Annotated in this window: 42 protein-coding genes (1 of these 42 running past the window's edge); 20 read left to right on the forward strand and 22 right to left on the reverse strand. The window is 45.8% G+C overall.

Annotation, left to right across the window (positions count from 1 at the left end; genetic code table 11):
• The first annotated feature begins 479 nt into the window (after positions 1-479).
• Positions 480-1,445, forward strand: a complete 966-nt coding sequence (locus H608_RS0112150; protein ID WP_028787907.1) for a CARDB domain-containing protein — start codon at positions 480-482, stop codon at positions 1,443-1,445.
• A 26-nt stretch (positions 1,446-1,471) separates the two neighbouring features.
• Here the strand turns inward: H608_RS0112150 and H608_RS0112155 are convergent, their stop codons facing one another.
• Positions 1,472-1,762 (reverse strand): hypothetical protein, encoded by a 291-nt coding sequence (locus H608_RS0112155; protein WP_155990147.1) that lies wholly within the window; start codon positions 1,760-1,762, stop codon positions 1,472-1,474.
• A 134-nt stretch (positions 1,763-1,896) separates the two neighbouring features.
• Here H608_RS0112155 and H608_RS0112160 point away from each other — a divergent pair, with 134 nt between their 5' ends.
• Genes H608_RS0112160 through H608_RS0112175 form a run of 4 tightly spaced genes read left to right on the forward strand, consistent with a single transcriptional unit; the run spans position 1,897 to position 3,608 of the window.
• A complete protein-coding gene (locus tag H608_RS0112160) occupies positions 1,897-2,196 on the forward strand; it encodes a hypothetical protein (protein WP_028787909.1) in 300 nt (99 codons plus the stop codon).
• 46 nt (positions 2,197-2,242) lie between these two features.
• Positions 2,243-2,695 carry a helix-turn-helix domain-containing protein gene (locus H608_RS22240; protein WP_038008373.1) on the forward strand — a complete coding sequence of 151 codons (453 nt, stop codon included), beginning with the start codon at positions 2,243-2,245 and terminating at the stop codon, positions 2,693-2,695.
• A 45-nt stretch (positions 2,696-2,740) separates the two neighbouring features.
• On the forward strand, positions 2,741-3,172 hold the full coding sequence (locus tag H608_RS0112170) for a VOC family protein (RefSeq protein WP_028787910.1): 432 nt from the start codon (positions 2,741-2,743) through the stop codon (positions 3,170-3,172).
• Positions 3,156-3,608, forward strand: coding sequence for a DinB family protein (locus tag H608_RS0112175; protein WP_028787911.1), 453 nt, complete (start codon positions 3,156-3,158; stop codon positions 3,606-3,608). Before H608_RS0112170 ends, H608_RS0112175 begins: the two co-directional genes overlap by 17 nt.
• A 10-nt stretch (positions 3,609-3,618) precedes the next feature.
• Here H608_RS0112175 and H608_RS0112180 read toward each other — a convergent pair whose 3' ends face one another.
• Positions 3,619-4,188: a GNAT family N-acetyltransferase gene (locus H608_RS0112180; protein WP_211227063.1), complete on the reverse strand. Its 570-nt coding sequence runs from the start codon at positions 4,186-4,188 to the stop codon at positions 3,619-3,621.
• A 330-nt stretch (positions 4,189-4,518) separates the two neighbouring features.
• On the opposite strand from H608_RS0112180, the gene H608_RS24115 reads away from it, so the two are divergent.
• Positions 4,519-6,234: a serine hydrolase gene (locus tag H608_RS24115; RefSeq protein WP_071836955.1), complete on the forward strand. Its 1,716-nt coding sequence runs from the start codon at positions 4,519-4,521 to the stop codon at positions 6,232-6,234.
• Positions 6,235-6,247: 13 nt separating this feature from the next.
• Complete coding sequence (locus tag H608_RS0112195) at positions 6,248-7,231, forward strand: TlpA disulfide reductase family protein (protein ID WP_028787914.1); 984 nt, start codon at positions 6,248-6,250, stop codon at positions 7,229-7,231.
• An 82-nt stretch (positions 7,232-7,313) separates the two neighbouring features.
• On the opposite strand, the gene H608_RS0112200 is transcribed toward H608_RS0112195, so the two are convergent.
• Positions 7,314-8,642: a serine hydrolase domain-containing protein gene (locus tag H608_RS0112200; protein WP_038008375.1), complete on the reverse strand. Its 1,329-nt coding sequence runs from the start codon at positions 8,640-8,642 to the stop codon at positions 7,314-7,316.
• A 115-nt stretch (positions 8,643-8,757) separates the two neighbouring features.
• On the opposite strand from H608_RS0112200, the gene H608_RS0112205 reads away from it, so the two are divergent.
• Entirely contained in the window at positions 8,758-9,399 is a 642-nt protein-coding gene (locus H608_RS0112205; RefSeq protein WP_028787916.1) for a TetR/AcrR family transcriptional regulator, read from the forward strand.
• On the opposite strand, the gene H608_RS0112210 is transcribed toward H608_RS0112205, so the two are convergent.
• The 5 genes from H608_RS0112210 to H608_RS0112230 form a co-directional block, all read right to left on the reverse strand.
• A complete protein-coding gene (locus tag H608_RS0112210) occupies positions 9,383-11,623 on the reverse strand; it encodes a TonB-dependent receptor (RefSeq protein WP_028787917.1) in 2,241 nt (746 codons plus the stop codon). The genes H608_RS0112205 and H608_RS0112210 overlap by 17 nt on opposite strands.
• 326 nt (positions 11,624-11,949) lie before the next feature.
• A complete protein-coding gene (locus tag H608_RS0112215) occupies positions 11,950-13,461 on the reverse strand; it encodes a hypothetical protein (RefSeq protein WP_028787918.1) in 1,512 nt (503 codons plus the stop codon).
• 9 nt (positions 13,462-13,470) lie between these two features.
• Entirely contained in the window at positions 13,471-14,238 is a 768-nt protein-coding gene (locus tag H608_RS23680) for a M12 family metallopeptidase (RefSeq protein ID WP_162142874.1), read from the reverse strand.
• Positions 14,239-14,396: 158 nt separating this feature from the next.
• The gene (locus H608_RS0112225) at positions 14,397-15,284 is read right to left on the reverse strand and encodes a tetratricopeptide repeat protein (RefSeq protein WP_211227065.1); all 888 of its coding nucleotides are present in this window, start codon (positions 15,282-15,284) and stop codon (positions 14,397-14,399) included.
• A gap of 135 nt (positions 15,285-15,419) precedes the next feature.
• On the reverse strand, positions 15,420-17,762 hold the full coding sequence (locus H608_RS0112230) for a TonB-dependent receptor (RefSeq protein ID WP_038008377.1): 2,343 nt from the start codon (positions 17,760-17,762) through the stop codon (positions 15,420-15,422).
• Between the two features lie 324 nt (positions 17,763-18,086).
• Here H608_RS0112230 and H608_RS0112240 point away from each other — a divergent pair, with 324 nt between their 5' ends.
• The 5 genes from H608_RS0112240 to H608_RS0112260 all read left to right on the forward strand — a co-directional run bounded on the left by H608_RS0112240 (position 18,087) and on the right by H608_RS0112260 (position 27,126).
• Entirely contained in the window at positions 18,087-20,474 is a 2,388-nt protein-coding gene (locus tag H608_RS0112240) for an outer membrane beta-barrel family protein (RefSeq protein WP_028787922.1), read from the forward strand.
• Between the two features lie 11 nt (positions 20,475-20,485).
• A complete protein-coding gene (locus H608_RS23685; RefSeq protein WP_051268263.1) occupies positions 20,486-21,529 on the forward strand; it encodes a sensor histidine kinase in 1,044 nt (347 codons plus the stop codon).
• Positions 21,526-22,287 (forward strand): LytR/AlgR family response regulator transcription factor, encoded by a 762-nt coding sequence (locus H608_RS0112250; protein ID WP_028787923.1) that lies wholly within the window; start codon positions 21,526-21,528, stop codon positions 22,285-22,287. Before H608_RS23685 ends, H608_RS0112250 begins: the two co-directional genes overlap by 4 nt.
• Positions 22,288-22,385: 98 nt before the next feature.
• A complete protein-coding gene (locus H608_RS23690; protein WP_051268264.1) occupies positions 22,386-26,213 on the forward strand; it encodes a M36 family metallopeptidase in 3,828 nt (1,275 codons plus the stop codon).
• Positions 26,214-26,340: 127 nt separating this feature from the next.
• A complete protein-coding gene (locus tag H608_RS0112260; RefSeq protein ID WP_038008381.1) occupies positions 26,341-27,126 on the forward strand; it encodes a Cof-type HAD-IIB family hydrolase in 786 nt (261 codons plus the stop codon).
• A gap of 511 nt (positions 27,127-27,637) precedes the next feature.
• Here H608_RS0112260 and H608_RS0112265 read toward each other — a convergent pair.
• The 8 genes from H608_RS0112265 to H608_RS0112300 form a co-directional block, all read right to left on the reverse strand.
• On the reverse strand, positions 27,638-28,291 hold the full coding sequence (locus H608_RS0112265; protein ID WP_155990148.1) for an OmpA family protein: 654 nt from the start codon (positions 28,289-28,291) through the stop codon (positions 27,638-27,640).
• Positions 28,291-29,844 carry a MotA/TolQ/ExbB proton channel family protein gene (locus tag H608_RS0112270; RefSeq protein WP_038008383.1) on the reverse strand — a complete coding sequence of 518 codons (1,554 nt, stop codon included), beginning with the start codon at positions 29,842-29,844 and terminating at the stop codon, positions 28,291-28,293. The genes H608_RS0112265 and H608_RS0112270 overlap by 1 nt, the downstream gene beginning before the upstream one ends.
• Positions 29,837-31,027 (reverse strand): hypothetical protein, encoded by a 1,191-nt coding sequence (locus H608_RS0112275; protein WP_028787927.1) that lies wholly within the window; start codon positions 31,025-31,027, stop codon positions 29,837-29,839. The genes H608_RS0112270 and H608_RS0112275 overlap by 8 nt, the downstream gene beginning before the upstream one ends.
• An 11-nt stretch (positions 31,028-31,038) precedes the next feature.
• On the reverse strand, positions 31,039-34,545 hold the full coding sequence (locus H608_RS0112280) for an acetate and sugar kinases/Hsc70/actin family protein (RefSeq protein ID WP_028787928.1): 3,507 nt from the start codon (positions 34,543-34,545) through the stop codon (positions 31,039-31,041).
• A 12-nt stretch (positions 34,546-34,557) separates the two neighbouring features.
• Positions 34,558-36,039: a hypothetical protein gene (locus H608_RS0112285; protein ID WP_028787929.1), complete on the reverse strand. Its 1,482-nt coding sequence runs from the start codon at positions 36,037-36,039 to the stop codon at positions 34,558-34,560.
• Between the two features lie 9 nt (positions 36,040-36,048).
• Positions 36,049-36,483: a hypothetical protein gene (locus tag H608_RS0112290; RefSeq protein ID WP_028787930.1), complete on the reverse strand. Its 435-nt coding sequence runs from the start codon at positions 36,481-36,483 to the stop codon at positions 36,049-36,051.
• 5 nt (positions 36,484-36,488) lie between these two features.
• Positions 36,489-37,775: a hypothetical protein gene (locus H608_RS0112295; protein WP_028787931.1), complete on the reverse strand. Its 1,287-nt coding sequence runs from the start codon at positions 37,773-37,775 to the stop codon at positions 36,489-36,491.
• Between the two features lie 476 nt (positions 37,776-38,251).
• A complete protein-coding gene (locus H608_RS0112300) occupies positions 38,252-39,979 on the reverse strand; it encodes a tetratricopeptide repeat protein (protein WP_028787932.1) in 1,728 nt (575 codons plus the stop codon).
• 268 nt (positions 39,980-40,247) lie between these two features.
• Between H608_RS0112300 and H608_RS0112305 the strand changes: the two genes are divergently transcribed.
• On the forward strand, positions 40,248-40,877 hold the full coding sequence (locus H608_RS0112305) for a PH domain-containing protein (protein ID WP_028787933.1): 630 nt from the start codon (positions 40,248-40,250) through the stop codon (positions 40,875-40,877).
• 28 nt (positions 40,878-40,905) lie between these two features.
• Here the strand turns inward: H608_RS0112305 and H608_RS0112310 are convergent, their stop codons facing one another.
• Both H608_RS0112310 and H608_RS23695 read right to left on the reverse strand, forming a co-directional pair.
• Positions 40,906-41,520 carry a response regulator gene (locus H608_RS0112310; RefSeq protein ID WP_028787934.1) on the reverse strand — a complete coding sequence of 205 codons (615 nt, stop codon included), beginning with the start codon at positions 41,518-41,520 and terminating at the stop codon, positions 40,906-40,908.
• A 27-nt stretch (positions 41,521-41,547) separates the two neighbouring features.
• Positions 41,548-43,491 (reverse strand): tetratricopeptide repeat protein, encoded by a 1,944-nt coding sequence (locus H608_RS23695; protein ID WP_051268265.1) that lies wholly within the window; start codon positions 43,489-43,491, stop codon positions 41,548-41,550.
• Positions 43,492-43,759: 268 nt separating this feature from the next.
• On the opposite strand from H608_RS23695, the gene H608_RS0112320 reads away from it, so the two are divergent.
• On the forward strand, positions 43,760-44,272 hold the full coding sequence (locus H608_RS0112320) for a hypothetical protein (protein ID WP_155990150.1): 513 nt from the start codon (positions 43,760-43,762) through the stop codon (positions 44,270-44,272).
• A 56-nt stretch (positions 44,273-44,328) separates the two neighbouring features.
• Here H608_RS0112320 and H608_RS0112325 read toward each other — a convergent pair whose 3' ends face one another.
• Positions 44,329-45,549 carry a T9SS type A sorting domain-containing protein gene (locus tag H608_RS0112325; protein ID WP_155990151.1) on the reverse strand — a complete coding sequence of 407 codons (1,221 nt, stop codon included), beginning with the start codon at positions 45,547-45,549 and terminating at the stop codon, positions 44,329-44,331.
• A 299-nt stretch (positions 45,550-45,848) separates the two neighbouring features.
• A complete protein-coding gene (locus H608_RS0112330) occupies positions 45,849-47,546 on the reverse strand; it encodes a tetratricopeptide repeat protein (RefSeq protein ID WP_028787937.1) in 1,698 nt (565 codons plus the stop codon).
• 239 nt (positions 47,547-47,785) lie between these two features.
• Between H608_RS0112330 and H608_RS0112335 the strand changes: the two genes are divergently transcribed.
• The gene (locus H608_RS0112335; RefSeq protein ID WP_028787938.1) at positions 47,786-48,346 is read left to right on the forward strand and encodes a hypothetical protein; all 561 of its coding nucleotides are present in this window, start codon (positions 47,786-47,788) and stop codon (positions 48,344-48,346) included.
• Between the two features lie 72 nt (positions 48,347-48,418).
• A complete protein-coding gene (locus H608_RS0112340; protein ID WP_028787939.1) occupies positions 48,419-49,645 on the forward strand; it encodes an exo-beta-N-acetylmuramidase NamZ family protein in 1,227 nt (408 codons plus the stop codon).
• Positions 49,646-49,702: 57 nt separating this feature from the next.
• Here H608_RS0112340 and H608_RS0112345 read toward each other — a convergent pair whose 3' ends face one another.
• Positions 49,703-52,057: an outer membrane beta-barrel family protein gene (locus H608_RS0112345; RefSeq protein ID WP_162142875.1), complete on the reverse strand. Its 2,355-nt coding sequence runs from the start codon at positions 52,055-52,057 to the stop codon at positions 49,703-49,705.
• A 241-nt stretch (positions 52,058-52,298) separates the two neighbouring features.
• Complete coding sequence (locus tag H608_RS22270; RefSeq protein WP_051268266.1) at positions 52,299-52,982, reverse strand: hypothetical protein; 684 nt, start codon at positions 52,980-52,982, stop codon at positions 52,299-52,301.
• A 281-nt stretch (positions 52,983-53,263) separates the two neighbouring features.
• Between H608_RS22270 and H608_RS0112355 the strand changes: the two genes are divergently transcribed.
• The 3 genes in view from H608_RS0112355 to H608_RS0112365 are tightly spaced (at most 39 nt apart) and all read left to right on the forward strand, a layout consistent with a single transcriptional unit that may run on beyond the window.
• Positions 53,264-54,616 carry a hypothetical protein gene (locus H608_RS0112355; RefSeq protein ID WP_028787941.1) on the forward strand — a complete coding sequence of 451 codons (1,353 nt, stop codon included), beginning with the start codon at positions 53,264-53,266 and terminating at the stop codon, positions 54,614-54,616.
• A gap of 18 nt (positions 54,617-54,634) precedes the next feature.
• Positions 54,635-56,731 carry a hypothetical protein gene (locus H608_RS0112360; RefSeq protein WP_028787942.1) on the forward strand — a complete coding sequence of 699 codons (2,097 nt, stop codon included), beginning with the start codon at positions 54,635-54,637 and terminating at the stop codon, positions 56,729-56,731.
• Between the two features lie 39 nt (positions 56,732-56,770).
• On the forward strand, positions 56,771-57,671 hold the 5' portion of the coding sequence (locus H608_RS0112365; protein ID WP_028787943.1) for a hypothetical protein. Its footprint extends 392 nt past the window's final position; 901 of the gene's 1,293 nt are visible here — the first part of the coding sequence; its start codon is at positions 56,771-56,773; its stop codon lies off the right edge, out of view.

The raw sequence follows: 57,671 nt of genomic DNA on the forward strand, positions 1-57,671 counted from the left end.
TGACCACGTATTGAAGCGGCAGATCGCTGTCCAGGATCTTTTGGTAAAAGCTGTTGAGCTCACGCTGTATGGAACGGGAAAGGCCCTGCACTAACAGAACAATCAAATGAACAAAGGTCAGCTTGCGATCACGGACAAATCCATTCCGGCCGGATTCTGTACGGCAGTCGCTAACAAATTGTTCATTATGTAATTTTTGAGTTAATTCATTGAGATAGGTTACTCTAAAAACAGGTTCGCTATTCAATACCCCCCTGTAATCCTATCCTAAAAATAACAAACTTTTTCTCTACTTAACACCTGTCAAAGAACTTCAGCCTTAAGGAAACGACATTGATTGACGATTCACGACGTCGAGAACCTCAGCCAGCTAATCACCATTGACCATTCACCATTGCCCGGAAATCCCCTTTTCCCGGGACCAGCAAACGGGTTAATTTTTCTAATCTTGACGCGGAAGAAAAACGTAAAAAACATTTATGAGACAATTATTAATCCTGATAGCCTGCCTGGCCATCGCTGCCAGCTGTCTTGCACAGATCAGACCCGTTCAGACCAAACCGGTGACCGCTACTACCAACGTCATCAAAAACGTGGCGATCAACGGTGCAGACCTCAGTGTCACCATCACCGGCATCACTTACAAAGAAGGTAACTACACCATCAGCTATACGCTGCGCAATAATGGCAACGTCACGGTGGACCTGCAAAATGTAACCATGCAGGGAAACATCTATGATGCCAATGGCAAATACGTATCGCCTGGCGGTGGCATGGTGCTGAAATACGACGGCGTACTTAACGCCGGCCAGGAATTTAAAGGAAGCCTGGGTTGTACCGACAAAAACGTATACAAAAACTGGAACTATAAATATGTGCTGAAAGCCGATGAAACAAATGCCATCGCCGAAGTGAATGAAAACAATAACACGGCAGAATATCCGATCGTGGGTTATAAAGATGCGATGGCCAATGTAAGCGTGGCGACTTCCGAACGGCCGCAGAAAATTTCACCCGTTACACCGCCGGTGCAAACGCCGCCTCCACCTGTGGCGCCGCCGCCTGCAAAACCGCTACCCGATCTCGTGATCACCTCGGGTTCCATTACAAAAAAACCTGACAATACGTTTGAGGTGCAATACACCATGAAAAATATCGGCGCAGCAGATCTGGAGATCGGCATCAACGGCATCCGCTCGAACGGACGCATACCCGACGGCACTATTTCAAAATGCAACACTTATCATTTTTCCAACTTCCCCGGCAAAGTGCTCAAACCCGGCGAAACATATATTAATATTTATACCATCGCGCCCAACCTGATAGCGATGCTCAACTCCGGGCAGCAGTACGAATACTGGATCACCATCGATTATATCAAAGACATTAAGGAAAGCAATGAAAACAACAATGATTTTAAAATAAACTTCCGGCCGATCTTCTGACGTGGCCGGTCAGGTTGATCATTTAACTACCGGGTCAGTTGTACCTCATACTCACGGCCGAGAAAGTTGTATACTTTTTCGGCCGTTTCTGTGTAATGTTGTTCCGAAAATTTCTTAAAAGCCGCGCCGCTTCCCAGTTTAAGACGGGTAATGATCCCCGGGCCAATTGCCCCGACAATGATTTTATCTCCTTTAACTACAATGGTGGCTCCATGGCCATTAGTATGCCGCGCAACGATCCGGCCTTTCCTGATACTAAAGGAGTAAGCCGGCAGCCAGGTTTCAAGTTCGTGTTTGATTTCATGGAGTGTTGGCATGGTCATGATTTTCGCGCTGGCCAAAATTAGCATATATTGTCTCCTGATTTTTCTTAGCCCTCGATTACTATTGGAAATGTGGCTTTTTTTTCGTAAAATATATTAATCGGTTATAAAACAAACCGGGAATCAAAATGACGAACACAGACATCCTGAATATGGGCTCAATGACAATGATCGCTGGCCATTCAGAAATTTACAAGGGTCTGCTCTTTACTGCAAAAGTGCCGCGCTCGAGCTTCTTTGATGGGCACTTTTTTTTAATAGATGTAAAAGAAATAAAAGATGATAAGATACTAGCCTATTATTCAATAAGCAGAACAACCGAAGAAGAATTTGCAAGTCAAAGAATGAAAGGAAAATATTACATGATAGTAAAGCACTCCGGGTTCATCCGGGATATCCTTCCCTCAGACGACTTATCCTGTTCATAAAAGCCAAGGTTAGCTCTCCCTCTTTTTTCTGTATCTTCAAACACCTATGAGCAGCAATGAATATCCAAAAGTTTATCTCTACCGGCGAATCGTTAAGGCCAAACTTTTCATCGATGCCCATTACGCGGAAAAAATAGACCTCGACAATATCTCGGATGAAGCTTGGTTTTCCAAATTTCACTTCATCCGGCTTTTTAAAACAGCTTACGGTTCCACTCCCCATCAATACCTGCAATCGGTGCGTATCGGAAAAGCGAAAGAATTACTTCGCGCCGGCAAACCCGTATCGGATGCCTGTTTCCTCGTGGGTTTCGACAGCCTCAGTTCTTTCAGCGGCCTGTTTAAAAAGATAACAGGCGAAACACCTTCCTCATTTGCAGCACGTTACCAGCAAAACAAACAGGCCATTGCCAAAAACCCGCTCGCCTTTGTGCCCGGATGTTACGCTTACCAGCACGGCTGGACTGAAAATCGCAATTTTGAAGAAACGGACCAATAAGTAATCGCCGAGCTTTGTATCACGCTTTTATAAAAACTCAAGTTCATGATTACTAAAATGACCATTACGAATATCCACGTCATCGACCAGGATAGTGCATTTGATTTTTACGTAAACAAACTCGGCTTCCGCGTGGTGGACGATATTCCAATGGGGCCGGACACCCGCTGGCTCACCGTATCGCCACCCGAACAACCGGATCTCCAGATCGTATTGTTTCCCGTAAAAGTGAGCAAAATGTTTCCGCAGGAAACGGCCGACACCCTGATCGCACTCATCAGAAAAGGCGTATTCGGTTGCGGCGTGCTCACCTGCCGCGATGTGTTTGCCACCTACGAAGAATTAAAAGCGAAAGGTGTCGAGTTTATCAAAGCCCCCACCAAAGAATTCTACGGCACAGAAGCATTGTTCAAAGACGACTCCGGAAACTATTTCTCCCTTCAACCTATCAGCAACTTCGATGAAAACGATATTTGATAAAACAACCCGGCATGAACTGCACCAACGAATCGACCAGCTGCAGGAAAGCAATGCAGCTATCTGGGGAAAAATGAACACCGCGCAGATGGTCAGACATTGCTGCATCTGGGATGCCTGGATACAAGGGAAAGGCAACTACAATTACCGGCACGCTTTCATTGGCAAACTATTCGGGCGGATGGCTTTGAAAACACATACCAAAGATGACCGGCCCTTACCCAGGAATATGCCTTCGGGAAAATTTTTCGCGGTAAAAGAAACAGTAGCCGGCTTCGGCACGCTAAAGCAACAATGGAAAGCCCTGCTCGATGATTACGCCCATTTTTCCAATGACAGATTCGTGCATGATTTTTTCGGGAAAATGACACGCGAACAGATCGGAATATTCGTTTACAAACATTACGATCATCATCTCCGGCAATTCGGTGTGTAACCCGCCGGCGCTACAACTGTTTGCTGATCTGAAGATGTTCCATTTCCTTGCCTGCCAGTTTTTTCTCTCCCACAATTGCAAACCCGGATTTCAGATACAATCTTTTTGCACCGGGATTATTTTTATCGACAAGCAGGCCGAGTATTTCGTTTTGTTCCCCAACGAACTCCTGTACTAAAAACGCAATTATTTTAGACCCAAGTCCTTTTCCCTGATGAGCCGGATCTACCCCAATACAATCAATATAATATTCTCCCGGCTCAGTTTCATTTTCAAGATTTAAATTCCTGTTGTATACCTGTTTAATTTTCGCCAGTACCGGTGCTCTCAAAGCAGCCAGATCAGCTCCATTATAAACAATTGCGGCTGCAACGATTTGGTTATCGGTTTCTATTACCCAACAGTTTTCAAAAGAATATTGATTGTTTGTTTCCCGGATTAAACTACTTAACAATTGAATAGCATTATCCCGGACCCTTTCCCCGATGAAATAATAAACAATGTCTTCCATCGCTAAAAAAATAAGTGGTGCTATACTATCAGACTCCGCAGATATTGCTTTTCTTATTACCATATTCATATAATATACTATGAAGCTCTTGTAAACTCGCCGCTATCACTCACAACCTGGTTACCCTATTGGGTAAAAACTTCCAGGAGAGAAAGCAGCGTTTTGCCTAAACCCGTCAGGCTACATTCGATTTTTATAGACAAGAATGCTATATTACAAACAGTTAATGAGAAATACTGCTCCACTTGCCGGATACCAAATATCCGGGAAGCGGCATCTATACAATTTACGGCAGGAAATAGTTCAGCCCCTGCCGCGGTTATACATTTAACCTTTTCTAACACAAAGGATGGTTTTATTATAGTATTTTCATCAACACTTAAACCAACCTGCGCTCCTATGCTCCGCAATTTCACACCTGTTATCGCGATATTATTGTCGCAATATTCTGCCTTCTCACAAACAACGAACATCATAACTGCAGACGGCAAAACGCTTAACTCCGATACAATCGACCGGCGCATCGAGCGAATACGGGATGCGGCCGGCGTAACCGGCATTGCCGTCGGCATCATCAACCACGACCAACCGGTTTATATAAAAAAATATGGCGTCAACAACAATGCCTCGGGACAGTATGGAACGGTGAACACCAGTTTGTACGCCGCCTCTTTTTCCAAATCAGTTTTTGCTTTCCTGGTGATGCAACTGGTGGATCAAAACAAAATAGATCTCGATCGACCTGTTTATACTTATCTCCCTAAACCGTTGCCCGAATATGCAGACTACAAAGACCTCGCCGGCGACGACCAGTGGAAGCTCATCACTTTGAGACACTGCCTCAGTCATACTACCGGCTTCTCCAACTGGCGATTCCTGAATCCTGATAATACCGGGAAACTGAAAATATTTTTTAAACCAGGCTCCAGGTATGCCTATTCCGGCGAAGGAATTGTACTGGCACAACTGGTGGTCGAAGCCGTTACCGGCAAAAAACTGGAAGAGCTCGCACAGGAAATGATCTTCCGTCCTTTCGGTATGCAGCATACCAGTTTCGTATGGCAACCCGGATTTGATGCCGATTACGCCGCTGGTCACGGTTACGATGAGCAGATATTTCCAATTAAAAAAAGAAACAACGCCAATGCTGCCGGATCGATGCAAACCACCATCGCCGACTTCACACAGTTCATAGCCGCCATTTTACAGGGAAAAGGATTGAATAAAAAAGAGAGGGACCAGATGCTTTCACCTCAGATTCCCATTTTTACCAAACGCCAATTCCCCTCACTGAATAACGACACCACCAGCCAGTATAAAACAATTGAATTATCATACGGACTCGGTTGGGGATTATTTAATACGCCCTATGGCCGGGCATTTTTCAAAGAAGGGCACAGCGATGATGGCTGGGTAAACTATTGCATTGCCATACCGGATAAACAAATCGGACTCGTGATGATGAGCAACAGCATGAACGGTGAAAGCATTTTCAAGGAACTTACCGAATACATCATGGGCATTACAATTCCCTGGGAATGGGAAGGCTATATACCATATACACCAACGGTAAAAGTGCCGGAAAATATATTGAAACGCTACGAAGGTGAATACAGCGGTCAGGCAAAAGCACGCGTCTTTTTAGAAGCCGGCGAGTTGAAACTGGAAGCCCCCGGAGAAGGACTGCCCAAATCCACGTTGTACGCCACCAGTGATAAAAACTTTTTCCTCAAAGCAATCCCGCTCAGTATCGCGTTCGTTCCTAAACCCGACGGCACCGTCGAAAAAATGAACGTAAATGATGACGGCCAGGTAATTGAACTAACGAAAATAAATCCGCAGGAAACCAAAGAAGTGTTTCCTTCCGAAGAACAACTCAAGGCTTACTCCGGCACTTACAGAATGGATAAAACAACGATGAAGGTTGAATTAAAGAATGGTCGTCTATCGTTGAATATTCCACGACAGGAAAAAATGGAACTACTATTTTTATCCGACACAAAATTCAAGGTCAAAAGTATCTTTGACATCAAAGGAGAATTTATCAAAGAGCATGGTAAAGTAGTGAAGATGGTGATCGAACAAAATGGTACGTTTGTGTGGGAAAAATTATAACAAACATCAAGCGATGAATAAAATAACCGCCGCCGTAGTAATCTTATTGATCACGGCAACCGCTTTTGGCCAGAAATCAACTAATTATAAAATATCCGGAACGATAACGGGATTCGAAGACAATCTCCCGCTGTACCTGAGTGATCTTTCCGACGGATTTTACAAAGACATCGATTCAACGATCGTTAAAAACGGGAAATTCAGTTTTACAGGCAAACTGTACAACAAGGCCGGAAAATATGCCATTCACACCAAAGATTTCCAGGACAGGGTTGCCTTTTGGGCAGATCAATCTCCTGCCACCATTGTTGCGGAGAAAGGAAAATTCAAAACGGCTGCTATCAAAGGATCGAAAGAGCAGTTGAAAAGCAATGAACTGGATAACGTTAAAGATGAGGATTTCTTTTCCTTCATAAAAAGCAATCCTTCCTACATTGTCAGCGCCGATCTGCTGAATATTTATAAGGCTTCATGGTCCAAAGACACAGTTACCCAATTATACAACCTGCTGACAGTCGACGCAAAGAACTCCATTTATGGCAAAAGAATCTCCAACTTTCTCACACTGAATCAAAGTCCGAAAGTAGGCGACAAATACATCGACTTCACTGAAATGACTATGGAAGGCAAAAGCGTAAAGCTGTCAGATTATGCCGGTAAAATTGTATTGCTTGAATTCTGGGGCTCCTGGTGCATGCCCTGCCGCGAAGGACATCAGGAGTTGATCAAAACTTACCAGGCATTTAAAGACAAAGGATTTGACATATTGGGCGTGGCAGCCGATAATGAGAAAAAAAGATTGCTCGAAGCCATTCAGAAAGATGGACTACCCTGGCAGAATGTAAGCGACCTACAGGGCGATCAAACCAAAGCCGCACTGATCTACGGCGTTTCTTACTACCCGGCCAATTACCTGATCGACCGCAACGGCACCATCATTGCCAAAGACCTGCGCGATGAAAAATTATATGCAAAGCTGAAAGAATTGTTACCGTGAATAATCGATTCCCGTAATAAGATCTGTAAAACAGGAAAGGGCTACCGAAGTAACCCTTTCTGAACAAGTGAGACGAATGGTTTCACTTATCCGCAGTTGGCTCCCTGGTAAGGATGAGGTCTACCCCGGCTTGCGCAAAAAAAAGTTGACTATCTTTAAACTCCATCTTGATATCCAATTCATCAAACCTGAACTTACCGGGAGCATATGGATACAAGGGGTACATAGACTCCCCGACAACGTCCTCACACATCAATCCCCATTCTTTATGCACAAAAACATTCAGCCGTAATACAGCTTCTTTGTTCACATAAATACCGGTATACTTCCCCGATTCAGATTTTGAAATAAAATAAGGCAGGCGGACTTCACCCGTATAGATGATGCGCAGGATGTCGAGATAGAAGTCGTTGTGCGGATACTTTGTTCCGTTGATGGAGACAGCAAGGCTCATTTCCGTTTTCGGATCATAGACAACAAGTGAATGCGTACCACGCGTGTCGCCGCCATGTCCGTAGAGCACTTCCTTGTAAAAATTGATCTCATAAAGATTGCGACCATACGGCTCATTCTTTGCCGGAATCATCTGAGCCAATGTCTCCGCTTTCACAATTTTATGATGAAATAAATTATAAAAAAACTGATTCATATCGGTCGGCGTGGCTGCGATATCACCCACACCGAGAATATTGCTGTATACATAATCTTCTTTTACTTGCCAGGTGTCGGCGGCGTAATCAAAGGCATAAGATAGAAATGTGTTTTTCGGGTTCATGTCCGCCGATTGCAGGTCCTTCAGGCGATTGGGTTTGATGATCTGCTGTTTCAAAAATCCACCGTATGATTGGCCGCTTTTCTTTTCAATGATATTTTTCAGCAGGTAAAAAGCCGAATTGGAATAAGCCGAGCTATCGCCTGGTTCAAAGTCCACACCCTGCCGTTGTATTTCGGCCATAATTGCCTCGTCGCTTACCAGCCCCTCACGCAACCAGTTGCTGTTTTCCGGCTTCAGCGAATAATCGCGTTTGATGCCACTGGTATGCTCCAACAGGTTCTTGATCGTGATCTTCTTCGCATTGGGAAGCTGGGGATAGAAATCAGCGAGTTTATCTGTCAGCGAAAGCTTACCCTGTTCGATCAGTTTCCAGATCAGGGTCGCTGTGAACACTTTCGTAACCGAACCAAACTGGTATTTGGTATGCGTATTCCATTTCAGTCCCGGCACGGCTTTCTGCCCGAAGCTGCGTTTATACACTTCTTTGCCCTTTTGAAAAATGGAGATCTCACCAATACCCTGATTATTCGCTTCTATATGATCGATGAATTGGTCGAGTTTTTTGGGATCGATGTTTTGAGCGGTGACGATAAAAGAAAACAACAGTGCCAGCGCTAATAAAATGTCTCTTATCATAAATAGGTGTTGCTCATCCGTTTCAGGTTTGCGCCGCGAATATACAACAAGTCACCAAACAGTGACTTAATAAATCGTTATTTTTGATTAACCTCGATATAAACCAACTTTGAAAATGGAAAAGAAAACAGCCAAACCCAGGGAACGTAACAAGGATAAAAGCAAGCAGCAATTTCTCGATGCCGTAGGTAAGATCCTGAAAACGAAAGGTTATGCAGGTCTGAAGGTGAATGACATTGCCGCCACGGCAGGGCTGGACAAAAAGCTTATTTATAAATATTTCGGCGGCGTGGACCAGTTGATCGACGAATATATCCGTTCCCTCGATTTCTGGAGCAATGTAACGCCTGAAGATATGCCGCCCATAACGGACGGCGGCGAAGCCATGGCGAAGAAGACACTGGTGGAACAATTTGACTATGTAGGCAGTAACAAGGAATTGCAAAAGATCCTGCTCTGGGGCTTATCGGAAAAAAGAAAATCGCTGAAACGTGTCGCCGATGAACGCGAGGCAGTGGGCGACGTGCTGCTCTCCAATATCACCGATCCGCATTTCGGAGAGCAGGCCAGTCGTTTCAGGGCCGCAATGGCCTTACTGGTTTCCGGTGCATACTATCTCAACCTCTATCCCGTCAACACCAAAACCTTCTGCGGCATCGATGTAACCACGGAGGAGGGCCGAAATGAGATCAAGAAAGCCTTGGAAATGTTGGTGGAATTGGTCTATGAAAAAAATTCACCTAAAACCGGTAAGTAAATCCCAATCTTGCTGAAAATGGTGTGCCGGGCGTAAAATGAATCTCCGATACGGGCGACGGCTCATAAAACAATCGGCTTTCCGTGTCGAACTGTGTTTCTTTCCATTTTACATTGGCCACGTTTTGCACCGTGAGATTGACATCAAATTTCTCGCGGCTATAATTGATAAACGCGTCTGCCACGAAATACCCTTTGGCGATAACTGAATTATCCTCATTTGCCGGGCGGTCACCCATGTAACGATACCGTGCAGAAAAGCTGATATGTTTGTTTGTTTTGATTGTCAGTCCACCGATCGAAGTGACACGCGGAGCAAGCGGAATACGATCTTCACCTTTTGCTTCTTCCACTGCCCTTGCATGTGAGTAATTAAAATCGACATCCGCGTACAGCCATGAAAGCGGCTGGTAACGGATCGATAAATCCGTTCCGATTCTCCTGGTCTTTCCCCCCGGTTCTACTATCCCTTCATCACCGACGTACACAAATTCCTGGTCGAGCCACAAATACCAGATGGCAGCCTGCACCAGCAGGGATTTTGCCGGCTTCCATACCGTACCAAGATCCGAACCATAGGCAGCGGGCAGAATACGCAAGCCCCGTTGCGGCACCACTACACGCGTATCGTTGGAATGAAACCCTTTACCGCCACTCAGGTATACCTGGATGCTGGAAGACGGATGGTAATTGAAACTGAGCTTGGGACTGACAATGCCCGCCTTCGCGTTACCGCGTTCATCATTATTGAAATGATCAGTATAAGCATTGCTGAAATGATCGTAGCGGAGACCAACATTCATATTGAATTGCGCGCTGGGGATAAACGTCAGGTTTTGGTACGCAGCAATATTGAGTTCCGAAATATCACCCAGCATAATAGGTTCGGTAACGGTTGTTCTGTCTTTGGTTCTGGATAATTCCGAATTCTTTGTCTGATCGTTGCGAACCTGAACGCCCGTTTCACTCTTTATTTGTAATGTCTTTGTGTTAAAAATTCTATTGTAGCTGCCGTTATAGCCATAAAGGTTTCTGTTCTCTCTTTGCCTGATCTGATCGCCGTTAACAGGATCTTCCTTGAAGAAAGTAAAATTGGAAAACAGTTCAAATTCATAATGGGAAAAGTAGACCTGATTTTTGAAATAAGAACCGTCGTTCAATGTGGTGAGCAGGGAAAGATTTGCATTGCCTCTTCCGGTCAACCCACCCTCATTCGGATCGATGGCCCCATAAAAGCCGATCAGCCCTGCTTCCACAGCACGATCCGGTATTTGTCCCGATGCTTTCCATTTGCTGGCAAAATAGGAACCCGAAGCTGTGAGTGTATTATTACTATTCAGCTTTCCATTGTACTTTCCAAAAAGATTGATGCGGTTAAAATGCTGCGGACTGTCGAAGTAGCCTTTGGTATGCATGTACTCTGCCGCCACAAAAGCATTTTGTGATTTTTGCCTCGCCTTTTCGTTTAATATATTGAACAGGCCGAGACCTCTCCAGGTATTGAACATGCCGCCTTCCACTTTCACCTGGTTATGATCGAGGCTGTTCAATGTTTTAAAATCCACGAAACCCGTGGTGGTAAAGTTTCCTTTCTCGGCATAATAGGGACCTTTCTTGAAATTAACGTGATCGATGAGTTCGGGAATAAGAAAATGCAAATCTGCATAACCCTGGCCGTGGGCATGCGACACCATGTTTACCGGCATGCCGTCTACGGCAATATTGATATCGGTGCCGTGATCGATATCGAATCCCCTCAGAAAGATTTGTTCCGCCTTCCCTCCGCCGGCGTGCTGCCCGATAAAAAGCCCGGGGACCATACGAAGAATCTCCTGCGAGTTATTGATTCCCCGCATGGCGATATCAAGTTTGCTCACAGATTGATATTGCTCACCGGCCATGCCAGTGATCTTCACCTCGGATAACTGAATATCATTCGGCATCAGCAAGACCTGCCTGTCTGCATTTTTTAAACCAGTAATAGAAATTGTCTGCGTATGATAACCAACTGACGAAACGATGAGGTTTACGGTACTGTCCTGCAGGGATATTGTAAACACACCTCTTTCATCGGATAAGGCACTACTCTTCGCATCTTGTGTTTGCACCATGGCACCATCCAAAGGAATATTTCTTTTGCTATCTATCACAGTGCCTTGTATGATCATTTGTGCATTCAGTAAGCTGGTGGCAAGGAGCAGGCACACGACAAGAATAAATTTCATATTTAAAAGTTGGTTCTGTGAATGGCAAATATATCACAGCCCGCGCTATTGTCTTATACAAAACCGGTAAATATGGGTACGACACTTACCCGCTGATACCTGTCAACAGCATGTAACGGCCTCTCCGGTATTTGTTCAACGTACTGGCACATGATACCGTGCCAAGATTACAGGTTGGAAGAAGCTGTCAGCTGAATATTCCCTGGTAGCCTTTTGAAAAAACAAATAGCCGGGGCTGACAAGCGGACCTTCATGGTTTCCCGGCTTTTTCAACCCCGGCAGTAACAACTTTTGCCGAAGACATTATTAAGGCAATCCGGCAGGGATTATTTCTCCCGGCTCCAGTTATACGTCAATGAAAGAAACCAACCGGCCTTGGGAAATACTTTTATGGTTGGAGGGGCTTCAGGAAGCGTTGATTTGGCATAAGGTGTGCCCAATTCAAAACGACGGTCAACTATTTTAGATTCCTTCAGTGTTAATCCGGCAGTAACCGCTATGCGATTTTTACCAGAAGTCAACAATGATGCGCCAAGGTGAAAATTGGCTGCATCGAAGCCGGTGGTTGTACTGATGCCGGGACTGATTGCCCAATTTATCTTGCTCCCTGAGCGCCAGTAAATATGCATCAATCCTCCGATTCCCAACAAGGCTCTCTTTCCGCCATCTTTCGATTCAATAGTACTGTTATCGGCATCAACAGACTTGTAGTATAGATCTCTGCCAAGAAAATCATCGTTTCCTCCCATAACGAAGAATCCTGTACTGAAATCCACTTTCCAACCGCCATAAGTCTTTAGTTCAACCTTGACGCTCTGCTTAGACGGGATGTTGCAGGCAAGCGGCTTTATTGGCACAAACTGCAGGTTCAGCATCACCTGGTCATTTTTTACTGTCAGTTCATTTGTATAATAGGTAAAGTTTGACTCGTTGATGAGATTATAGTTATTAATCAATTCGCCGATCTTGTTGTCGTTAAAAAATGTTTCGATTTCGCTCACGATAGCGTCTGCGCTTTTCAGGGCTGTATTCACTGATTCGATATGTCTTTTGGTCTGTTCAATTTCAGATTCTTTCATTTGGCTCCTACGGCCTTGCACCTGGTACTTTTCTTTGTCTTTTACTTTATCAGGAGGTAAATTCCTGAAGCTCCAGATATCACCTGCCATTTCTGCACTGATACGGCTATATTGTTGCTCAATATAAAGCGGTACACTTTCTTTCAACTTTTTCAACGCGGCGCGGCTTTCGGTAACCTGTTCTTTTAGATGCGTACCCAGTTGTGCAGGTTGGACGGCTCTGTCGGTGGAAATACCTGGAAAAAGAGCATGGGTTTCTGAAGCCAGCGAACTGCTGATAGCCGCGTATGTTGATCCGCAATCTGCATAATGCCCTTTCAGAATATTGTTCAGCTCTACCGCTTTATCCACCTCTTCGCGGGCAGTGGCAATTGTGTTAAATAGCGCTTCGAGGTCGTCGAGAGATATTACAATACTGTCCGGTGCTGCGGCTGAATTCCCCTTTGCAGGTGCGGGAAGCTCCAGGTTGAGAAAGGCCGGGAGCTTGATGCCTTTAAATATATCCGGCATAGCTGTATTAAAGTTCTCCTGTTTTGTGGAGTCAAGTATCGTCCATAAACTTTTATTAATATTCTCTACTTTCACCTGGAACTTATTGTCATGCTTTATTGATTTAAAAGCCTCAATTTTAGCTTTATCCGCGGTGAAGTTTAAAAAATTGAGCGTTATCGGGGACGATGTGACGGCTGATTTTTGTGAGCCACAGGCTGTCAATAATAACAACAGTCCAAAGACGAGCGAATTTGTTTTTGGTGACATATAAATTGTTTAAGGATAAAGTAATCGGATCTTTGTCCTATCCATGACTGACAGGTCTGATGGCCATTCAATAGTTGGATGGTTTTTCATCAGTGTATCCGGGATTGCATAAATCATAATCGAAAGAGGATCAAATGTTGTGGATTCACCAATTCGTACAGGAGCCATGACCTGCCTGTTAACCATATCGGTATTCCAGTTGTAAACCCGTTTAAAATAAGCATACACCTTTAGTGAGTCCCATTGAATGGGTGAATTGCTGCTTTGTAACTCATGATACAACCCAATGGCATGACCCAATTCATGCAATACAACGCGATCGAATTCTTCGTCACCTCGCTGGTCGAGGTTGGAAAGAAACATGGTGGTCTTGTTCCCTTCCGTTTCCTTTGCCAGCTTAGCCTGACTACCAACGAGTGATTGATATCCTCCTCCCTGCCGGAAGGCAATCCGTATGTCGGACTCCTCCGGATCTGAAGTTGTTGTAAACACAATACCAGTAACATCTGTCCACTTGCGTGCGAGATTCAATATCTTCGAAATGGTACGCTGATCATATATATCCGTGAAATAGATTTTCAGCTCCTTTTTATTCCATCTCAGGTTTCGGTCAAATACCAGTTTTTCGGGACTGGACCAGTAAAAATCATTTATTTGATTGGCAGGTACCCCACACAAATACTGGTAGCTGACAACAGGTTTGTTCTGCCACATAAAACAGATCACTGTGCCAGCTGCAACCACAATGGAAATGCCGGCTATAAGTAGCTTTCGCATCATCGCTGGACAATTAAACAGTAATTGTATCGCATGAATATTCTCACAATACTATAACCTCTTCCCGTTCAGGTCAACGGGAAAAATCCCGTATTTCACCCAACAAAAAGCCCTCCCACTTTCGTGAAAGGGCCAACTACACAGGGATACCAAAAGCTTTATAAACTCTTCAATATTTCCCGGGCATTTTCATTTGCCGGATTCAATTCCAGCGATTTCCTGTAAGCTTTCGCTGCTTCTTTGCGCTTGCCCGTCTTCAGCAGTATTTCACCATAACTGTCAAACGTGTTGAATCCCTGCGGATACAGTTCCGTGTTGAGCTTGAACACCTTTAATGCTTCGGCATCTTTGCCGCTTTCTATCAATTCATATCCGAACGTATTGATCACGTCTTCGTTTACATTGTAAACGGACTGCTTTCCTTTTTTATGTTCTGCGCTGATCAGCAGCAGGGTTTTGTCTATGCCGTTATCCTTATAAAAAGACGAAACAGTTTTCAGGTTCATGGTCCGCTCCTTCTCTGCCTGCTCTGCTAACGTCTCAACCTGATAGTATTTTCTTTCTTCATCCGTTACTTTGGATGTATCGATTTTGTAGCGTTCCCACTTCCCCTCGTTGCGGCGGTTAAACTGCGTTCCGTATATCTGCGGTAATCCCCGCCTCATCAGGTCTCTGTCCACAGCGGCGGCATACCACCAGCGGTTAAGCGTCGTATCGAGTTGCAATGCCTTTTCAAAACTTTTAACGGCCATTGCCGACGCAATGGTATCGTTGCCATGCTGGAAAACGATACCGGCATTCAGGTAATCCTTGCCCGTTTTCAATTGTTCTTCTTTTATCAGTTCAAATACCCGCACCCGGCGCAGGCTGTCTTCCTTACTTAGCACACGCCAATCGATGTTCTCTTTTCTCCGCGACTGCTGGTCTTCATCGGCCATCCGCTGCAATTCAACATTGTCGGTTACGCCCTGCGCGTGACTCCGTGCGGAAACAAAGAAACTGAGTACCGGGATCAGCCACCTGATCAATTGTATGGGTTTTATCATGTTCATAAGTTAGCCATTTTCGGGCACAAATATAAAAAACGTCACCAGACGGTGACATAATAAGCCGTTATTTCTCTTTTCCCGCAAAAAAGCCCGGACGTTTGCCCGGCTTCGCATTATCTATTATGTTAATTATCAGAACTTAAATGCCACACTTCCGAGGAAGTTAGCCGGTTCCTGCGGGCTGCCATTGTTGTTCCAGTAACGCTGGCCGGTGAGATTGTTACCTTTTAACGAAAACCTGAATTGCTGTTTGTCGTAAAATACTGTAGCACTCACCAATGTATAGGCCGGCATTTCGAACAAATTGGCGGCATCAAACCAGCTCCGGCTGATATAGTTCACACCGGCGCCAATTCCCAGGCCTGCCGTTTTGCCTTTCTGCAATGTATAGCTCGCCCATATGTTGCCGATATGATTGGGACTGTAGATCACGTTTTTTCCTTTCAAAGCAGGAACTGCATTCTCATACCGGTTCTCGTTGTATCCATAACCCGCCACGATCGACATGCCGTTGAACGGACTGGCGATCACTTCCACTTCCAGGCCACGGCTTCGCTGGGTGCCATCCTGGAAAGTGAAATTCTGTCCATTCACCAGTTCCGTACGCGTTGAATTGGTTACGTCGATATTATAATAACTCACGCTTCCGTTCAATCTCGTATTCAGCAGATCAAACTTGACACCACCTTCCCACTGGTTGCCGTACTGCGGTTTTAAAACAAGTATAGTATTATCGGGTTGCGTAACAGGGGCAAGGTTCACAAATCCATTCATGTAGTTGCCAAACAGCGACAACCTGTTTTTTACCAATTGATAAACCAACCCTAATTTCGGCGATACCAATGTTTGCCCGTAAGCTCCCGCATAAATGCCGGTCAGCACATTATAAGTACCCTTGGTTGAGAAGCGGTCTACCCGCACGCTCAGCATGGCCATTAATTCATCCGTCAGGTTGATCAGGTCAGAAACATACACGCTTGCATTTTTCGATACGGTGCTCGTAGTAGCAAACCCTCGCAGCACAGACGCTGCATCGATACCCGTTGTGGTGATGTTGCGGACAGGCCGGCGAATATTTACCGTGTCGAAGTTGACGGTAGCCCGGTAGAGTTCATTGTAGTTGTAATTATAATCGACACCAATCACCATTCTGTTGCGCAATCCTGCCACCTTGAAATCACCGGTAAAATTTTGCTGAAACCCGATATTGCCAAAGGTTTCCGGCGTCTGGTTGCGCACCACGCGGGCAAAAGTAGAATCCGTCAGCATGTTGAGGGCTGTCCAGTACAGGCTTTTGTAAAAGCCAACCGAATACAGGTAATTGGTTTGCGATTTCCAGTTATCCGAGATTTTGTATTCGATCTGTGCCTGTACGTTGTTGATGCCATTGTTTACATCCACACTATTATTGATCAGCGACTTTTTGTAATCCAGTGGCAGGTCTTTGAAACTGCGGGCCGTGATATTGGCCAGGTTACCCAATCCGAATGATACAACGGTATAATTGCCCCTGGTGAACTCCATGTCGAGGATCACTTTCAGCCGGTCGTTGACCTGGTAAGCGAACGTGGGTGCTACGGTAAAATTCTTATTGAAACCCTGATCCTGGAAAGAACCTTTGGACTGGCCCGCGGCATTGAGGCGGAATAAAATTGTTTTCTCTTTGTTCAACGGCGTATTGATATCCGCGGTCACGCGGTTGAAATTGAAGCTGCCTCCGGTGAAACTCACTTCACCGCCAAATTCTTCATAAGGGCGTTTGGTTACATAGTTGTAAACACCGCCAAAAGTAACGTTGCGGTTACTGCCGAATAAAGTACCGGAGGGACCTTTAATGGACTCTACGCGTTCGAGTATGGCGGGGTTGAGCGGAACAATGGCGCTGGTGGCCATGCCATTTCGCATACCGACCGTTGTTGAAAAACCGCGCATACTGAGCCCCATCGAACCTCCGGCCGAAAAGTTAGGAACAGCGCCGGGAATATTGCGGAACAAATCCGTACGTTCCGTGATCACCTGATCTTGCGCCAGCGCACGGCCAACTACATTGTATACCTGTGGGTTCTCAAGATTCTTGAGGGGCATACGGGCTACGTATTCACTCGATTTGTAAACAAATCTGCTCCTAGAGCTCGTTACGGTCACTTCCTGCAACTGGCTGTTGGAAATCACAACCTGCAATTCCACGGAAACGGTCTGATCGGCGATCACTTGCACTTTTTGTCTCAAGGTCTCATAACCTGTCAGTGAAACTTCCAGTTCCTGCGTGCCGGCGGGAACTCTGGAGATAGTAAACAAGCCGCCTTCATCGGTGATAGCCGATCGGTCGGTGCCCACAACCACTACCGATACAAAGGCTGCGGGCAGTTGATCGCGGGTAATGACGCGTCCTTTCACGGATCCGGCCGGTGTATTTTGGCCTGCGGCAAAAAAAGAAAAAGGAAGAAACGAGAGGAGGAATAAAATCCGGTGCATGAGATACGAAATTTCGCGCGAAATTATAGGGAGCGCGCGCTGCAGCTTTCCCTGATCAGAAAATGGTTTTACGATATTGGGAATAAGATGGGGGAATCAGGAACTTAACGCCTTTGCTCCTTAAGCAGCTTTGCGTGAAAAATGCAGCAACCCATTCACGATTGACGATTCACCTTTTGAATTTTGAATTTTGAATTTTGAAACTCCTGCATCTTTCTCCTTATAAACAGGGATACCCCCCCATTCAATCCTTTTTTCCCGCCATTCAATTTTTTCCAGGCAATTAATTTCCTGTTTACCCCCAATCTTGCACCAAAAAAGGAGATGTTGTACAAACGGATACTGATCACCCTTATTCTCGGATTTACAGCGATACAGCTAAATGCCCAGCACCGGCAAACGATAATGCATTTCAAATTGGAAAACGGTCAACCCGCGGAAAAAGCCACTATCCTCCTCAAACCACTAACAACCGGTAGCACAAAAAACTTTCTCAGCAACCCCAACGGATCGATCATACTGCCAACAGACAGTATCCGTTACGCGCTGTCCGCCGCCTTCACCGGCATGGAAACCATTGCCGATACAATCACTAACGATGGAAATACAGATACCCTCTTTTACACGTTCCGCCAGCACTTCAGTGAACTTACCAATATCCGGGTAAACAGTCGCAGGAAGATACTGGAAGTAAAAGATGACCGCTTTATTTACAACGTAAGTGCCGATAGTTCCGCACAGTCGAAATCTTTGTCGGAAATAATAGGCAACCTGCCTTTCGTAACCGTCGACGGCTCGGGAAACGTGGAGGTGTCCGGCCAAACAACCTATAGGGTATTGTTGAACGGAAAGGAAACGTCGTTATTTGTCAACAGTCTCGCGCAGGCATTGCGCAGTTTTCCTGCGGAAATAGTTTCGCGCATTGAATTGATTACGGCTCCTGCTGCGCGTTACGATGCGGAAGGTGTCACCGCCATCATCAACATCATCACGAAAAAATTTGCCGGGTACAAAGGTTTTGCTTCCGCTTATGTCAGCGACCGTACGCAATACAGCGGTGGTCTCACCCTTACAGGCCGTGCGGGCAAACTGGGTATTACCGTCAACGGCGATGCCAACGGATCCTGGAGTCCGCTGAACGGATACACCACTACCGTCACCAGCCCTCTCAAACCTTCCGCGTATGTGGAAAGAACCGTCAGCGGCATCAGTACCAACAAAAGGCTATCGTTCAACGGCACCATCGAATTGAATTATGAAATCGACAGCCTGCATTCATTGATCGGTTATGTAACGCCGGGAAAAGATGGCCTGGACGATGGACTAAGGCAGGAGGTCGCCACGCAATTGTCTCCGATGATTCTTACGCAGGGGTCGATAAGCATGAGCAGTACCGACCGTTCTCCCGGCCTCACTGCCGGATTCGACTTCACACATAAATCAAAAAAGAATCCCGCGCAGGAGCTGGCATTCCGGTTCAACTGGCGCGGCACAAAAAATATCATCAACAACACCACGGAACAGGAATACGATGCTTTCAATAAATGGATGATCAATCATTCCGTTGCAAAGAATGACGAGTACACTTTTCAGCTCGATGCCATTCCTTTGGCGCTGAAAAAATATACACTTGAAGCCGGCGCCAAGACCATCCTTCGCCAGGCATCGGCCGACTATACCAGCTTATTCACGTTTGATCAAAATAACGAATACCAACTCGACGAAAGCAACAGCAACAGTTTCAACTACCGTCAACAGGTATATGCTGTTTACAGTTCGGTTTCCGCGCGGATAAAAAAGAATAATATCAGAGCCGGCGTACGCCTGGAACAAACCAATATCAAAGGCTATTTCAGCAACCTGCCCGATCCTGTCAACGACAACTATTTATCGGTGATACCCAACCTTTACTGGAGCGTAAAAACAGGCAAAGCCAGCACTACTTCCCTGTCTTACAACCTGAACCTGTTGCGCCCTTACATTACCAGTCTTAATCCTTATGTGAACAATACGGATTCTTTCAATATTAATTATGGAAACCCGGCTCTCGGCCCGCAGCACATACACAAAGTAGTAGCGCAATACCGGCACAACAGTGAAAAATTATTTGTAAGTGCTACGCTCACCGGAAGCTGGAGCAATGACAAAATAGTATCCTACCGGCTATTTGAACCATCAACCGGCATTACTGCTACCACCGTTGGTAACGCGGGTCAGGAACAATTAATCTCGGCAGCTGTCAATATGCGCCAGACATTCAGCAAACTATTCCAGCTCGGACTTGGTGGTGAACTGCGATATGTAGACGTACGTAACAGGTTACAGCAAAGCCAGCACGCCCATGGCTATTCGGGCATTGTGTCCACTTATTTCCGGTGGGATGTAAGCAAACGCATCAATCTGAGCGGCAGCGGCGGACGGAATGTAACCGACATAACCCTCCTGGGGCGCAGAAGTCCTTACTATTTTTACCAGGTCAACTTTGGTTATCACATTGTAAAGAATAAATTATTTTCCAGTATAAATTTCAACAACGTGCACGACAGTTACTTCACACAACGCACATTTTTCCGGGATGACATCGTCAACAGCGTAACCACTACAAGGAGAATATACCGGATGATCTTTGTGGGAATTCAATATACCTTTGGTAAACTCCGCCAGGAAGTGGCAAGAAAAAAAGGCGTAGTAAACGACGATATTCTCCGCTAAGGCGTAATAAAATGAAACGCATCCGCTATATAACTACCTGGCAATTCGCGCTTGGATTTACATTGCTTTATTCAGCTTTTGTATTCTACCTGTTCGCCCAATTACATCCGCAGGGAACGCCGTTTGATCTGCCAAGTTTCTTTTTCTTCATTGGTGCGGGACTGGGCACCCTGCTAACCGTTTATGGCTGCCACCGGATTATCCGGAGACTGGAAAATCGGGTATCACCAGGCGTTTTCTATGGTTTGTTATTCCTGGTAAGCTTGCTGATGTTCCCCGTATTCTACGGTTTGTACTGGGGTTTGCTCGTTAACCGTATCATCTACGGCGGCGGTGCCACCGTGTTGTCGGTACTCCGTGAGGCAAGGCTGACCGCAGGTGTTTTCCAGGTGCCGGTATGTTTTGCCACTATTCTGGGTATGTACAATGAAAAAGTATTCAGGCTGAACCAGGATATCCTGCTGAAAGAAAATATGCTGGCGGAAACCAGGCTGACGCAATTGCAGCAGCAGGTAGATCCGCATTTTCTTTTTAATAACCTGAATATTCTTTCCGCGCTTATCCGGCAATCGCCGGACCAGGCTGAACTGTTTTCCCAAAGGTTATCGGAGCTATACCGCTATTACCTGCGTTCGGGACGGCAACAGTTGGTTACTCTCCAGGAAGAAATGCAGTATATGCAGGACTACCTGTACCTGTTGAAATGCCGGTTTGGCGAAGCTTTCGTCCCGGACATTAAGACACCAATAATACTATCACCGCAGGAGCTTTTTCTGGTAACCGGCACGCTGCAATTATTATTGGAAAATGTAGTGAAGCACAACGCGGCTTCTCTTCATCAACCACTCACTATCCATATCCGGATCACAGATGAAGAACTGATCATGGAAAACGAGATACGTGTACGGGAATCGGCATCCGAAAAAGTGGGCCTGCAAAATCTCGAACATCGTTATAGAATATTGACCGGAAAAAAAATCAGCTACGGAACAGCAGAAGGAACGTTCCAGGTACGCATACCATTGATCAAACAATTGAAAACGACAACTGCATGAATATTGTAATAGTTGAAGATGAAATACCGGCGGCGGCGCAAATACGTGAATTCATCCAATCATACCGAGAGCCGATGACTATTACGGGTGTATACAGTTCCTGCGCCGAGATCATAAAATACCTGGATGGAAACGAAAATGCAGATGTCGTGTTTTGCGATATCGAACTCCGTGACGGCAATGCCCTCACTGCGCTGCAACAGATAGAACTCAAATCGGTACTCATCTTCACCACTGCCTATCATCAGTTCTGGAACGAATCCCTGCAGCACAACGGTGTTGATTATTTATTGAAACCCATCACGGCACAGAAAGTACATGCGGCGCTGGACAAGGTCGTGACAATAAAACAAATCTTTACAAAGGGTAACCTGTTGCTGAAACAATTATCCGGCATGTTGTTGCAAAAACCGGATGTACATTACAAAAAGCGTTTTCCCGTGCGTGTGGGAAGTGAATTGTTTGTAATAGACGTGAACGATGTACAGTTTTTCCGCATAGCAAACGGAGTAATCTTTGCGGTATTGGGAGAAAAGAAAAAATATCCGCTGATGGAAGAAACCTTATCGGCGCTGGAAGAACAACTGGAGCCGCAACAATTCTTCCGGGTAAACCGTTCAGACATTGTGAATATCGGTTTCATCAAATCGGTCAGGATCGATGAAGGGAGTGACTACACGGTCTTACTGAAGGAAAGCGAAGAAAAGCTGGTGATCAGCCAATCGAGGATAGCGCCCTTTAAAGCATGGTTTGTTTGAAAATATCTGCAGGCAAAATGAAAGTTATACCCTTCTGTGAGTTGGATCATATATTCATTTAGATTTGCATACCAAATAACCTCTAAACGCTGCTTTACATGAGAATCTCCGACCGTTTGCGCGGCTGCTTTTGGGCTGCCGTGTGTGCTTTTCTTTCTATTTTACCTGCCGCTGCTCAACAAGCTGATGATCCCGCACTAAAACAGTTAATCGTAAAATATGCCGGCCAGTTGCACCTTTCTCCCAAAGATGCATATGCTGCCACAATCAGCAGCAGCCATCGGGATGAACCCACCGGCATCACGTATGCTTATCTGCAACAACGGCAGAAGGATTTGTCTGTTTACAACAAACTCATCAGCATCGCCATTAAGGACAACGTTATCCTGTACAGCTCAGGACTTTTCGTGGATAATATCGATGGCAAGACCGGTAGCGCGACTCCTGCAATATCCGCAGCAGATGCGGTAAAACAAGCCGCTCGATTCCTGGAGCTGCCCTCTCCTGCCAGCCTGGTAGTGACAGAAGACCGTTTTGCCGCGGAGAAAAAAATCTTCTTTAATGCCCCCGGTATTGCACGCCGCCCGGTAGAAGCCAGCCTGGTATGGGTAGCCTCCGGCGACAACAAAACCGTGCAACTGGCCTGGAACATCAACATTGATGTGGCTGCCACCGAAGACTGGTGGAATGTGCGCGTGAATGCACAAACAGGAGCATTTATTGAAAAAGATAACTGGACCGTGCACGAAAACACCGCAACGGCCGAGGCACCGTTGTTTCTTTCGCACCAATCGTACACGCCATCTTTCAAACCCATCGAACTTCCCGCGATACGGCAGACCGGACAGCAGTTGCCTCCGAATGTAACAAACGCCGCTTACCGCGTGATCCCTTACCCGATCGAGAGCCCGAACTTCGGCGGTTTTGCCATAGAAAATGAACCCTGGCTGAAAGCGGGTGCCGGTAACAATGCCACCACACATGGCTGGCATTTTGATGGCACCAACAATTACAATATTACCCGCGGTAATAACGTGTTTGCGCATCTCGACGTGGAAAACACGAATGTTTCCAACATCACCAACAACTGGCCCGATACATCTTCAACGGCAGCACCGTCACTCACATTCGTGAACGTACCCGATTTCAACCAGCAGGCGAATGTCGGCATTAACAAGAAGGCGGGGCTTGACAATCTTTTTTACTGGAATAATATCATTCATGATCTGCTGTATCAATATGGCCTTACCGAAGCAGCAGGTAACTTCCAGGCCGATAACCTCGGTCGCGGCGGTGTAGCCAATGATGCGGTGCAGGCACACGGCCAGGATGGCCTGGGTTACAACAATGCCAACTTCGCCACCCCAATAGATGGCACGAGCGGCCGTATGCAGATGTATCTCTTTACCTCGGCGCCAGGGTTTAATATTACTGCTCCGGCGGGAATCGCCGGCAGCTACCTGGCAGCAGAAAATTCACTTGTCTCTCCGAATAAATTAATGAACACCGGTACGATAACCGGCAACGTTGTATTGTACAACGATGATGCGGGCGGAACTATCCACCGCGGTTGTGCTCCTGCCACTAATGCGGCAGCAATTGCCGGCAACATTGCCATGATAGATGGTTTTGGTGCAACCGGCTGTACCACTTATGCTTTCAAGATAAAAAGCGCTCAGAATGCTGGTGCACGCGCAGTCATCGTATATAGCGCCAACAATACACCGCTGGCGATGGGCGGTACCGATGCCACGATTACTATTCCGGCTATTTCCATCGGTGCCAATACTGCAACCGCTATCATCAACCAGCTCAACGCAGCAATACCCGTAACCGTTACCATGACGTCCGGCATTTATAAAGATGGCAACCTGGACAATGGCGTGATTTCGCATGAATACGGGCATGGCGTTTCCAACCGTCTTACCGGTGGCACTTTTAACACCAGTTGCCTGGGCAATGCTGAACAAGGAGGTGAAGGTTGGAGCGATTATATCGCGTTGATGTTAACGACCAACTGGGCAACAGCTACTGTTAGCGATGGCACCAACCCGCGCACCATTGCCACTTATGATCTGTCACAGTCTACAAGCGGCACGGGTTTCCGCCGTTACCCTTATTCTACCAACATGGCGGTCAATCCGCTTACCTATGCAGCACTGAACTCAGGTACCAGTGTACACGACAATGGTGAGGTATGGTGCTCCGCCATCTGGGACATGACCTGGAATATCATCCAGCAAACCAATTCCATTACCCCCAACCTGTATAACAGCGCAGGCACGGGTGGCAACATCATAGCCATGAAGCTTGTAATGACCGGACTGAAACTCCAGCCCTGTCAGCCCGGTTTCATTGACGCCCGCAACGCAATCCTGGCGGCAGATTCTATCTTGTATAACGGCACTTACCGTTGTGCTATCTGGAATGCATTTGCCAGAAGAGGCATGGGCTTCAGCGCACGGCAGGGATTTTCAACCAGCGCTAATGACCAGACAGTAGCAACCGACCTGCCGGCAGGTGTGTGGTTCAACAAAAACATGGAAACGCAGATTGTCAACTCGGGCAATCTTGTTACCATCACCCACGCTGCCACCTGCAATTGCCAGGTACCTGCCAATAATTATATTATACGGGACACCATACCCGCAGGCTTTGAATATGTAAGCAGTACCGGCGGTACGCTCAGCGGGAATATTGTAACGTCTGGTCCGCTCAACTTTGCCATTGCCAATGAAACAAAAAGCTACAGCGTAACCCTCAGGGCTACCATGACCGGCTGTGCAGTAGACTCCTTGGTGAATGACAACAGGGATGGTGCCACTACCGGCAACCTTACACCCGTAGTACTCTCCGGCGCAGGGACCTGGAGCAGTTCCACTACGATGGCCTATACAGGCGCCGCATCCTGGTTTGCTCCTAACCTCACGACCCCCACTAACTTTGCGTTGTCTACCGATCCTTTCATGCCGGGAGCCTTTTCTGTATTCTCCTTTTATCATTATTATAAAACAGAATCCCCTTATGACGGCGGAGTCATCGAAATCTTCAACGGTACTACCTGGATCGATGCCGCTCCTTATATCGTACAGAATGGTTACACGACAGCCATGGACGCCTCAACCATCCTGTCGGGACGCCGTGCATTTAGCGGCAACAACGGTACGTTTATCAAGACTACATTAAACCTCAGTTCATTCGCAGGCCAAAATGTCCAGGTACGTTTCCGGATGACATCCGATAACGGTATTGCCTTTACCGGCTGGTATATCGACAATATCCTTTCGCTGAATGGCTGTGGTACTTTTGTAAAAACCGGTTTCTACAACGGCAGCAATGCCTTGCTCGACACCGCCGCATACCCTGTATTTGTACGCCAGTTGATAGTAACACCGCTCAACCTGCTTGACTTTACCGCTGTGCAGGCAGGTCAACAGGTGTTACTTTCCTGGCAGACAACCGAAGAAGTGAATACAGAATCTTTCATCGTGGAAAGAAGCGCCAACGGCAACTCCTGGACTCCGATCGATACCGTTGCAGCCGGCTTCAGTGGCAATCACGCTTACAGGCTTACCGACTACAGGCCGCTGCAGGGCAGTAACTACTATCGCCTCAGGATGGTAGATGTTGACCAGCAATATAAATATTCTGTGGTCCGCGTAGTTACCTTCACGCAGAAGGATAATGGTTTTGTAATCGTACCGAACCCTGCCGATCAGCGGGCAGCGATTCATTTCAACAAAGTAATGCGCTTCCCATCTATTGCCGTATATGACATGACAGGCAAACTGCTGCAGCAAAAGAAACTGCCGGGTAATACGAGCTTTACCGAACTGGATACCCGGATGCTGGCCAACGGTACTTATACCGTAGTGATCAGCGATGAAAAAGAATCAGTAGCACAGAAGTTCTCCGTAGTGCACTAAGTAGTTTATAGAATAAAAAAAGAGGCTGTCCCTGGGAGACAGCCTCTTTTTTTGTGACTCTTAACATTGAAAAAACACGACCGGGATCGCGCTGACTTATCTTTGCACTTCAATTTTAAAAGAAGTAATGAGCAATCCAATAAAAGCGGTCTTCTTCGATCTGGATGGTACACTGATTAGTTTTCATACACGTTCTATTCCTGCTTCAACAGAAAAAGCATTAAAAAGCCTGAAAGAAAAAGGCATCAAAATCATTGCGGCAACCGGCAGATCCATCACCATGCTCGACCATGTGAAGCACCTGGATTTTGATGGTTTTGTAACCTTTAACGGAGGATATTGCCTCTCAAAAGAAGAACAGTTGCTTCACAAACAAACGATCGATGCCGGCGATATTACACGACTTTTAAATCACACCACGTCACCGTCGATTCCTTTTGTGCTGATGACGCAGCACACCACCATGACAAGCCACGTAACACGTGATATAGAAATCCTGCATGAAGAATTAAAACTGCCGGTACCGCCATTGATCGACAAAAATCAATTGAACACGTCAGACATTCTGCAGGCCAACGTTTTCATTACACCGGAAAACGAAGAACAGTTTATGCAAACCGTGATGCCGAACTGCGTGGCCTCAAGATGGACACCGGTATTTATGGATGTGAATCCGAAAGCGGTCAGCAAACAAGTCGGCATCGATGTATTCTGCCGGCACTTCTCGCTCAAAGTTGCTGAAACAATGGCCTTCGGCGATGGCGGAAATGACATGACGATGCTCAAACATGCGGGTATCGGCGTGGCAATGGGCAATGCTTCGCAACGCGTGAAGGATGTGGCAGATTATGTGACGGACGATACGGACAATAACGGGATCTGGAATGGATTGGAGAAGTTTGGGGTGATATAAACAGCCCTTTGCTGGTCTTCAAACCAACAAAAAAACATCAAAGGTTCATTCTTTCGCCGCTGTTGGTCTGGAGACCAACAGCGGAATCTTTTCATCACCTTCGTGGGCTGTCATTATACCACCTTTGTTAGTCTCCAAGACCATAACTGCTCGGAAGATTTTAAAGCCTATCAATCCGACATCACGCCACCGTTGGTCTCCAGACCAACGGGCCTGCACATCCTTGAGTTATATACGAAGTTGACTTTAGCCTATCAAAACTTTACCGGGCAGTAAAGCAGAATACAGAAACATCCAGTGGAGCAAAGACGGCGAGAGGCTGGCCACCGCGAGCGAGGCACTGCGGATCTGGAATAAAGCCGTGACTACTACATACTGGCACAGCAACAGGTTTGTTGTGGGGAATCGACTGGAATGAAAAAGACGGTTCCATTATCACAACAAGTATTGACGGCAAGATCAGGTTGTGGAGTAAGGAAGCAAAGATGCTTCGTATCATTCACTAAGCCTGCTAATTGATATCGCCGATTTTTGGAAAAATCTGTATCAGAAATCGCTGGTTGTTGTGTTCATTATCCAATACTCTTCCAATCCCGCCCCATCCATTGCCGGAAATCTGCAAATCGATCAGATCTGCATACTCCCCTCCTTCGAAATCAATCCCTTTCGAGCGCCAGTAACTCCAGAGACTCAAAGCCCGGTTATAACTCAAAACATAATTGTGGTTTTCGCTTCCGAATCTTGAGGCATAACCGGCTATCACCAGGATATACGACACATTCTCTAATCCTGGATTGGCATCTTTTGCCTGTTTCAACTTATCAATCACTTGCTTTAATTTCCTTCCGGCCTGATCAATCCTGGCAATCGTGCTTACATAGTTCTCAACATTTTTGATATTGTATTCATTGGTCGGAAATTTGACATCGAAAGAAAGCTTGAATCGCTTGTATTGAGACTCGTACCTGAAAAGTGCCGTGTCCTTTTTTAAGGGTTGAAGATTATTTTCAACCGCATCAATTATCGTCAGCTTTTCCTTTTGCAGTGTAATAGTTGAACGGAGTTTTACATAGGTCAGTACATACAATACCAGCATCACAAAAAAAAGGCTTGTCATGAGATCCGTGTAGCTGGGCCAGAAAAAATGAGAATGATTATCCTTCATCAGGAGTCTGTTTTTGCTCGTTTCCAAATGCGGGTTTTCAGCCGGCGGAAAAATGTATTAGCCCTGTCTTCTTTCATCTGCTCCAATTCGGTTAGTGCCTGCTGAAATTTTTCATTTAGCAGCGACAGTTCGTATTTCACCTTTTCGGATTGCGAAACCGAACCGGATTTTATGTCCGCAACATTCCTGCTTAACGGCTCCAGGTGTACCAAATTGTCAAGTCTCTTCCATTTTTCCGGATACTGTTCACGGATCATCTCTATTTCCCTGAGGGAAATTTGCTGCACCTCCACTATTTTACTCTGCACAAAATCTTTCAATTGATCGAGCGTCTGATACAATACATCATTCACACCGGTAAGTTTCTCGTTAAACACCTGCTGGGAATTCTCCAGGGCAGAATAATGGTGCTGTAAAAATTCCTGTAATTTCCGGTTAAATTCAAAAGCTTCCACAATCCTTGAAGCCAGGGAACTCAGATTATCTGTCCGCACTAATAACTCATTCATTTGTCCCACATATTTTCCGGAGTTGGCAACCATTTCATTCACATTATCGAGGTGAGAATTAAAAGCGGCAAACTTATCTGTGGCGCTTTGAACCTCTTTCAGCACTTTCACATTTGCCTTGGCGAATTCCGTTACGTCGAGTCGCTCGACCGCCAATAGAATTCTCTCCTGCGCGGCCAGCGTATCATGATTTTTGTTCATGATCACATTCAGGCGCCCGATGTTAGCAGAAAAATCGTCGTTAAACCTGAACAGATTGTTCTGCAATGAATACAATGTAGAATTGATATTCTGATTCAAAACCGGCAGCAATTCCGTCTGTATAAACGTATAAAACTCGTTTTTCCTGCTCTCTCGTTTAAACTTGGCCCCTTTGTAAAACCATCCGCTGTTGATGATGGTAAATGCAAGTCCTGTCAAACTTGCTATCATGGCAATTTTCACCCCTCCCAGCAATACGGCAATACTATCATCCGTTTGGCTGGCCATGGAAAGATCTCCACCCAGATCAGATATATTGAATAAGCCAAAAACGATTCCAAACATGGTACCGAGCAATCCGAGGTAAAGCGGCAATGAGATTGTATGTGATATTTCCCCTTCCTGGGTATCGGCATTGCGCTCCACTACATCTTTGATAAGATGGAAGTCGGACGACGCACCCCGATTTTTAATCAGGTAAATATTTATCGATGTGATTATTTCCTCCAACTCGGTGCTGCTGTCATCACCGGGAATAATAAGATGGATTTCTTTTTTGTCTTCCTCTTCAACATTCCCCAAACCTTCCAGGTGAAAAGAACCTTCAGACGTTGTGGCCACATTCTTTCCGTTCTGTATGTACTGCGAATATTGGTTTATAATATTAACGGGTGATTTTGAATTGAGATGGCTGACGGGAATAGCGGCATTTACAACAGAAGGTAATTCGTCGAATGTGCTTTTGAAGGCGCGTATTTTCGACAGGGTTTTAAAAAAAACCAAAACCTGTATAGCAATAATAACTACAACGCCAAACGTTTCTATGGTCTGAAAATTACTCATACCTGATTTCGGCTTTATAGTTGATGATCCATTTTTCGCCATCGAAGCAGGCCTTACCCAGTTTCACCGTGACTATACGGTTGACAACAGCACCCGGCGAGTTTTGCGCATCGCATGCCGGCTCAAGGTAAGAGGAAGCATGATAAGCTGCCTGTGTGACCGGGGCGCCGTCATTGATTACCTCAAATTGTGCTTCATTCCGGTTTGCCATCAGCACAAAGCGGTAAAGCGTATTCTCTTTTTGCTGTGACTTTGCCGACATGGGGAAATAGTTGTTGCTGGGAGAACTCATGTAAAAAACATCCGGCCGCTCTTCAGCTTCCTGCATCACCGGCGGGATATACAATTGTTTTTCTTTCTCATAACCCGAAAGGTCATTTTTTCGGATATCCCTGTTAACCACCTCAAGCGACTTGTTGATCTCACTTATTTTATCGTCGATATATTCTTTGCACCGGAGGAAATCTTTGTCAGTAATTGCTGAAGCATGATAGTAATTCTCGTTATCCCGTCTGGTCATTTCACGACTACGTTCTTTCTCGTGGTCACGATAATTATTAAAAATAGCTGCTACAAGTATCATAGAGGCGAGTGATAAGAAAACCGCGAGTAGTGTCCAGAAATTAAAGTAGTCCAGGCTGAAGAATCCTGCTTTTTTCTCAACCACGGGCGGATAGTCAACGCCGGCAACTTCCGCTGCAGGGATGTCCGCTTTTTTCTCGTTCTCCTTGGGAAAGACCTTCCCGACCTCTTCAATTAAGGTTGTTTTATAATGCTCAACCGAAGAGTAAATGTCAGGATATGATCGCTTAAGAATCCGGAATGCGCTGTCAACAAGACCTGCAGTAGCACTGTCGGGGCTGGCGGCTGAATACCTGCTGATATCAAGCATATTTATCGGCGCTGATAATTTTGACCGCGTTGCCGTAAACCCGTTGTTCAATGAGGTTGACAGCACCCTGTACTGCAATACAGTCTCGATAGTATTCTCCTCCAGGACTTTCTTCAGCGTATCCCATTTATTCAGGTCGGTCTTGTTGTTTTTTACAAACTCCGTCAACATCAGGTACGTAACCCTGGCATTGACATAGTCACGGGCACGCTCCAGATGATTGTCATCTTTCTGGGCCGACAGGTTTAAGGAACAGAAAAAAAGAATTGCTGATATTAATGATGCCCGCATCGTCTTTGGTTTTAATCTTTATGCAATTGGATGTTGTGCGCAAGTTTATTTAGCCCCCCGGTGAGTGGGTAGAAGAACAGTGTCTCCTCGATATTGGATGCCGCATTCTCCTGCACATCATCCATTTTTTCCCGGATACCTGCCAGCAGGTATTGACGCATATCTTCCCTGAGCCACTCCTTGTATTTACTGAACATGGAGGGATTGATGCCAAATTTGCTGTTGAAATTAAACTTCTCGTTCCAGCCGAAAAACCGGTCGATAAACCCGCTTACTTCTGTGGTAACGGCCAGCTGGAGGTCAGCATTTTCAAGGTCTGCATAAGAAACGGAGGTCTTCGGAACGATCGTTTGCTTATTGTCGCCCAACAGCACCGTTTTGATCTTCTCCTCAATTTCATCGACGCCGGCATAATCGCCGCAGAGCAGTCCGCCTTTGCAGGTAATCTCTTTTGGCTCGGCGAATTGTTTGATCTCCATTGGTTCCGTGAGCGCAGTAGCATATACATCCTCAAAGATCATTTTCGTAAAATCCGTCAACTTCCTGATACCGGGAGTGGGATCGGTAATATTGAGAATTTTCGAACCGGTACCGCTGAAGTTGATGAACCTGGGCGGTTCCAATCCTTCGGTTTTCATAAGACTCGCCAGGTGGTAAATGATACTTCCGTAGAAAAACAGGAACACAATTTTCAGATCGGTATCCTGTGAAAGATCGCGGGCAAAAGAGATCGGCACGTTATTATCCTTCACCTTCCGGTTGTTTTCGATCGAAAAAAAGAATTCAATCATTTCGGTCGACTTCGCGTGTTTTTTACCGAGGTCGCGCAGCACCTGGCCCAGTTCTTTAACCGAAGAATTGTCGAGACTTTTCAATAACAGCGGTCCGTATTTAGCAATAAATCCGTTAGAACGAGGCGAGTTGCCGTACCCGTCCCCAAAAATGGCGTTGGCCGCGTATTTGAAAGAGGTGAGGTGAACAGGCTTGTTGTCTCTGAAAATAACGATATCCGTTGTGCCGCCGCCAATATCGATACAGGCAACGGGTTTGTCGTAAGCAGCTGTACCCGCCCGCTCTTTGTAGTAGAAGAATGGAGCTATCGATTCCGACATTTTGCGGACCGGATTGTTGGATTTGATGTATTTGCCGCACAGCTCCTCCCAAGTAGCCTGAAATATGCCCCGTCTGTATTCCGACATGCTGGATGGATAGAACCAGACAATGTCCGTTTCCGCCAGGTTACCGCCATTCAGGAGCACTTTATTCCTTATTAATAACAACAAGGTATCGATGAACTTTTCCGTGCGCACCTTCAGCTTCCTGTCGTTTTTAAAATCAGACCATTTTAAATTGCCGGTTACCTCGATGTAGGGCGGTATCGTTTCCTTCAGATAAGAAAACGGAATATTGAAGTCGGCGAGGGAATATGTGGAATCCGATTCCACATTGAAGTTGCCGCTGTCTGCAATCACCGTCCTTTGCGGAAAAGAATAATTAGACCTTGCTTCTATTTTCTCCGGAACGAATTCCAGCGGAATCAGCCGTATAAGAATATCCGCACCAAACCCCAACGCCGGATTTTTCAGCAAATCGATTGTCTTTTGGTCATTGTAATTCAATGAACCGACTTGAATGTCATTTTCGGTTATTTCGAAGGGCTTCTCCTTCTCGCTGTCGGTTTTGTATTCGATATGTGTATTGGTGGTTCCGAAATCAATAGCGAAAGAAAACTTCTTGCTTCCACCCGCCGCCTGACTGAAAGCAGGAATAAGTATACCGCCGGCACCGGAACTGTTCCTGACTTCTATAAAATCAAATTCCTTTTCCAGTATGTAATAAGTGGAGCTAACATCCTGTCCTTTCACCTGTTTGCTACTCCGCAGCTTCCTGTTCAGCGGTTGCACCGCATCAGTACCTGCCGCATCCTTGTAAAAGCTGAGTGAATACTCATTGTGTTTCGTGAGCGGATGTATATCCCGGTCTACAAACATCACCCGGTAATGTGCGTTGCTGTCGTCGCCCGTTTTGATGAAAGGAAAAATGCTCAGGCCAAACTGATTGTCAACGATTATACCTTTGTTGTTCGCCTCGTCCGGTTGCTGTATTTTATCAGTGAACTGGTTGGCGGTATAGTTCCTGTAAAATTCTATATAGTGACCGTCAGCCCGAACAGGTATTCTTAATATTGCCTTTACGGCATTCTTCTGCAATTGCTGAAGTTCAAACATGCGCTTGCCATCAGGAAGCGGCTTTTGCAGGTCTGTAAGTGAGAAATATTTAAAGAATTCCTTCTTTAATGGCGTCACATAACCGTTGGCATCTGATGTGTAATTACCATTAAAGAATTTATCCGCATTTAAAGGATAAGGAAGCTTAATAAGATAAGGTTCCAGCAGATCGCTTACGGTAAGATAAGGGTATGTCACATGGGTTTGATGCGGCAGTACCCGCTCTCCGGGCAGCAACGGATCGAAATACGGCGAACGATAGTCATGCTGCCATTTCCCTTCAGCATAATTTAAAAGACCGTTGAACTGTTCATTGGGCAATACCAGCGGCTTTATAGCGATTGTCTTGGTAGCCCGGATTTCAAAGTCGCTCTGTACGCGCTCAGTCACCTTACTGCGAAACGGATAGCCGAATATCTCGACATTATTTCCCGGGTGATCAATGAACGTTTCTGCCAGCCGGCTGGTATATCCTTGCAGCCGTACAGGATCAGAGAAGGTACGAATCTCTTCTTTCAGGTCTGCTTGAAGATGCTGAAAACATTCTTCCAGGTAACTGTTTAACTCGGCAAAACGGGAGGCGAAAAACGGAATTGAATGCTGCAGGGAATAGCAATAAAGAATAAAATCGGAACTACGGCCACTGAGCGGGCAAAAGCGTTGATCAAACATCCGGTCTTGCCCGAACTGTATATCTACATAGGATGCCAGATCAGGATTGGCGGAAGAAAAGAAAAGTGTGGAAGGAGAGGTGCCGCCAATGATATTGATCGGATCAGGACCATTTTTATAATTCAAAAAATACATCCGCTTCAGCTCTGAAAAATTATAGGTCTTGGAGTCCTGCGATAAAAACAACCCGAGTGTTTTTCCATAAAGTCGGTGCTTTTCATTGCGGGAATGAATCAGCCGGCCGAGATCGCTTTCTTGTTCGATCCTGAATCCATTGTCCACTTGTATAATGCCAGGGTTCCATGCTATTACTTCTATACGGTCGCGCAGCGCGGGCAGGCTGAAAAAGATCTGGCCTGCATCCAGGCAATCCGATACGATCCGGTGATAGATGGTATCACCGTTAAGCGCTTTACCCGCAGCCACCTGTTTGAAAGCCACACGCGCCAGATCGATGCGTGCAAACGGACTTGGGATCGACGTGATCTGTTTGGCAGAATTCGCCCCTGCCGGATCTTCAATGGTATCGATAACGGATTCCGTAAGATGCGAATTGATCCTTGACCAATCTCGTATTGTATCAGAACCACCCGTATGTAACCGAAATATCTTGCCCATAAAAATGCGTGTTTATAAATTGATCTTTTCTGAAGAAATCTGCTTTGTTGCATCTGCAAAAACAGCCAGTAGTTTTCTATTGGAATTGCCCATGGCATCAAACCTCTTGTACTCTTCCACCTTATTCAAAACGGATACGTAATATTCGAGGCCATTCTCCTTTAAAAACGAGAACAGACCTTTCTTCTTCTCCGGACTTCCGCTTACAAGATTCAAGATATCGTTACCCTTCACGTCCATATTAAGCGGTTTAAAGGAGATGGTACTTGCCGACATCTCTCTCAGCCAGTCTTCAAAATGCGTGTTGAATTTTTCCAGGTCCTGGTGAAATCTTTTGTCCAGATATTGCTCCTGTAATTTGTGGTTGCCGTTTACAGCAAACTTTTGGGTTTTCTTTTCCTGAAAATGATTTTTCAGGAACAACTGAAACAACGCGTATTGCGTAAGCGGTAAAGCGAGCGTATGATGAGTAGCTTTGGAAAGCTCTTTAAAAGTTATGGTGGGTACATCCTCCTCGATCCCAAATTCGAAATGCCGGGGCTGAATGGCCTGGCCATTTTCCACCGGCAATACCGTATCGTCCGTTTCCATGAAGTCAACAATCGATAAAGCAGCGGCCAGTTCGATGAAATGTGCATTGTTTTTCTGATCTGCAGCACCGTCGGCACCTTCAATCCGGTTATTGGTCATGTTGTCGCCAATGTAATAAAGTGCATTCAGCGACTTATTGCCACTTATATTACGCGAGTAATAATTTAAAGCAGCCTTTGTTTTAGTGATGAATGTATTGCTGTCGATGGAAGTTTTCGTACCCAATCCGTTCACATTGAAATAAGGGAGAATGGTAACTGCGCCTATTTTAGCATTGTTGAGGCTTACGTGATTCGCTACCGGCGGAGCCGCGTTGCGGATGTTTTTGAGGATGAGTGGGAAACCGGCTGCACCCGTTCCGCCAAATATGGAGCTAATGATGAATATCCGGTCATCGGGCCCAAAGGTTTCTGCCATTTTTGTAAAAGAGCCGGAATTGCTGAACTTATTCAGCACTACGCTTCCGATATTGGGATTTCCTTTGAATCCAACGTCCATACCGGCGTCAAGATTCAGTTTGGAAAAAAGCAGGGAAGTGATCGCCTTGTTGGCAAGGTCCAACTCTGAATAACCGATGAATTCCCTGAACAAATGGTCGCGGACGCCTTCGATTTCTCCTCTTACATTATCCGACACAAACCCATTCTTACCCAGTTCATCCAGGAAGTTGATCCGGTTGCCGAAAAAAGTCGACGCTGGCGAGTGGCCTTTTTCATAGATAGCCTTATACAACTGGAGAATTTCTTCGGTACGCGTAAGGTCACCGTTTCCATCATCCGGATCGATAACAATCGGTACAACTGTGTCTGCGTTTAGTTTCACGCCGGAAGCCATCAGGAATGTCAATGCCTTAACAACTCTTGATCCGCTGCCTCCTATAGCAAAAATGAAAAGTTTAGCCATAAAAAAAGATTAGAAGGGTATACGCTTGTGATGGATACTGAGAAACTTTAAAACCAGTGAAAGAAGGAAAGTGAAAAGCAGGGAATACAATGCACAGGTAAAAGCGAATAAAACACAGTCGGAACTATCGAAACGCAAATCCCGGCAGAAATTGCCGCTATTCAGGTCAGATAAACTCTTTATCAATGCCAATGCAAACACGATGGCGGAAGCACCGAATAGCTGCAGCAGCCATGTACGCCTGCTGGTGAAGCCGGGCCGGTGAAAAAATCCTTTGTAGTAATTAAACATTATCAACAAGCCTGAGCCAAGCAGTACATAAAAAACCAGTGCATATACAGATGTCCCTGTAAAATCACTACAGGTTTTGTCAAGACCTTTAAGATGATCATGCAGGTCATTGGAATAACCTAAGCGGAACATCGTGTCAAAAATTGAATTCATAATTTCTATTTAGTAACTGTTATGGTAATATGAAAAAGGTCCGTATCCCGGTATTTGTTTTTGTACGCGAGGTGTATGCCGTCGATAAGCGTGGAAAAACCAAAGGTCCTGGCAGAGTCCTTCACCTGCTTAATGTCAGTGTCATTATCAGTATTGGAAGCGGCAACCCAGGCGGGAACTGAGTTTGTCAATCCGAATTCTACTTTCTGTGTGCCGGGCTTTAAATTGGCTGTTTTTACCTGGATAATGTGGGTGTAACCTTTGTGCTGCGATTCGGTAGCGTTAATCCGGCTTACACCGGCTATCTCGTAATTCAGGCTTTGTGCTGAGAAACGGTAATTATCCTTATTCAGGAAAAAATCTTCCTCCGCTATAATATTACTGAAGTCAACCGCCACGGGGAATTGGAACACTCCATTTTCGGCCTTTGCATGATAAACCTCCAGCCTGGTCGCCGGCTTTTCGAATTCACAAGAGCCCCTGCTTTGCTTTTTGTCATAAATAATCTTCGCCAGGGATTTTGATGCTGGTGCTTCAAATAAATGCATCTTTTCAAAGCCCCTGAAACTGCTGAAGTCAATCCTTGTGATCAGGGCGTCAATAAATTCAGGTTTACCGACGATGGTGATATAATAGGGCCGCGGAGTATCAATGGCATATTTACCTCCTTGCTGATTATAATAATTACCGGTAAATTTTGAACTGTATTTGAGCAACAGTGTCGATATGCGAATCGAATCGAGTTTTGTATCAAACTTATCGTAGATGCCGTTTTTCTGATTTGACAGGTAATTGAGTATATCTTTTTGCGCTTTTTTAACCGGAGAAAAAATCATATCAGATATGAGTATGGCAACACCTTTCTCCGATACATGGCTCAATACGGTATCAAAAAAAATGTCGAAGTCTGAAATACCGGTAGCAATATTGCTGAACGAAGAAGTTTTCATTCGTTCCTGGAAATCTTTCATTCCTTTACTCTGATCGGCTCCCAGGTAAAAGAGGTTCAGACCGTCCAGCAATCCCTCCGATCTGTACGACTTGACAGATGTAACAATAGAAGTGACCGTTTCTACAAACCCGGAAGGATTCGCGTTCAAATACCCGGTCATGCTTCCGGATGTTTCGACAAACACATTGTAATCGGGCGTTACAGTCTGAACTGCCGGCCGCGCTGTCGTGTCCGGAATATCGGCATCGGTTCGGGAACCGCCTCCCTGTACACAGGAAGCAAGAAAGATACTGGCATAAATTACAATGCACAGTAACCGGTGGTTACGCAGTGGCGTCATTGGTGCTTGTTTAGTTTGGTTTCGATATAATAACCCGCTTTTGCTCTTTTATGGCAAAAGCATATCCATCCGGGATTGCTCATCACGTTTTCATGCTCAGGATATCTGAGACTGCTATCAGTTTATCAAGTGAAAATCAAAAGCGTAAGTGCTTTAAATCTTCGTCAGGAAAAGGATACGAATTCCGGCGTTTAGCGACCAACCGAAATGGAAAATGCCATAAAGTTGTTTTGGTTTAACAGTATCATTTATCAGATCAGAAAATAAAATTAGAGCTTCTCTTCACTATTGTGTGTGGCAGACCGTGAATAGGGGTATTTTTCCCCCCTTAGATAAATTGCAGAGAGCGCAGGTGGTTGACTTTTTTAAAGATGAAATTGCATAAAAAACAGAAGCCGGGACTTATGCCCGGCTTCTGCTATAACGTTACCCTTCAGTCAATAAAGTTTTATTGCATCCAGCAGCTGTCCATTCATTTATCGCATCCGCACTATCGTGTTGATATCAAAATCTGCATACTGCCAGGCTTTGTCAAAACGGCTTTTTACCATTTGCGCTGCCGGAGTTTTTCCCTGTTTGCTGAGCGCCTCATATAACCCGATGAGTGCCCATCCGTTTTCTTTCCAGGTCTTCAGATCCTGCAGATACACTTTCTCCGCTTCTTCATAATTCCCTGCCTGTATCAACGCAAGCCCCAGTTGGTGCCGGACAGAAAAGAACCAATCAGGCGGTTCGTTATAATTCAGGTTATCTTCAATCGCAACCGCCTTGTTATATTCGTCGAAGGCCTTGGGAAACGCTTTCTTGTTCCGGTAAATTTCCGCAGCGAGTACATGTACCGCAATCTGTACGATATCCGACATGCTATTGATATCCCAGATGGTCAATTTTGTCAGGGTGGAATCTTTCGCCAGCTCTTTTAGCCGGGCACATTCGTCTTCAGCCTTCGCCATGTTGTTCTTTCCGAGAAAAGCCATTCCTTTCGCATAATGCAAAATGGCACGAGGGTAAATCAACGCATTGTCCAACGGCTTTATGGCAAGCAGGCTATCCCACATTGCAAATTTGACCGCCACAAAATAAGGCACTGTATAGTAGTGCTGCAATGTGCCCCAACCCGGCTGCACCATGATGTCTTTCGCTGTTTTTTCCTGTACTTTTTTTGCTGCCTCCCAGGCAAGCTTTGAGTTCCCTTCCAGTGTGGCCGTAGCAGATAAATAATGATAGTTATGCGGATAATAAGCAAGCGGATAAGCGCCTTGTGCATGGCAGGATACCAGGTAAGCGCTATCCGTTTTTACGGCGTTAAGATTAGCAAGCGAACCCTGGTGATAATCACCTGTCCAGATGTAGATATGAGAAGGCATGTGCAGCAGGTGTCCCGAACCCGGAACCAGTGTCATCAGCCGGTCAGCAGCCGCAAGTCCCCTTTCCGGTTTTGCCGATGCTTCTACTGCATGAATGTAGAAATGTGGTGCAGCAGGATGTTTAGGATATTGTTTGATCAATTTTTCCAGCACAGCTACAATCTCCGGCGTCCAGGGCTTCGGCTCTTTCGTTTTTTTGTCATACAAGTCCCATGGATGGAGGTCCATTAACGACTCGGCATAAAGAGCACTGATATCGGCATCACCGGTAAACGTCTCGTAGACTTTCTTCATTGAATGGGCATAGGCGATATCGAGAGCGGACCTGTCCGCGGGCGGTTGCGGGGTGTACCGGACCGACAAAGCGTTGATAAGTGCCTTTTCTTTCGGGGTACAATTGGCTGCGAGTGACATTGCCTTTTGAACGGCCTGGTAGGCGCGCTGATAATTATCCTCTTCCATGCCTGCATTATAATTGGGCCCCAGTACATAAGCGAATCCCCAATAAGCCATTGCGCAGGATGAATCCAGTCGTATTGCTTCAAAAAAAGAACGCGCCGCTTCCGCGTGATTAAATCCATAGGACAGCATCATGCCCTGGTTGAAATAGGTCTGCATTTCTTTGCTGCCGGTAGAAATTTTGAAATCAATCCCCTCGAGACCGGTCAAAAGAGGAGCCCTGATCCCGGCCGTATACCAGGCCTTGTCAGTAGTCTGTGGGGAGCAACCAATAGCACGGGCATCAGCAGCTGTGCTTTTATCCTGTTGTTTTACGGAAGGGCTACCACAACTTGTAATAAACCCGGAGATGATCAGGTAAAAAAGGAGCTTTTGCATATAGGAGGTTTAATGATTATGAATCAGACAATACAACCGCTAATCCTACGTCCGTCGTGCCGGTCATTGCAAGCGCTACAATATCAAAGGAGAATTTCCGCTGTCAAAAAATGGCAAAAAAACCGGATTTCACAGCTTTCGGGCAATTAAATTTTAATGCCCTGGTATCAACACACGCCGATCACCGGTTCTTCTATAATTGTAACATAATTTGAGTAGTTTTAGGGTCCGATTTTAACCAGTCACATTAATCAACTACAGCGCAGCTATGATAGACAGTTTCAAAAAATTTCTGAACGAAGAGCAGGACCCGAAAGCCATTGAGAAGATAGCAGGAAAACTGAATGAGCTCCTGATGAACGAGGAAACGGTCGAATATATCGCCGTGCAGAAAAAGCCCGCGGTTACGATCTCTCCTGATTGTGTGGCATTGACCAACAAAAGAATTATTTTCTGCCGGTCCAAAAACCTGGGCCTGGCAATGGACTTCCAGGATTACCTGTGGAAAGATGTAGCAGATTGTCAAATGAAAGAAGGTGTCTTCGGAGCTGAATTTACCATAAAAACAACAGACGGGTCGATCAGCAAGATCGACTACCTGCCAAAAGCGCAAGCGAGAAAGCTCTATTCCTTCGCACAGGAGCAGGAGGAAAAACAGCGTGAATACAGAAGACAACTCGAGCTTGAAAGTAAGAGAGCCGGAGCGCAGCGGATTACCGTAAGCGCGCCACTGCCGTCTTCACAGGCATCGCAACCATCACCGGCACCAGAAGAACCCAGGCCCGTTGAAGATGAGATCACGGCTTCACTGAAAAAATTAAAGACACTGTTCGAAAACGAATTGATTACACAGGAAGAATATGATGCCAAGAAAGCAGAGATCCTGGCGCGGCTGTAAGCCTTTGCGGTAAGTAGCCAACCATGAGTTATACAATGCCGAGTTTATTCGCCCGTCCGATTAATATGGCGGTATTCTTGGCTTCAAATTTTTCCAAAAGACTTTTACGGTGCGTATTTACAGTGGCTGTGCTGATAAATAGCTGTTCGGCTATCTCGATATTGGTATAACCCTGTGCTATCAGCTGGAGTACTTCTTTCTCCCGCCGCGTTATGGGAGGTTTCTTTTCTACGGGGACCCGTAACGCAGCCGCTACTTCTTCGCTCAGGTATATCTCGGCCCTTTGCACGGTTCGCAAGGCCAGCATAATTTCCTCTTTGGTTGCATTTTTTAACAGGTAGCCCGAAGCGCCGTTTTCCACCATGTCGTGTACAACCGTCTGCTGGTTAAAAGTGCTGAGACCTATTACCTGTACAGAAGGGTATAAACTTGTCACTTCTTTGCATAAATCGATACCGCTTTTATCGGGCAGGTTAATATCCATCAATATTATCTCCGGCTGCTGCAATTTCAGAAAACTGAGGCAGGATTCGGCATTCGTGGCATGTCCCATCCATTCTATGGATTCTTCGTTCAACAACAGGGCACGAATCCCTTCGATGACGATATAATGATCGTCTACAATGAACAGGCTTGTTTTCATGTATGCGTGTGCTGGTGATTGATGTTTTTAAACCGGCAATGTAATCAATACAGAAGTGCCGTTGCCAATAGCCGACTTCACGTCGGTTTTTCCTTTTAAAAAATCCACGCGGTTATTAATGCTGCTCCATCCGATGCCGCCCGGCTGGGCTAAGGCAGCAAGATCCATCCCCTTACCATCGTCTTCAACGGTGATGACCAGTAATTTTTCTGCTTCTGAATAATCAAGTTGCACCAATGCATTCTTTGCGGCAGCATGTTTTATGACATTATTGATCAGTTCCTGTATAATACGATAAATGGTAAGCGCCGTTATATGGTCTAAGTTTGCCTCATTCAATTTTACGGAATGATAGCTGACCTGCAATACGGCACTCCGGTCTATTTCTGCACAAAATTCCTTCAAAGCCTTATCCAGACCATATTTCACCAGTATCTCGGGCATCATATTATGGGCCACGCGGCGCATTTCGCGGATAGAACTATCCAGCATATCCAGGCTTCGGTTAAACGCCTGGGCATTGTCCGGCGTCATGATCAGATTTTCTTTCATATTGCTCAGGGAATATTTTATACCACTCAACATACCTCCCAATCCATCGTGCAGATCTTTTGCAAGCCTGCTCCGCTCCTGTTCCTCACCTCTGAGTACGGCTTCCGTAGCAGTGAGTTGTTTTTCGGTTTCCAACTCCTCGATCTTGGCCTGCTGCAACTTCTGGCGGCTTCTATAATTGCGGTATCCCAGGAGAGAGATAATCAGCAAGCCTGCTGCACCAGCCGCCAAAAAATAATTAAGTGTTGATTGTTGCTTTAGCCGGACCTGTTGCAGTTGTATCTGCGCGTCCTTCTTCTCCCCTTCAAATCGTTTGGCAAGCATCAGCGTCCTCTGCTGTACTTGTTCGTTGTTGATCTCATTTTCAAATATGCCTGCGCTGTCCAATGCTTGTTCGGCACCGACTATATCCTGTACCGCATACAATACCGCGGACAGGGATTTTAAGTTTTTTACGTGTTCGTATTTCAGCGAAAGACTATCACTGATGGCCAGCGCTTTCAGGATGTAATCCTTTGCCTGGGCATAATTCTTTTTATATAAAAAATAATGCGACAAGCCCCTGCTGGCTATGGCTTCACTTTCCGGTTCCTGTAGTTGCTGCGCCAGCGCCAGCGCCTTTTCGTAACAAGGCTTCATATTGTCCGCATCGTACCGGTGCAGGTAAACGTTACCGATATCAATTAAGCAGGCCATGATGCCCCGGGTAAAATCAAGTTTTTCAAAAATTGCTAACGCTTCCTTATAATATTTTAAAGCGCTGTCCGATTCCTCCTGGCTGAAGTTATTGCCTAAATTAACCAGCGCCAGACCCAAAGAAAAGGGCTCGTTTTCGTTCCGTAAAATAGTCACAGCCTCTACGCCGAGCTGCATTGCTTTTTCCAGCTGGTTCAACTCCCTGTACGTGTTTTGCATGGCATCACATATGCGTGCAACGAGTCTGCTGTCCCCTGTTTCTTCAAAATATCTTTTTGCCATCTCATACTGCAGCAGCGCATTTTCATAGTCGCTGGTGTATTGATACACATTGCCGGTGTTGGCGTAACATTTTGCAAGAATTAATTTATCATTCAACTGTCCGGCTAAGACAACAGACTGCTTGTTCAGCAGCAGGGAACTGTCGAATTGTGCCTTCTGATTCAGCAAACCCGTGTAGCTGTTTATGTACTTGATGGTACCACGCGTGTAATTCAATTGCTCGCTTAACCTGCCGGCCAGACGATAATAGTATGCCGCATCATCGGGGCTGTTTAGCTCGTAAGCGTCCCCGATATCAATGTACAACTGCACCTTGACGGTATCATTCCCTTGTAAAGGCAGTAAACGCAGCAAACTGTCTATGTTCGTTGCCGGTTGTGCATTTGCACAAAAGCCAATCATCACCTGACAGATGACTTGTATGACCAATCGCTTTTTCATTGTACAAATGCTTTTTCGCCTGGTGCAAATTAAGCAGCGCTTTTTTATAAAGCAATCCTATTTTTTAATGATTATGCTGCCGCATTCAAATCATGCTTTTTTACGATTGTCCTGCCAACCCGGGCTGCCTAGTTTTATCAAACAAAACCCCGCATCATGAAACGGAAAATTCCTATTACGTCCGGCACAGGTATTATGTTTACCAAATACGCTGAAACCAACAGACCGTAACCCCAAGCACATTATTCAACATTATAACTATTTATACATGCAACGATTGTTAACGTATATCGCTGTTTTGTCATTGCTCTTTAGTTGCAAAAAAGACGAAGACACCGCTGCAACCAACTTGCCCGCGGTTACCACAACGGTCATCTCTGCTATTACCTCAACCAACGCTGCCGGCGGCGGCACGGTAAGATCTGAAGGATCAACCCCGGTCACTTCCCGTGGTATCGTATGGAGCACCCAGGCAAATCCCACCGCAGACCTTCCGACGAAAACCAGTGATGGCAGCGGTGCCGGTTCATATGCTTCCACCATCACCGGGTTAACCGCCAATACAGTTTATCATGTAAGAGCGTATGCCACTAACAGTGCCGGTACGGCCTATGGGAACGAGGTGACTTTTACTGCTGCTGCTGCCAGGTTGTATGTCTGTGGAACCGAATGGAACAGTTCCTTATCCAAACAGCAATGCAAAATCTGGATAGATAACAATGCCGGCACATTCTGGGGAGGCAGATATTTTCTACAGATAAAAATCTTTAACCGTCGATAGCAAAGCCCTTCAACTTTCGCTGAAGGGCTTTGCTTGCATTTGTAAACCGTCTGCTGCTATTGGACCACCACCCTCCGCACTTCATCCTTACACTTCAATGCGTAAATACCTTTAGAATGTCTGTCCATGGGAATAGAGATCAGGCCGCTTGCCTGTTGCTGCCGCCATATCAAACGCCCCTGTGCATCATAAAGAAATAAATCAGCAGGCTGGTTTACCTGCACTTTCAACACACCATTGACAACCGGGTTTTCTTTAATAATAAACCTTTGTGTCACGTCGCTGAATCTGATCATTCTGACGTCAGAGAAACTCTCCCGCCCATCCAGGTCCGTCTGTTGGATGCGGTAATAGTTAACACCGTTTACAGGAGATAAGTGTGTATAGTTGTAACTGCGGAGCGAGCTGCTGTTACCTGCCGCAGCAACAACGGCAATATCGTTCCATGTGCCGGTTTCCGTTTTATGCTGAACGGTAAAATCTTTCGTGTGCTGCTCGGAGGCCGTACTCCAGTCAAGGGCAATGCCATTGTCTTGTTTGCGGGCATTGAAAGAGGCCCAGGTGAGTGGCAACACCGAGGAGGAATAAAGACGGAAATTGTCAAAGGCCATCGCACCCGGATTCTGGTTGTTAACGAAGATATTAAACCGCAGATCCAGGGTAGTGCCCGTGCCCGGAATAACAGCAGTGATCTCTGACAAGTTATTGCCTAAAGTATAACTCCCGCCATCTCCGATCCTGTCACCATCCAGGTCAAATCCAAGCGGCCCGCCGGAAGCCGTATTGTCGTTGGAATACATGCCCACAATTTTAATCCACGCGCCCCCATTTATACGATAGGCAATAGACATCGAATCCATAGCGGGAAGAAAGGGCAGACCCTGAAATAAGGCCGCGGAATTGGCACCAAACAACCCGCGGAAAGACAATCCGGTTTTACCGCTAATATTAATCCCCGACCAGGTTATCGACTGAGCTGCGCTGATGGTATTGTTGGCTCCGCATCCCGGACCTTTGTCAATATCCATCGCTGCCCAAAACTTGGCTCCCGTAAAGCCAGAAAAAACGATCGGACTGATTTCGGCACCGGTTGTTCTTTTAAAATAAGAAAGCGTGGGAGAAGTACAGGCGATAAACTCCGCTACAGATACCACCCGGCTGCCCGATGAAGGCGAACCGGCATCTTCAAAATTATCTGACCAGAATTGCGTTTGCGCTTCAACATGGCTGGCTAACACCAAAATAAAAACGAGTAAACAGGGTAGTTTTCTATGCATAATATATCGATTTAGAGGTAAAGCAGGACGATTCAAACGGAAGCGTGATACGCTGCCCATTCCGTATGGATGTAAAAAGACGGACCGTTACCGAGAGAAAAATCCTCATCAGGGCTGGTGGTTTGATATCAAATAAAGGAAGAAGATGATGACCTGGCAGGGTGAAACCGGCCTTGAGATAATGATATCAAAGCTACTATCCTGCGGCAGCCTGAGGTTGGGAAAAAGGCGTGACGGGGCAGGACAAATCAGGGACAAATCCCCGTTTTAACCCGCAATTGCTGTTGATGGAGAATAGTTTAGAGGCGGATAATGGTGTCGATGAGTTCCTGGTCGTTAGACAAGCCGATCTTTTTGTAAAGCCGGTACCGGGCTTTCCGGGCACTGTCTACGGTAATGTTCAGGGCCTTTGCCATGTCCGTAATACTGTGGTTCAATTTGATCAATGCTGAAATGCGCAGTTCGTTTTGGTTCAAAACGGGATACTCCTGCTTCATTCGCTCAAAAAATGCCGGATACACTTTTGAAAACAATAAGAGGAACTCATTCCAATAGGCATCGGAATGGAGCTTATTGGAGGAAATCATATCGCGCAGTTCGGTGATATCGGTAGCTTTCTGAAGGTCGAGTTCTTTTACCAATTGTGCCCTTTCGTTGCGCAGGTCGTCGATCTCCTTCCGGTAATCGTGCTCGCGGGAGGGAACAGTTGCTATATATTTCCGCTTGTTGCGTTTTTGCCGGTAGAGCCATAAGGCGAGTAATACCAGCACAAGGGCGGCCGCCAATGCAAAAGTACTCACGCGGTAGACGGCGATCCTTTTTTTGACGGCTTCCAGGTCGCTGGTCATTTTATCCGTGACCGTGGCTTTGTATTTGGAGAACTCCTTTCCGAGTGCCTGGTCTTTCTCTTTTAAATAAATAGAATCCTTCCAGTCGTAAAACTTGCGGAGGTATTTGTTGGCCTCGGCAAAATTGCCTTGCCTTTCGTTCAGTAAGGCCAGCGTTTCGTAATTATCGCGGATGTCTGTAATAAGTTTTAAAGGAATGCTTCTTTGCAGGGAAGAAGTGGCATACTTGAGGCTGGAATCGTAGCGGGCATTTTCCAGGTAAATTCTGCCGAGGTTAAACTCGAGATGTGCCAGCCCGGCCTCATCTTTCAGCGCCGAACGGATACCGTAACTTTTATAGGCGTAATCCAGGGCAAGCTCCCTCTTTTGTGACTTGAAATAACACCAGGATAAATTAGCATAAGCCAGACCCAGGGCATATTGGTTATTGGTCTTTTGATAATAAGGCAATACTTCCAATAAATAGTCGATGGCCTTGCCGAAGTTGTTCAGATGAGCTTCGGCATTGGAGATATTAAACTTGATCATCGGAATATCTTCTGCCAGGTTATACCGCTCTGCTTTTACCAATGTGCGTTGCAAATGCAGCAGCATCTCGTCGTAACGGTTAAGGAATTGGTACAGGTTGCCGAGGTTCATGGCGGCACGTACCTCTATATCGCGGATCTCATTTTTCTCGCACACCTCTATTGCCTGTGTGAAAAGAGTGGCGGCCGTGTCATAGTTGCCGGTACGCTGATTGGCATTGCCGAGACTGAGCAGGTAGGCCGCTTTCTGCAAGGGTGTACCGGTTTTCTCGAGTAGCGGCGCAATTTGTTTTCCTTTATCGAGCGTGGTGGTGAACTGCCCCTGGATATTAAGGGCACGGAGTTCTTTGAGCTCGAAGGCGAGTTGTTTTGCAGGCAGATTATTTTTTCGGGCGATGGCAACGGCTTTCTCCACCCAACCGGATACCAGTGAGGGGCGGCTTTCGGTGTTGAGGTCGATGAGTTCGGTATAAAGTTTCAGTCGGATGCTGTCGTGGGGAGCTTCCCTGATGTCGCTTAACAGTTTATCGGAGCGGAGGAGAAGGCTGTCCTGGCTCCGGGCCGGGAGAAAGGTAAACGTGAGAATGAAAGAGAAAAAAAGTTTCCGGGCTTTTGAGGGCATAGTTTCGGCTGTTGAAGCGCTAAGATAGAGAGATAATGATTTCGTGACGTGGATTATGCCTGAATAATAAGACAGGTGTATATAGCAATCATCCAAAATAACGAACCAGGCCATCCTCCGATAAAATCACTCCGCGAAAAAAGGGCCAGCTGATTCAGCTTTTAAAATATCCCCTTTCCGTATATTTAATATGAAATCTTCTGCCGTCGTTACGAAGTGCGGCACTTAATAAGCATGCTATGCGAAAGGTCTATATAATACTGCTATTGGTTACCGGATTGAATCAGTTGTACTGTTACGGCCAGGCTTCCGGATCTCCTGCTGTCCATAAATTTTTTGCTTTTGTAAACAGCTACCAGGTGGATAGTTTACAGTCTCTACTTACGGATGACTTTCAGCTCAGGCGTACCTACAGCAGTTATAGCCATGACAAAAGATCATTCATCGAAAATTATATTCCGCAGTCGAAAAATTTCAACGGAAAGTTCAGCATTGTATCAGTAATCCAAAAACAGCAGGTTGCGTCAGTGTTGGTGGAAGATCAAAGTGATTATCTTAACTATCTCCGGATTGACTTTCCAAAATGGGAATTCCAACTCTCGATGAACGAACGGGGACAAATTGTAAAGGCAACGATCGATACTACTACCGGTTATGAGTTGTATTTAAAACAAGTGGTGGAAAAAAGCCAGCGATTCGAGGAATGGCTTAAACAAACGTATCCAGGCGAATCCAACACATCACCCCAGGACTCCGGACTTTTATTACGACGATTAAAGGAATACGCTGATGGATTGTAATGAGCGAGATAATTGACGAGAAGAACCGCCTTCTGTTAATGCTGCTATCGCTTTATGCTATATCTTCAGCAAATGAAAAGACTTACCGCCTGCCTTCTTTCAGCCCTTGTAGCTGTGAGCCAAATTAATTGTACGATACAGGCATCACCCGGCCAGCACACCTCCAACGGATCAGCAATCATTACCGGAGCCGACCAGACAGGAAAGTACCTCCCCTATCTGAAAGGAAAACGGGTAGCACTGGTCGCCAACCAAAGTTCCATCATCGGCGGGACAAGCAGCGTTGACAGCCTGCTGAGTCTGGGTGTTAACATTGTAAAAGTATTTGGGCCGGAGCATGGTTTCAGAGGAAATGCCAGCAACGGCGCAGCGGTAGGAGATGAAAAAGATGCCAAAACGGGCATACCCATCGTTTCGCTATACGGCAGGAACGAGAAACCAACGAAAGAACAATTGGCCGATGTCGACCTCCTCGTCTTTGACATCCAGGATGTGGGCTGCCGTTACTACACCAATATTAATACGCTGGAGCACGTTATGCAGGCCTGCGCGGAAAACGACAAGGAACTGCTCATACTGGACCGGCCCAATCCCAACGGATATGTGGTCGATGGTCCCGTGATGACCGAAGACAAATTTAAATCGGCCATCGGCATTCATTACACACCAATGACCCACGGTATGACCATCGGCGAATTTGCCCAATACCTGAACGGGGAAGGATACCTGAAGAAACCCTGCAACATCAAAATCATAAAAGTGGCCAACTACAACCACGACATGCCATATGTGTTGCCCGTGAAGCCCTCGCCCAATTTAAATACACAACAGGCGGTCATGTTGTTTCCCAGCCTTTGTATGTTTGAAGGCACGGCTATCAATGAAGGCCGCGGAACTTACATGCCCTTCACCATCTTAGGCGCTCCCGCACTGAAAGGACAATATTCGTTTTCCTATAAACCCGTCAGTATTCCGGGGATGAGTGAAAGCCCGCGACACAAAGACTCGGTTTGTTATGGACTTGACCTCCGCAATTATGATATCAGCCAACTGCGCAAAAGCCGGCAGATCGATCTTAAATTATTGATTGAACTGTACAATGCCTACCCGGACAAGGCCCATTTCTTTATGCCTGGCAGGGCAGGTCAGGATATATCAGCGTTTGATCTGCGTATCGGTACGGATCAATTAAGAAAGCAGATCATCGCCGGCGTACCTGAGGCCGAAATCAGAAAAAGCTGGGAACCGGGATTACAGCAATTCAAAGCGATAAGGGCGAAGTATTTGTTGTATCCCTGATGATCATGAATCTAAACTGCTGCCCCGCTGACACCGGACAGTTTTTGAAATTTTTTACTACCTGACCCTTCCATTCTCCGCTTCGAGCGCTGAACTGCGTACGCGGGGTGCTTTGCTGTTTTTATCGATCAGTTTCCAGGTAAAATTCAGCCTGATCTGCCTCGTTTCAAAATAACTATAACTGCGGATATAAAACTGGTCCATATCCTGAACGCTCCGTGACCGGGAGCCTTTATAAATATCGTTGAACGCCAGCCGGACAACAGCATGTTCACCAACTATTTTCTGCAGAGCGATATCAACCTGGCTTGTATGCCTGTGAATCTCATTGGCTGCATTCAAACGGCGGCTGTTATAAATGGCCGTTAATTCTGCGCCGAATGTGCTGCTTATCCTGAACCGTTGTACCAGGTTCATCCTGCCCGCCCACTGCTTCACGGCAAAGTTGACCATTTTTGTATAGACGATCTCATTACGCATCCGGAGTGCCGATGCGTTCAATGTCGCATCCCACCAGTTCCTGATTTTTATCACTTGTGTCAACGTAAATCCCAGGCTTCGCTGGCTACCCACATTACGCGGAATCATGACGATTTGATTGCCGTTAATACTGTCGGTAATACGTGCATAGTAATGGGTCGTGTTGGCATAATTAACACCGGCTACGGTTGAACTCCGGTAAACATATTGCAGGCTCAACCGATCGGTCAATTGCGGTTGCAGGTAAGGATTGCCCTGCCAATAGGACAACTCATCCAGCAGGTAAACAAACGGATTGAGATCCGGATAAGCCGGGCGGTCGATACGGCGTGAATAAGCAAAACTAAAATTATGTGTATCGCGCGGTTTGTATCCGATGCTGAGCGCAGGAAAAAAGTTGGTATAATTCCTTGTAATAGTATCACTCTTATTGTCCGTATTTTCCATGCGGATGCCCGCCTGCCAGGACCATTTTTTCCAATTGTTCTTATAATTGATATAGGCGCTGGTAACAGTTTCCGCAAAAGAAAAATAATCGGAACGGCGGTTATCTAAGCTGTCGGTATTTTTTACATGATAAAATTGTCCATCGTTGACTGACTTTACGCCGGCTATTTTCATACCCGTTTCTATTTTACCATTCCACAGGTTGCTGGTGTAATCAATTTTCGCCGCTTTCAGCCGTATATCGATCTTATTGAGGGTGCGGTAACGCGTATCGCTTTGCAATACTTCTGTTACATCGAGGTACCGGTTCGACTGCAGGTTTCTATTGGCTTTATTGAAATAACCGATATCTGCGTCGAGGTTTAGCCTTCTTCCTTCTTTGTCTTCGTACTGGTAATTGACGTTTCCATTATATCGCCGGGTATGCTGGAAATAATAATCATTGATCGCATCCAGTAACTGATCGGTAGCGGCGCTACCGGGTAAACTGATCACGGTACGGGTATCTGTCAAGCCACCGCCGGTTATAAAATTGGCACTGGCCATCCATCCCACTGTGTGTTTTTGATTGATGGCATAATCCATTCCCAGTCTTGAATTGAAGCGTTGTCTTTTGTCTTCATCGTAAGTGCTACTGGAATAGCTGCGGTTGTTCTGCAGACGGTCTGTTCCATAGTCGTAGGTATACCGGCCCACAAAATGACTATAAGTAAAAAAGAAACTGAATTTTTTCTTGCGGTAATTCAGGTTGATGTCCGTATTCTGTCTTAAGGTAATGCCGTAGCTAAATCCCGAGCCTATGCTGCCGTTTAACCCCGAAGTTTGAATTTTATTTGTACGGATATTGATGATGCCCGCTGTGCCGGCAGCATCATATTTGGCACCCGGGCTATTGATGATCTCGATACTTTTAATCGAGGAGGATGGCATGGCCTGCAGCAGGTCGATCAATTCCTTTCCGGATAAATAAGAAAGTTTGCCGTCGAGCATAATGGTAACGCCCGACCTGCCGTTGAGACTGATAGTGGTATTATTGATAATGGAAATACCCGGCGCTTTCTTCAGCGTTTCCAGCGCCGACGATCCGGCAGCGTCTGGCGAGGCAGCCACATTATAGACAAGCGTGTTGGGGTCGCTGCCGATTTCAATCACGGGCTTCTGTGCGGTGACTACCACGGTCTGCAGGGTGGTGCCGGGACGGAGTGATATCACTCCCAGGTCTGTATCTGCATGAATGGTGACCACTTGTTCGTATGAATGGTAGCCGGCGTGTGTGATGGTGAGGCGGTATGCTTTCTTTTCTTTCAGGGAAAAGTTGAACCGGCCTGCGCTGTCCGTGAGTGCCATCTGCTGATCAGGAGATATTAAGACGGTGGCACCTGTGAGGGTGGAGACGGAATCACTGACGGTGCCGCGTAATGTGATAGTCTGGGCTACAGCCGTGGTTGTATAAATAAAGAAAAAAAGGAAATAGAAGACTTTCATGTTGGCCATTTCGCAATAAGCAGTACCGCTAAAATTAGGGAAGGAAAAATAAAAAAGGGATGCGTTTTTGTGCGGGGGATGTTTTCCTTTTAAATTGACCCGTACTATGCTGAATTGTCCGATCGAATCAATCCAGGTTTTCCGGCAGCCGAATAACTCGGGTTCAGGTACGACCCTGCCATAAAAACTTTAATAAGCGGTTGATACGGGTAGCTCCCAAACAAAAACCTGTTGAAAAATTTTAAGGCTGTTTCGTCACCACTAAATTCCTGAAATGGGCTTCTGTTCCCGGTCCGATCCAAAGACCAATGCTTCCCGTCAGGTTATCACCATGTTTTAAATCCGAAACAATCAATGTCGGCTGCGTTGCGCCATGAACAAATAATTTAGCCGTATTCCCTTTTACTTCGATTTTAACTTTGGTCCATTTGGCCGGTTCGAGATCAACATAGGTCTCATATTTTTTCGGAAATTCTTCCCGCAGTTTATACCACGGATAGTCAGGATAAGAAATGTATTGAACAGAATGGTTTCTTCTAACCTGGTCTTCAGCGCGTCCGTTGGTGGGTCTTAGATAAATGCATTCAAATTTTGAATTGGAAGGATCGATACGAAAAGCAATCCCAACAAATCCTCTCGCGCCTTCACCGCTGTTTTTCATGGGCTCCCCCGCCAACTCCACTTCGATAGTTCCGTTATGAAAAGCAGAGTCTGCCAACTTTACTAACCGCAGCTCCGTATCCAGCTCAGGATTACTATCGGCTACTCTCACAGAGCGTTTGGTTTTGTATACGTCCGGCTTAATAACAACGTTACTTGCCCGGAGATTTATCGTGTCCGTCAGCGGGTAAGTCAGCTTCGTTACCTGTCCCTGCGCAACCAGGGTTGCAAATACCAGCCAAAAGATAAAAACGGTATGCTTCATACTGCTCGATTTAGTAGATACACTCAAAAATAAACCGTTTACTGTAATCTGCGCAGGAAAGTACCCACAGCTTTTCGACGATAGTGCCGCGCTGTAGAATACACGTTGTTATATTGCGGAGCACTTCTCCCATTCCTTTACGCAACTAATAATACCCGGTTATTGATTCGTCAACTGGCCAGCTTGCAACTGTACTGCTCAATCCGGATTTCAAAAATCATACTTTTTTACGATTGCACAAGCTGCCGTAGCCGCCTACATTCACCCTACCAATTTTATGTATGAAAAAAGTAATGCTTGTTGCCATGAATTTCGTCCTGGTTGCATCCGCTCTGGCTCAAAAACAGGTTTTTGATGTATTGAGTTACACCCTGCCCAAAGACTGGGATAAAACAGAAACGCCGCAAGGCATACAACTCTCCACGAAAAATGACGGCCAGGGAAATTATGCAGCCGCTGTTATTTTACGTTCGACCGCAACCGCGGCAGCCTCGCCGGAAAACTTTACTAACAGTTGGGATAAACTCGTCAAAGGGACCGTATCCGTTTCTGGAGAACCAGCCATGCAAGCTTCTGTTGAAAAAGGATGGGACATTGTTTCCGGGCAGGCCCGCTATACCGATGGAACCAATAAAGGATGGGTAACACTCATCACCGCCACCGGAAACGGCAAAATGGCTAATGTGGTTATATTAACCAATACCGATAAATATCAAAACCAGCTACTGGATTTTATAAACAGCCTTGCCTTAAACGAAACGGCAACCGCACAAAAACCTGTTTCGTCAACAAATACTGTAACGGATCCGGGAAGCAAAAGCACTTACTCCATTACCGTTCCGCCTACCTGGAGCTTAAATGCCGCGGGCAATACTTTAACGGTAGAAAAAAACACGAATACCGGTAAAAGAATTATTGAGTTTATGGGTCTGATACAATCGTCGGGCAGTTTAGAAAAGGATATGGAGCATATTTTCTTTGAGGTCTTTGATGGCTGGAGCCTGCATAACAGTCCCAATAATCTTCTGTTTGAACAGGGTGATCATGAAAAAGGATTGACGGCTCAAGGGCTGCCTTACTATATGCTAAGCAACAGCATTAGCAAAAATGGCAGCGATGTTATCAAAGGTACCGTGCTGCTTATACAGGCAGGAACCAATGTAGCAATTGTTAACTCAGCCGATAATATACTGGGCAGTGAAACAGAGATGGCTTTAAACTTTCTCCTGTTCACTTTAAAAATAAATGGTGTTACCGGAAAAAACATCGATTATAAAAAGCAGTTGACAGGTACCTGGGGTTCCAACAGCGGTCTATATGGCAATAGTTTAAGTACGGTTACCAGCTACCTCGCAGAAGGCAGGTATTATGTGCTAACGCAATCGGCCTATACAGTCGGATATGACTATTACAACGACCTGATCAAGAACAAGAAATTTAAAAGCCAGGGATTATTTTCCGTAAAAGGGAATATACTGGAAAGAAAATATGGCTCAGGTGCAGCCACCAATTACTTCATTCGATTTTACGCAAGAAAATATGGGAAAAATGATTGGGAAAATTTGATGAGTTTGTATGACTGTAATTATGACAAAAATAAAATAGAAACGATTCTTCGCTTTCATAAGATTTGATTAAACACTCGTATGCAAATGAAAAAGATATCATTTCTTCTTTTATTCAGTATGGCAACACTTGCTGCTTTTGCCCAAAAACCGTCCAAAGAACAAATGGAAGCGGATAAAAAAAGGATGGCCGAGGCGATGAAAAAACTGAATGAAACAACTTCGAAAATGAGTCCTGAGGCCAAAAGAATGTATGATAGTATGATGAATGCGATGGGGGCGGGAAAAGCAATGAATGCTGCCATCAACCAGGTAAACAACAACCAATCAACCCAAGCCAATAAGGTGACAACCGGCGCTGTTGCTGCCAGCAATACCAAAACCATTGCCGCCACACCTTCCAATGCAACGATCAGTACATTTATCAGCAATACAGGCACCGCCACCTCTGCCGCTGTGTTGCCTGCCGCAAAAAATAAAGCCTCCGATATCTATAAAGACCTGAAAGAGAAAGGAGCAACGACCGCTGAAATGGGTAACGCTGCTACAGCGTTGTGGGTAGGCGGTCGTACCCAGATTGCATTGAGTTTAATGGCACAGGTTTGTAAAGAGGATGCCACTAACACCGACAACCTGAATAACTATGCTTCGATGCTCACAATGATGGGAGCACCTGAAATGGCAATCCCTATTCTGAACAACCTCAATAACCGGTTTAAAAACAACAGCACCATTCTCAATAATCTTGGCCAGGCCTGGTTTGCTGCAGGCGATGTGGACAAAGCCCAAAAATATTTAGACACCACTCTTGCACTTGCGGCATCACATCCGCAGGCCAACCAGACAATGTGTTTGATTGCCAAAGGCAGGGGCAACAAAACTGCCGCCGCCGCTGCGGCCAAAGCCGCTTTCAAACAGGGGTACAGCGGTACAAGGGCAGATCTGTTGAAAAGCCTGGGCTACCCCCCCGGCACTGGTGATTACAACAATTTTCCACCTGCCAATAAAAGCGACGATTTGCTTAACCTTGGGGGCTTCGCTATGCCCGCCTTTCCAAAATCAGTAGCAGAATGTAAGGCGCTGGACCGGGTATGGAAACAATTCAGGGCAGACATTGATCAACGTCTAAAACCATTACAAAAAGCCGTCGAGGAGTCCAATAAACAAACGCTGCATCAATTAGAACAACAGCAAAAGCAATTTATGGACGCCCTGAACAAGACCAAAGCAAACCCCGGTTCGGTAAGCGCGGGTGAAGCAATGAAAATGGTGAGAGCACCCCTGTATGCAGATAAAATGAATGCAAGAGAAAATATAGTGCTGAAAAACCTGCAACAAAAAAAACAGGCTGCGGCCCAAAGCATCAGGGATTATTTAACTGGGGAAGGCGGTACTTTAAAGAAAAAGTATGACGATGCAATGGTTGTCATCAACAAGAAAATGAGCGACGTGGGCGAAGGCGGAAGTACGACATTGGAAATGATCTGCCGGGAATCGGTAAAAGCATCGGATGCATTTTTAAAGCCCTACAATACCAAATTAGAAGGATTGTACAATGATTACCTTGCTGCTGAGAAGCAACTGCTCAATGAAATAGCCTACTCCTCGCTTTATAACACTTATCCCGAGCTGCTGCCGGGCATCTATGCAGGATTGCAGGCGCAATGGCTGAAAGACCTGAGTTTAATTCAAAACGGATTCAACTTTGCCAGCATAACAAAATATGATTGTGCCGATGAGGCAGCAGGTAAAGGCGGCCGGCTGACGGAATTCAAAAATCCCGGTTGTACCATCAACAGTGAATTCGGCAGTGCAAAACTCGGCTTTACCATGACGCTTACCTGCAGCGGACTGACTACCACGGTTAATGTCGGGGTGATCGGCGGCACTTTAAACCAGGATCTGGACCACGCAGGGTTTGGCGATTCCTTTAAAAATTGTACAGTCAGTGTAGGTCCTAAAGTAAGTGCCGGGGGCAAGCTGGGGCCATTGCAAGCCAGTGTAAGCGCTGGCGTGGGCGCAGATATTGAAATAGACAGAACTGGTGTTACCGATGTGGTGCTCGTAGGCGGTGTGGAAGCGGCGGCAGGCGCAGGCGCCATTGGCGCAAGTGCCGGTGTGGAAGGCAGAATGAGCCTTAACAGCGGTGCGGCCTCCGTAAATGGCACCGGCATTTTCAAATAATTATTCCTGTTTTTTAGTAGTTAAATAGTACACCACACCATGAAAAAGTTTGTTATCCTTTCAGCAGTTGTGTTCGCAAATACGGTTATTTTTTCCCAGGCAATAAAAAAAATAACCAACCCGCCTGCGCCCTGCAATGGAAGTGCTGATGATGTGGCCGGAATTTATACAGACCATAACAATACGAAATATGGATTCGCTTTAAAAGGCACATCCGCCGAAAAATCGGTGATGATGAAAAACCTCATCGCCATTGAAAAGCTGGAAGAAGCCAGCCGTACCAATTTTAAATTGACAGGCTGTGCCGCCCGGGTAAGTTTTAGCACGACCGGCAGTAGTAATTATGGTAAAAATATTTACACCAGGTATGTTTACCAGCTGGGCGTTTATCCATTCGTTTGCCATGTAACGGAGCATGCAGTCAAAATAGTAGATGAATACAGAACAGTTTTCAGGGTAGAGATGAACCCCTACCTTCCAACGGGTGCCAAAGCTGGTGGTACCGGAGAGTTTTATATAAAATACGGTAACCCGGTTTACGACATTTCCATAGAAGCAAAAGCGGGTCCCGATTTTGAAAAAGAAAAAAAATCCAATCCCAGTCGCGTATCGCAATATATTTCAGAAGCCCTGCTGCTCGGCAGCCGCTCTGATGCTTATAAAAATTTTCATGATGATTTTCTGAAACTCAACAACGGCAATGGCTATGTTGAACATTGGGAAATGGGTGGCCGGTATGATAAACATGGCCCTGATTCGTACCAATGGATAGATCGCCGCTATTTTATCACCCGGTCCGGTGTGCCACTAGTGATTCCCGTAAGTCGTAAACAATACCTGCAGGACATGCTGGAATATTTTGAAATAGAGAAGGCCAATTTTGAATATGCCATTGCAGAAAAAATTAAAAACATAGGTAATAATACGTCCGAATCTGCAA

Origin of the sequence: Terrimonas ferruginea DSM 30193, from assembly GCF_000425585.1 — a bacterium.
Classification (GTDB): Bacteria; Bacteroidota; Bacteroidia; order Chitinophagales; family Chitinophagaceae; genus Terrimonas; species Terrimonas ferruginea.

Bases quoted from the DNA above. Each gene is read 5' to 3' on its own strand.
- H608_RS0112290 (WP_028787930.1), bottom strand. From the start codon at position 36,483: ATGAATTCAATTTTTGACACGATGTTCCGCTTAGGTTATTCCAATGAC.
- H608_RS0112355 (WP_028787941.1), top strand. From the start codon at position 53,264: ATGAAAAAAGTAATGCTTGTTGCCATGAATTTCGTCCTGGTTGCATCC.
- H608_RS24115 (WP_071836955.1), top strand. From the start codon at position 4,519: ATGCTCCGCAATTTCACACCTGTTATCGCGATATTATTGTCGCAATAT.
- H608_RS0112265 (WP_155990148.1), bottom strand. From the start codon at position 28,291: ATGAAGGATAATCATTCTCATTTTTTCTGGCCCAGCTACACGGATCTC.
- H608_RS22270 (WP_051268266.1), bottom strand. From the start codon at position 52,982: ATGAAGCATACCGTTTTTATCTTTTGGCTGGTATTTGCAACCCTGGTT.
- H608_RS22240 (WP_038008373.1), top strand. From the start codon at position 2,243: ATGAGCAGCAATGAATATCCAAAAGTTTATCTCTACCGGCGAATCGTT.
- H608_RS0112335 (WP_028787938.1), top strand. From the start codon at position 47,786: ATGCGAAAGGTCTATATAATACTGCTATTGGTTACCGGATTGAATCAG.
- H608_RS0112240 (WP_028787922.1), top strand. From the start codon at position 18,087: ATGTTGTACAAACGGATACTGATCACCCTTATTCTCGGATTTACAGCG.
- H608_RS23690 (WP_051268264.1), top strand. From the start codon at position 22,386: ATGAGAATCTCCGACCGTTTGCGCGGCTGCTTTTGGGCTGCCGTGTGT.
- H608_RS23680 (WP_162142874.1), bottom strand. From the start codon at position 14,238: ATGCGAAAGCTACTTATAGCCGGCATTTCCATTGTGGTTGCAGCTGGC.
- H608_RS0112215 (WP_028787918.1), bottom strand. From the start codon at position 13,461: ATGTCACCAAAAACAAATTCGCTCGTCTTTGGACTGTTGTTATTATTG.
- H608_RS0112250 (WP_028787923.1), top strand. From the start codon at position 21,526: ATGAATATTGTAATAGTTGAAGATGAAATACCGGCGGCGGCGCAAATA.
- H608_RS0112195 (WP_028787914.1), top strand. From the start codon at position 6,248: ATGAATAAAATAACCGCCGCCGTAGTAATCTTATTGATCACGGCAACC.
- H608_RS0112170 (WP_028787910.1), top strand. From the start codon at position 2,741: ATGATTACTAAAATGACCATTACGAATATCCACGTCATCGACCAGGAT.
- H608_RS0112275 (WP_028787927.1), bottom strand. From the start codon at position 31,027: ATGCGGGCATCATTAATATCAGCAATTCTTTTTTTCTGTTCCTTAAAC.
- H608_RS0112150 (WP_028787907.1), top strand. From the start codon at position 480: ATGAGACAATTATTAATCCTGATAGCCTGCCTGGCCATCGCTGCCAGC.
- H608_RS0112325 (WP_155990151.1), bottom strand. From the start codon at position 45,549: ATGCATAGAAAACTACCCTGTTTACTCGTTTTTATTTTGGTGTTAGCC.
- H608_RS23695 (WP_051268265.1), bottom strand. From the start codon at position 43,491: ATGAAAAAGCGATTGGTCATACAAGTCATCTGTCAGGTGATGATTGGC.
- H608_RS0112280 (WP_028787928.1), bottom strand. From the start codon at position 34,545: ATGGGCAAGATATTTCGGTTACATACGGGTGGTTCTGATACAATACGA.
- H608_RS0112305 (WP_028787933.1), top strand. From the start codon at position 40,248: ATGATAGACAGTTTCAAAAAATTTCTGAACGAAGAGCAGGACCCGAAA.
- H608_RS0112320 (WP_155990150.1), top strand. From the start codon at position 43,760: ATGCAACGATTGTTAACGTATATCGCTGTTTTGTCATTGCTCTTTAGT.
- H608_RS0112200 (WP_038008375.1), bottom strand. From the start codon at position 8,642: ATGATAAGAGACATTTTATTAGCGCTGGCACTGTTGTTTTCTTTTATC.
- H608_RS0112330 (WP_028787937.1), bottom strand. From the start codon at position 47,546: ATGCCCTCAAAAGCCCGGAAACTTTTTTTCTCTTTCATTCTCACGTTT.
- H608_RS0112205 (WP_028787916.1), top strand. From the start codon at position 8,758: ATGGAAAAGAAAACAGCCAAACCCAGGGAACGTAACAAGGATAAAAGC.
- H608_RS0112210 (WP_028787917.1), bottom strand. From the start codon at position 11,623: ATGAAATTTATTCTTGTCGTGTGCCTGCTCCTTGCCACCAGCTTACTG.
- H608_RS0112230 (WP_038008377.1), bottom strand. From the start codon at position 17,762: ATGCACCGGATTTTATTCCTCCTCTCGTTTCTTCCTTTTTCTTTTTTT.
- H608_RS0112180 (WP_211227063.1), bottom strand. From the start codon at position 4,188: ATGAATATGGTAATAAGAAAAGCAATATCTGCGGAGTCTGATAGTATA.
- H608_RS0112310 (WP_028787934.1), bottom strand. From the start codon at position 41,520: ATGAAAACAAGCCTGTTCATTGTAGACGATCATTATATCGTCATCGAA.
- H608_RS0112260 (WP_038008381.1), top strand. From the start codon at position 26,341: ATGAGCAATCCAATAAAAGCGGTCTTCTTCGATCTGGATGGTACACTG.
- H608_RS0112360 (WP_028787942.1), top strand. From the start codon at position 54,635: ATGAAAAAGATATCATTTCTTCTTTTATTCAGTATGGCAACACTTGCT.
- H608_RS0112225 (WP_211227065.1), bottom strand. From the start codon at position 15,284: ATGATAAAACCCATACAATTGATCAGGTGGCTGATCCCGGTACTCAGT.
- H608_RS0112345 (WP_162142875.1), bottom strand. From the start codon at position 52,057: ATGAAAGTCTTCTATTTCCTTTTTTTCTTTATTTATACAACCACGGCT.
- H608_RS0112270 (WP_038008383.1), bottom strand. From the start codon at position 29,844: ATGAGTAATTTTCAGACCATAGAAACGTTTGGCGTTGTAGTTATTATT.
- H608_RS0112155 (WP_155990147.1), bottom strand. From the start codon at position 1,762: ATGCCAACACTCCATGAAATCAAACACGAACTTGAAACCTGGCTGCCG.
- H608_RS0112300 (WP_028787932.1), bottom strand. From the start codon at position 39,979: ATGCAAAAGCTCCTTTTTTACCTGATCATCTCCGGGTTTATTACAAGT.
- H608_RS0112340 (WP_028787939.1), top strand. From the start codon at position 48,419: ATGAAAAGACTTACCGCCTGCCTTCTTTCAGCCCTTGTAGCTGTGAGC.
- H608_RS0112160 (WP_028787909.1), top strand. From the start codon at position 1,897: ATGACGAACACAGACATCCTGAATATGGGCTCAATGACAATGATCGCT.
- H608_RS0112175 (WP_028787911.1), top strand. From the start codon at position 3,156: ATGAAAACGATATTTGATAAAACAACCCGGCATGAACTGCACCAACGA.
- H608_RS0112285 (WP_028787929.1), bottom strand. From the start codon at position 36,039: ATGGCTAAACTTTTCATTTTTGCTATAGGAGGCAGCGGATCAAGAGTT.
- H608_RS23685 (WP_051268263.1), top strand. From the start codon at position 20,486: ATGAAACGCATCCGCTATATAACTACCTGGCAATTCGCGCTTGGATTT.
- H608_RS0112295 (WP_028787931.1), bottom strand. From the start codon at position 37,775: ATGACGCCACTGCGTAACCACCGGTTACTGTGCATTGTAATTTATGCC.